44 protein-coding genes (2 of these 44 cut by a window edge) are annotated in these 57,671 nt (G+C 36.1%); 20 read left to right on the top strand and 24 right to left on the bottom strand.

From position 1 onward, the window contains the following. The 4 genes from K350_RS0111090 to K350_RS0111105 form a co-directional block, all read right to left on the bottom strand. Positions 1 to 38 carry the beginning of a cation-translocating P-type ATPase gene (locus tag K350_RS0111090; protein ID WP_028979978.1) on the bottom strand. The gene continues 2,653 nt to the left of window position 1, outside the view, so only the first 38 of its 2,691 coding nucleotides appear in the window; the start codon lies at positions 36 to 38; the stop codon falls past the left edge of the window. A gap of 74 nt (positions 39 to 112) precedes the next feature. Next, entirely contained in the window at positions 113 to 505 is a 393-nt protein-coding gene (locus K350_RS0111095) for a hypothetical protein (protein ID WP_028979979.1), read from the bottom strand. 5 nt (positions 506 to 510) lie between these two features. Then, positions 511 to 1,365 carry a universal stress protein gene (locus K350_RS0111100; RefSeq protein WP_028979980.1) on the bottom strand — a complete coding sequence of 285 codons (855 nt, stop codon included), beginning with the start codon at positions 1,363 to 1,365 and terminating at the stop codon, positions 511 to 513. A 72-nt stretch (positions 1,366 to 1,437) separates the two neighbouring features. Further along, entirely contained in the window at positions 1,438 to 2,304 is an 867-nt protein-coding gene (locus K350_RS0111105; protein ID WP_028979981.1) for an alpha/beta hydrolase family protein, read from the bottom strand. Positions 2,305 to 2,461: 157 nt separating this feature from the next. Between K350_RS0111105 and K350_RS0111110 the strand changes: the two genes are divergently transcribed. From K350_RS0111110 to K350_RS0111120, 3 genes are all read left to right on the top strand, one after another. Next, complete coding sequence (locus K350_RS0111110) at positions 2,462 to 3,439, top strand: polyprenyl synthetase family protein (protein WP_028979982.1); 978 nt, start codon at positions 2,462 to 2,464, stop codon at positions 3,437 to 3,439. 37 nt (positions 3,440 to 3,476) lie between these two features. Then, positions 3,477 to 3,971, top strand: coding sequence for a hypothetical protein (locus K350_RS0111115; protein WP_028979983.1), 495 nt, complete (start codon positions 3,477 to 3,479; stop codon positions 3,969 to 3,971). Positions 3,972 to 4,150: 179 nt separating this feature from the next. Then, positions 4,151 to 5,563, top strand: coding sequence for a sialate O-acetylesterase (locus tag K350_RS0111120; RefSeq protein WP_028979984.1), 1,413 nt, complete (start codon positions 4,151 to 4,153; stop codon positions 5,561 to 5,563). A gap of 85 nt (positions 5,564 to 5,648) precedes the next feature. Here K350_RS0111120 and K350_RS0111125 read toward each other — a convergent pair whose 3' ends face one another. Continuing rightward, entirely contained in the window at positions 5,649 to 6,113 is a 465-nt protein-coding gene (locus K350_RS0111125; protein WP_156027004.1) for a hypothetical protein, read from the bottom strand. A gap of 152 nt (positions 6,114 to 6,265) precedes the next feature. Between K350_RS0111125 and K350_RS0111130 the strand changes: the two genes are divergently transcribed. Beyond that, positions 6,266 to 7,000: a DUF4136 domain-containing protein gene (locus K350_RS0111130; RefSeq protein ID WP_028979986.1), complete on the top strand. Its 735-nt coding sequence runs from the start codon at positions 6,266 to 6,268 to the stop codon at positions 6,998 to 7,000. A 79-nt stretch (positions 7,001 to 7,079) separates the two neighbouring features. Then, positions 7,080 to 8,072, top strand: a complete 993-nt coding sequence (locus K350_RS28335; protein WP_037575264.1) for an MBL fold metallo-hydrolase — start codon at positions 7,080 to 7,082, stop codon at positions 8,070 to 8,072. A 63-nt stretch (positions 8,073 to 8,135) separates the two neighbouring features. Here K350_RS28335 and K350_RS0111140 read toward each other — a convergent pair whose 3' ends face one another. The 3 genes from K350_RS0111140 to K350_RS0111150 form a co-directional block, all read right to left on the bottom strand. Continuing rightward, positions 8,136 to 9,182 carry a M42 family metallopeptidase gene (locus K350_RS0111140; RefSeq protein ID WP_028979987.1) on the bottom strand — a complete coding sequence of 349 codons (1,047 nt, stop codon included), beginning with the start codon at positions 9,180 to 9,182 and terminating at the stop codon, positions 8,136 to 8,138. A 72-nt stretch (positions 9,183 to 9,254) separates the two neighbouring features. Beyond that, positions 9,255 to 10,676 (bottom strand): pyruvate kinase, encoded by a 1,422-nt coding sequence (gene pyk, locus K350_RS0111145; protein WP_028979988.1) that lies wholly within the window; start codon positions 10,674 to 10,676, stop codon positions 9,255 to 9,257. A 2-nt stretch (positions 10,677 to 10,678) separates the two neighbouring features. After that, positions 10,679 to 11,110, bottom strand: a complete 432-nt coding sequence (locus K350_RS0111150; protein WP_245598620.1) for an IPExxxVDY family protein — start codon at positions 11,108 to 11,110, stop codon at positions 10,679 to 10,681. A gap of 161 nt (positions 11,111 to 11,271) precedes the next feature. On the opposite strand from K350_RS0111150, the gene K350_RS0111155 reads away from it, so the two are divergent. From K350_RS0111155 to K350_RS0111180, 5 genes are all read left to right on the top strand, one after another. Then, positions 11,272 to 11,511 carry an acyl carrier protein gene (locus tag K350_RS0111155; RefSeq protein ID WP_028979990.1) on the top strand — a complete coding sequence of 80 codons (240 nt, stop codon included), beginning with the start codon at positions 11,272 to 11,274 and terminating at the stop codon, positions 11,509 to 11,511. Between the two features lie 30 nt (positions 11,512 to 11,541). Further along, positions 11,542 to 12,789 carry a beta-ketoacyl-ACP synthase II gene (gene fabF, locus K350_RS0111160; RefSeq protein ID WP_028979991.1) on the top strand — a complete coding sequence of 416 codons (1,248 nt, stop codon included), beginning with the start codon at positions 11,542 to 11,544 and terminating at the stop codon, positions 12,787 to 12,789. A gap of 139 nt (positions 12,790 to 12,928) precedes the next feature. Beyond that, entirely contained in the window at positions 12,929 to 13,669 is a 741-nt protein-coding gene (gene rnc / locus K350_RS0111165; protein WP_037575267.1) for a ribonuclease III, read from the top strand. A gap of 227 nt (positions 13,670 to 13,896) precedes the next feature. Further along, positions 13,897 to 15,759 (top strand): nitrilase-related carbon-nitrogen hydrolase, encoded by a 1,863-nt coding sequence (locus tag K350_RS0111175; RefSeq protein WP_028979993.1) that lies wholly within the window; start codon positions 13,897 to 13,899, stop codon positions 15,757 to 15,759. Positions 15,760 to 16,285: 526 nt separating this feature from the next. Then, complete coding sequence (locus tag K350_RS0111180) at positions 16,286 to 17,377, top strand: prolipoprotein diacylglyceryl transferase (protein ID WP_028979994.1); 1,092 nt, start codon at positions 16,286 to 16,288, stop codon at positions 17,375 to 17,377. Here the strand turns inward: K350_RS0111180 and yidD are convergent. Next, positions 17,374 to 17,607 (bottom strand): membrane protein insertion efficiency factor YidD, encoded by a 234-nt coding sequence (gene yidD, locus K350_RS0111185; RefSeq protein WP_028979995.1) that lies wholly within the window; start codon positions 17,605 to 17,607, stop codon positions 17,374 to 17,376. The two genes, K350_RS0111180 and yidD, sit on opposite strands and share 4 nt — an antisense overlap. A gap of 146 nt (positions 17,608 to 17,753) precedes the next feature. Here yidD and K350_RS0111190 point away from each other — a divergent pair, with 146 nt between their 5' ends. Both K350_RS0111190 and K350_RS28340 read left to right on the top strand, forming a co-directional pair. Continuing rightward, positions 17,754 to 19,166, top strand: a complete 1,413-nt coding sequence (locus tag K350_RS0111190; protein WP_051313053.1) for a BamA/TamA family outer membrane protein — start codon at positions 17,754 to 17,756, stop codon at positions 19,164 to 19,166. A gap of 207 nt (positions 19,167 to 19,373) precedes the next feature. Beyond that, on the top strand, positions 19,374 to 21,620 hold the full coding sequence (locus K350_RS28340) for a S46 family peptidase (RefSeq protein ID WP_081670967.1): 2,247 nt from the start codon (positions 19,374 to 19,376) through the stop codon (positions 21,618 to 21,620). 8 nt (positions 21,621 to 21,628) lie between these two features. Here the strand turns inward: K350_RS28340 and K350_RS0111200 are convergent, their stop codons facing one another. Then, positions 21,629 to 22,039: a response regulator gene (locus K350_RS0111200; RefSeq protein WP_028979997.1), complete on the bottom strand. Its 411-nt coding sequence runs from the start codon at positions 22,037 to 22,039 to the stop codon at positions 21,629 to 21,631. Between the two features lie 458 nt (positions 22,040 to 22,497). On the opposite strand from K350_RS0111200, the gene K350_RS0111205 reads away from it, so the two are divergent. Both K350_RS0111205 and K350_RS0111210 read left to right on the top strand, forming a co-directional pair. Continuing rightward, complete coding sequence (locus K350_RS0111205; protein WP_028979998.1) at positions 22,498 to 25,131, top strand: valine--tRNA ligase; 2,634 nt, start codon at positions 22,498 to 22,500, stop codon at positions 25,129 to 25,131. A 148-nt stretch (positions 25,132 to 25,279) separates the two neighbouring features. Further along, positions 25,280 to 26,242 (top strand): OmpA family protein, encoded by a 963-nt coding sequence (locus K350_RS0111210; protein ID WP_028979999.1) that lies wholly within the window; start codon positions 25,280 to 25,282, stop codon positions 26,240 to 26,242. A 106-nt stretch (positions 26,243 to 26,348) separates the two neighbouring features. On the opposite strand, the gene K350_RS0111215 is transcribed toward K350_RS0111210, so the two are convergent. From K350_RS0111215 to porX, 3 genes are all read right to left on the bottom strand, one after another. Then, positions 26,349 to 27,569, bottom strand: coding sequence for an alanine dehydrogenase (locus K350_RS0111215; protein WP_028980000.1), 1,221 nt, complete (start codon positions 27,567 to 27,569; stop codon positions 26,349 to 26,351). Next, complete coding sequence (gene tsaE / locus K350_RS0111220; protein ID WP_028980001.1) at positions 27,566 to 28,009, bottom strand: tRNA (adenosine(37)-N6)-threonylcarbamoyltransferase complex ATPase subunit type 1 TsaE; 444 nt, start codon at positions 28,007 to 28,009, stop codon at positions 27,566 to 27,568. The genes K350_RS0111215 and tsaE overlap by 4 nt, the downstream gene beginning before the upstream one ends. Positions 28,010 to 28,092: 83 nt before the next feature. Next, entirely contained in the window at positions 28,093 to 29,646 is a 1,554-nt protein-coding gene (gene porX, locus K350_RS0111225) for a T9SS response regulator signal transducer PorX (RefSeq protein WP_028980002.1), read from the bottom strand. A 70-nt stretch (positions 29,647 to 29,716) separates the two neighbouring features. Between porX and K350_RS0111230 the strand changes: the two genes are divergently transcribed. From K350_RS0111230 to K350_RS0111255, 6 genes are read left to right on the top strand one after another with little or no spacing between them, the layout of a single operon-like run. Continuing rightward, a complete protein-coding gene (locus K350_RS0111230) occupies positions 29,717 to 30,946 on the top strand; it encodes an HD domain-containing protein (RefSeq protein WP_028980003.1) in 1,230 nt (409 codons plus the stop codon). A 37-nt stretch (positions 30,947 to 30,983) separates the two neighbouring features. Beyond that, positions 30,984 to 32,024: a UDP-3-O-(3-hydroxymyristoyl)glucosamine N-acyltransferase gene (gene lpxD, locus K350_RS0111235; RefSeq protein WP_028980004.1), complete on the top strand. Its 1,041-nt coding sequence runs from the start codon at positions 30,984 to 30,986 to the stop codon at positions 32,022 to 32,024. A 6-nt stretch (positions 32,025 to 32,030) separates the two neighbouring features. Beyond that, a complete protein-coding gene (locus K350_RS0111240) occupies positions 32,031 to 33,437 on the top strand; it encodes a bifunctional UDP-3-O-[3-hydroxymyristoyl] N-acetylglucosamine deacetylase/3-hydroxyacyl-ACP dehydratase (protein ID WP_028980005.1) in 1,407 nt (468 codons plus the stop codon). Beyond that, complete coding sequence (gene lpxA, locus K350_RS0111245; RefSeq protein ID WP_028980006.1) at positions 33,434 to 34,213, top strand: acyl-ACP--UDP-N-acetylglucosamine O-acyltransferase; 780 nt, start codon at positions 33,434 to 33,436, stop codon at positions 34,211 to 34,213. Before K350_RS0111240 ends, lpxA begins: the two co-directional genes overlap by 4 nt. 7 nt (positions 34,214 to 34,220) lie before the next feature. Next, the gene (locus K350_RS0111250) at positions 34,221 to 34,844 is read left to right on the top strand and encodes an ABC transporter ATP-binding protein (protein ID WP_028980007.1); all 624 of its coding nucleotides are present in this window, start codon (positions 34,221 to 34,223) and stop codon (positions 34,842 to 34,844) included. Between the two features lie 4 nt (positions 34,845 to 34,848). Then, positions 34,849 to 35,670, top strand: coding sequence for a hypothetical protein (locus K350_RS0111255; RefSeq protein ID WP_156027005.1), 822 nt, complete (start codon positions 34,849 to 34,851; stop codon positions 35,668 to 35,670). 88 nt (positions 35,671 to 35,758) lie between these two features. Here the strand turns inward: K350_RS0111255 and K350_RS0111260 are convergent, their stop codons facing one another. From K350_RS0111260 to K350_RS0111310, 11 genes are all read right to left on the bottom strand, one after another. Next, positions 35,759 to 37,561: a T9SS type A sorting domain-containing protein gene (locus tag K350_RS0111260; protein ID WP_028980009.1), complete on the bottom strand. Its 1,803-nt coding sequence runs from the start codon at positions 37,559 to 37,561 to the stop codon at positions 35,759 to 35,761. 364 nt (positions 37,562 to 37,925) lie between these two features. Continuing rightward, positions 37,926 to 38,405, bottom strand: coding sequence for a hypothetical protein (locus tag K350_RS0111265; RefSeq protein WP_028980010.1), 480 nt, complete (start codon positions 38,403 to 38,405; stop codon positions 37,926 to 37,928). Between the two features lie 60 nt (positions 38,406 to 38,465). Further along, on the bottom strand, positions 38,466 to 40,331 hold the full coding sequence (locus tag K350_RS0111270) for an arylsulfatase (RefSeq protein WP_051313099.1): 1,866 nt from the start codon (positions 40,329 to 40,331) through the stop codon (positions 38,466 to 38,468). Positions 40,332 to 40,338: 7 nt separating this feature from the next. Continuing rightward, a complete protein-coding gene (locus K350_RS0111275) occupies positions 40,339 to 41,253 on the bottom strand; it encodes a sterol desaturase family protein (protein ID WP_028980012.1) in 915 nt (304 codons plus the stop codon). Positions 41,254 to 41,397: 144 nt separating this feature from the next. Beyond that, complete coding sequence (locus tag K350_RS28345; protein WP_162144158.1) at positions 41,398 to 42,966, bottom strand: sulfatase; 1,569 nt, start codon at positions 42,964 to 42,966, stop codon at positions 41,398 to 41,400. Between the two features lie 127 nt (positions 42,967 to 43,093). Next, positions 43,094 to 44,587: a SusD/RagB family nutrient-binding outer membrane lipoprotein gene (locus K350_RS0111285; RefSeq protein WP_028980013.1), complete on the bottom strand. Its 1,494-nt coding sequence runs from the start codon at positions 44,585 to 44,587 to the stop codon at positions 43,094 to 43,096. Positions 44,588 to 44,667: 80 nt separating this feature from the next. Further along, the gene (locus tag K350_RS0111290) at positions 44,668 to 47,907 is read right to left on the bottom strand and encodes a SusC/RagA family TonB-linked outer membrane protein (RefSeq protein WP_028980014.1); all 3,240 of its coding nucleotides are present in this window, start codon (positions 47,905 to 47,907) and stop codon (positions 44,668 to 44,670) included. A 1,007-nt stretch (positions 47,908 to 48,914) separates the two neighbouring features. Then, the gene (locus tag K350_RS0111295) at positions 48,915 to 52,262 is read right to left on the bottom strand and encodes a cellulase family glycosylhydrolase (RefSeq protein WP_245598623.1); all 3,348 of its coding nucleotides are present in this window, start codon (positions 52,260 to 52,262) and stop codon (positions 48,915 to 48,917) included. A 584-nt stretch (positions 52,263 to 52,846) separates the two neighbouring features. Next, positions 52,847 to 53,296, bottom strand: coding sequence for a PepSY-like domain-containing protein (locus tag K350_RS28350; RefSeq protein ID WP_162144159.1), 450 nt, complete (start codon positions 53,294 to 53,296; stop codon positions 52,847 to 52,849). A gap of 80 nt (positions 53,297 to 53,376) precedes the next feature. After that, positions 53,377 to 54,360, bottom strand: a complete 984-nt coding sequence (locus tag K350_RS0111305; protein ID WP_028980016.1) for a hypothetical protein — start codon at positions 54,358 to 54,360, stop codon at positions 53,377 to 53,379. 517 nt (positions 54,361 to 54,877) lie between these two features. Beyond that, positions 54,878 to 57,671: the 3' portion of an efflux RND transporter permease subunit gene (locus tag K350_RS0111310; RefSeq protein ID WP_028980017.1), read on the bottom strand. It continues 404 nt past the right edge of the window; 2,794 of the gene's 3,198 nt are visible here — the last part of the coding sequence; its start codon lies off the right edge, out of view; it ends in the stop codon at positions 54,878 to 54,880.

Here is a 57,671-nt window from a genome sequence, read left to right on the forward strand (position 1 = left end):
AATAAAAGTTCGAATGAAAATCCTGATTTATCAAGCACAAGAAAATATATACAAACTTAAGTTAAAATCAAAAACCTAAGTTTTGTAAACCTTAAAAAGGCATAATATGTTTTTACATGTATTTTTCAAGGAAAGCTCTGAAATCTGCTTTAAGATCATCAAATATTTCATTAAAGCTATCCATTCTCTCTTCCAGATTATAATGTTCATTTGCTGTTCTTTCATCAACTGCATTGCTGAAGTCCTTTTCAAATTCAGCCATAACTCTTCCCATGCGATTGATATCATGTTTTAATTTTATAATTTCATCATGTTGTATAAAAAACTTATTTTGAAATTGTTCTATCTGAATTTTAACATCAATATCACTATAGTCTGAGGCAATCTCTTCAAGATGTTCCTGAAAAATTTTCAGTTCATCATTGCAAAACTCCAGCTTATTCAACCATAACTTTTCGTCAAAATGAAGCCAGGAAACCAATCTTCTTTTTTCGTCCGCTATCATATTATTTAACCTTTATAATTTTTTTCATTCAATAAAAACATAGGAACCTCTACTCTATATAAGCTTTTATCAATCATACTTTTGTAAAAAAGCCTTCTAAAGAAAGAAGTGCTGTGTTTCATTAATGCAATCATATCCACATCTTCATCCGAAAGAAAGTTTTCAATTGCATCATATCGTTGCTCCGATACAAGCATTTCAAACTTTACCTTTCCGAATTCGTCAGTTGCTTTTATTTTTTTTCTTAACCTGTCAAAAAGGACAACATCAAGTCTTAAGCTAATGGGATCAGCAACATGAAGCACTGTTACTTTAGCATTAAAGATCTTTGCAAAATTCACGACCTCATCAATTGCCAGATGGTCAAAATCACGCAGACCACATGCATATACAATATGGCTGAATCCCTGGAAGGACGCATCTGCAGGTACAGCAAGTACCGGGCATCTCACATGATCGAGTGTTGAAATTGTAGTACTTCCAATCCATTTTGAAGTAATAGAATTGTCATAAGCTCCCATTACTACCAATTCAACATTTTCTCTATGAGCAACTTCTGCTATTTCATTCACAGCTATTCCTGATGAAAACTTATAATCGCATCCTACTCTGCTTCCGTCAAGATATTTTTCTGAACTCACGATGTCACATGCTTGACGTAATTTTCCCTTTGCAGAATCCTCCTGATCTTCCAGTATTTCCTCCACCATAAATGTAGGAATAGTAGGCTCCATAACTGGCAAGGGCGCTGAATTGAATATAATAACCTCTGATACTGCTTTCCTAGCTATACCTTTGGCAAAATATAATGCATTATTTGAACTGTCTGAAAAGTCCGAAGCTAGTAGCAACTTATCCATATCTTCTACCTTTATTTGATAACATTAAAAGACAGAAGATTAATTCGAATGATTGTAAATGAGAATTTGACTTCAGTTTTTCAACTCGATGTTCTGAAAATATTCCGCAATTAAGTCGCAGACGATTTTGAAATTCATTGGCAGTAGTTTCTCAATATATGGATGCTTACCTCCAAAAGTATGATCCGCATTTTCAATAACTTTTAATTCAGCAATGGGATTGCTATTTTTTAAAGCAAAAGCATGATCGATAGGCACAGTTAAATCAGATGTTCCGTGAATAATTAGGAGATGTTTTAATTTTGAAGCAGCAGATATAACATCAAGTCTTGATTTATTTGCAAGATAAGATTCCAGAAACTGAGGGTAAAGAGGCATTTTTTGACCCGTTCTTGCATTGTCTACAAATACCGTTTCTCCTTTTTTCCATACATCAATATCCCTATCATGGAGAAATTTCTTTAGATCAGCAACTCCTGCCAGTGATATCACAGCCTGTACTCTCTTATCTTCTGATCCTTTCAAAATTGCTATTGACCCACCTCTGCTATGCCCTATCAGTATCAGTTTCCGCTTATCCCACTCTCTTGAAGGAATAATTTCATCTTCAAAGATCTGATCTATCATAGCCTGAACATCTTCAAGTTCAATGATAAAATTATTCCTTCCAAACCTATCAAGGTCATTAAATTCCAATGGACTATCAAGGGTTGTTCCATTATGTGAAAAATTCATTTTGATAAATACATAATTCAATTGAGTAAAATACTCCATCATCAGATCAAAATTTCCCCAATCCTTAAACCCTTTAAACCCATGTAAAAATATAATCAGAGGTTTTTCAATTCCATCTGCAGTATAGGATAGATCATATAATAGCTTTCTGTTATGACTTTCCAAAGCCAATTGTCTGTTTTTAAGTAAAATATGTTTTGCCATAATTGCTTCGTCTAAACCTCGTGATAAACTACTGAAAACCAATACCGATAAAATCAATAAAAACCTCTGTATTATAAACATATTTTTAAATGAATAAAATAAGATTTTTAAAGGTCAGCCCTTTGGAAACAGTATAAATAGATTGTAATATTGTACCATGGCTGTCAGTATTAAAGAAATACAAGCTCCGATTGAAGACGAAATAAAGGATTTTGAAAAGAAATTCAGAGATTCTATGAAAAGCAATGTAGTGTTGCTCGACAGAATCATGACTTATATCGTTAAAAGAAAGGGGAAACAACTTAGGCCGATGTTTGTATTTCTAATGGCCAAAACATGTGGAGGAATAAGTGAATCTACCTATAGGGGTGCAGCACTAATTGAACTGCTCCATACTGCCACACTTGTTCATGACGACGTGGTGGACGATGCTAACTATAGACGCGGATTCTTTTCCATAAATGCCCTTTGGAAAAACAAAATAGCAGTTCTCGTCGGTGACTACCTGCTTTCCAAAGGACTGCTCCTCTCTCTTCAGAATGATGATTTCAGCATACTTAAAATAGTTTCCAATGCAGTAAAGGAAATGAGTGAAGGTGAGTTGCTTCAAATAGAAAAAGCAAGAAATCTTGACATTACAGAAGAAGTATACTTTGAAATTATCCGTCAGAAAACTGCATCTCTTATAGCTTCCTGTTGTGCTGTTGGCGCCGCCTCTTCTGGTATAGATACAGGTGCTATAGAAAATGCCAGACTTTTTGGAGAAAAAGTTGGAATGGCATTTCAGATAAAAGACGATCTCTTTGACTATAATACCGAAGCTGTTATAGGTAAACCTATAGGCATTGATATAAAAGAAAGAAAAATGACCCTTCCTCTCATCTTTGCTCTCAACAAAGCCAGCTGGTGGGAAAAAAGGAAAATCATTAACATCGTTAAAAATCAAAACGATAATCCTAAAAAAGTTGCTGAAGTAATTCAATTTGTGAAAAATTCCGGAGGTATTGCCTATGCCACGGAAATTATGAATTCTTATATGAATCAGGCAAACTCCATCCTAGAGACATTTCCTTCCTCTCCTTACAAACAATCCCTTCTACAGTTGGTTAAATATACAATAGAGAGAGACAAATAATTTCTCTTATTGAATTTAAACTAATTGGGAAGAAATCATGAGAAGTAGTGCATTAACTTTAAAATCTGTCAGAAAGAATGCTTACAGGTATACAGAAAGCATAGGAGATTCAGCAAAAAAATTTGCTAAATCAGTGAAAAAATCTTTCGCCAAAATTGATTGGGAAGGAATGGGGAAGGAAACCAAAAAGCAAGTAAATTTCCTTTCTAAAAGAGGGCAAAGATTAATACTTCAGGCTAAAAAGTCAGTGAGATTAACCGCCAGAAAATTAAGAAGAAAAGCGTGGTATAGAGAATTTAAGAGAGGAGTATTCTTTCCTAAAAGAGCCAGAATCCTAAGAAACCTGGCAATTTTAAACGGAAGATATCTTCAACTTTTAATAAATCAAAAAATCAGAAGAGTAAATAATTCGTTTACTTCTGACTATCCTGCTTTAAGAAACTTTGCGGATGACACTTTAGCCATCACAAAGTTTTTCTTTGGAACACAAATTCCAAGATATACAGGACTAGCCCTGGAGAGAGTGAGATAAAACCTAAGCAGCATTTGTGTCTGAAAGAGGCTATTAAATATAGCCTCTTTTTTATTTTCTTTTTTATTTTCTTTTTTATTTTCTTTTTTATTTACTGTAATTATTCAGTTACCGACGCTAATTTCCTTACAGACTTTTTTATATATTTAAAATCCTACAAATCAACCAGTTTTTTATCAATGCGAAACACCTTACTAGTCTTATTCTTATTGACCATTGCTCCTTTAGCAATAGCTCAGATTCGTCTTCCGGCTGTATTCACTTCAAACATGGTAATTCAGCGAAACAACGAGATACCTTTCTGGGGATGGGCAGGACCAACACAGGATATCCAAATTCAGTTAAGTTGGGATACAACAATAGTTCAAACCAAAGTTTCCAATACATCTTTGTGGAAAGCGACAATAAAAACTCCTTCAGCTGGCGGACCTCATACAATTACGATCAAGGCTGGCAGTGAGAAGAAGATAATTGAGAATGTAATGTCAGGAGATGTATGGTTATGCTCCGGTCAATCCAATATGGAATGGAACATGAATCTTTCTGCCGATGGAAAGCCATATTTAGATAAGCAAAATGATCCTCAGATAAGATTATTCCAGGTACCAAGATCAGCTGCTTCTACGCCTCAGATTAAAGGCGAAGGCAATTGGAATCTTTGTAATGGAGAACCACTGAGATGGTTTAGTGCAGTTGCATACTATTTTGGAAAGACTCTTAATACTGAACTAAAAGTACCCATAGGCCTTATTCATTCAAGTTGGGGAGGAACACCAGCTGAAGTATGGGTTCCCAATGGCATTATAGAAGCAGATTCCCTTCTTAAAGCGGCGGCAGACAAACAATGTGAAATCGACCGACCATGGTGCCCTTCCGCTTCGGGAATGGCTTATAACTCAATGATAGCTCCACTAATTCCATTTAAGCTATCAGGTATTATTTGGTATCAGGGTGAATCAAATGTAGAACACCCATACTCATACAAACTACTGATGGAAAAATTAATATTAAACTGGAGAAAAAATTTTCAATCAGAGCTGCCCTTTTACTATGTCCAGATAGCTCCTTACAATGGATATGGTGATAATCTGAATGGTGTATTGCTTCGAGAACAACAATCTAAGCTCTTGGAGGTGCCTAAAACTGGTATGGTCATAATTTCGGACGTAGTTGAAAATGTCAACGATATTCACCCGCCATACAAAAAACCTGTAGGTGAAAGATTAGCTTACCTGGCACTTGAAGATACATATCATATCAAGACAAAATCAGCAAAAAGTCCCTCTTACAAAAGCATGAAAATTGCAAATGGGAAAATACAACTTACATTTGATAATGCATCTAAAGGGCTTACAACCAAAGCAGGCAAAGAACTCAATGGTTTTATTATTGCAGGCAGTGACAAACAATTTTATCCTGCAAAAGCTGTAATTAAAGATAATACAGTCACCATATATTCTCCCAAAGTACCGAAACCAGTAGCTGCGAGATTTGAGTGGACAAATGATGCACTACCAAACCTTTTTAACAAAGATGGATTACCTGTTTCTTCCTTCAGAACAGATGAATGGGGAATTGAAACAAATCAATAAACCAATACTGAGTCACTCCTCAGTTTAAAAATATTGATAAGATGGCTGCCTGTTTTATCAGGCAGCCATCTTATTGAATAAACATTTAGTACCCGGCACCAATATTACTTCCGGCTCCCATAGAACCAGGGCTTGCTCCTGGCGCACTGGAAGGTTGTGGAGTTGATGTACTAGGCAACATACCATTATTTGGAAGTCCTCCGTTATTGGGCAAACCTCCGTTGTTAGGCAACATTCCACCATTAGGCAATTGACCGTTACTTGGAAGTCCACCATTATATTCAATACCAGGATTTACCTGAGTATTTGGATTAATATTAGGATTTGTAGCTGGGTTATTATTATATATACTTGTTTCATTCCTCAACTGAGTTCCATCCATTGAACCTGGAACTGTCGGGTTAATGGAATAGTATGATTCATCGGGAGAACTTTTTACTCCGGGATAAAGGTCTGTATTCCTCCCTATGATAGTCGTATTTGTATCAATTTGCGCAAAGGAACCGAAACTCAATCCCATTGCAAACATTATCATCAGCACTATTTTCATATTCCTGTTTTTCATCAAAACAATTCAGGTCCGGGCATAGTGCCAAATATCCCTAAGATCCCTTACCTCTTACCACTTCGACAAATTTGTATATGTTTATGCCAAACATTTTTTTATGGTCACATATTATTTAAATAAGGAGGAAAGTAGTGATGAAAAGATTAGTGTGGTTAGTTATCGGTGTGGTACTTACTCTGTTTTACGGATGTCAGCCAGGAAGTAATGCACATACAAGTTATAATCCAGACACGGATTTTTCCAAGTTTAGGACATTTGCTTGGTTGCCTAAACAACTCCCTGAACAGCAAGGAGAACAGTTGAATGACGTAATGAGCTTATATAATAACGAGCTAATTGAATTGAAGATAAAAAGGATGGTAAACAGTGATTTGCTAGATAAAGGTTTATATCTAGACTCTCTGAATCCAGACCTGTTATTTACATATTCTATAGTAATGGAAAACAGGGAAAGGTACACCAATACACCATTGGTGGTAAATCAGCCTAACCTTGCAGTTCCTAGGTTTTACAATTATTTCGAACAACCTTATACAATGTATAATTATCTGACGAATGATTATAACATATACCCATATACAACCTATTTTGGGGGAATAAACATGTACAATACAACACCAGATGGTATTTACTATGGTGCAGGCATATACAGGCCTCAGATACTGGGAAATATAAGTGAAAAAGTTCAATATAAGGAAGGAACTTTGGTTATCGATGTAATAGATAGGAAAACAAACCAGTTAGTCTGGAGAGGTTACAGTAGTGAATCATTAAATAGTCCAACTATGTTTGAAAACCTGTTACCAAGCCAGATAAATGGCATTATGGAGCAATTTCCGTCTCCTTACCTTTCTAATGGTTTGTATTAAATACATAGTTTGCATAATTTAAAAACCTGATGTTTAATATAGTTAGATATCAGGTTTTAACTTTTCACTAAATAACATTGTGAACAAAACAATATATGTTAATAACCCCTCTTTGCATACAGTCAAAGTTGGTTATCCTGGAAATCTTTTAATTGATGGAGAATTCACAAATTCCGACACCAAAGATGAAAACTCATTTTTTAAAGTGCTTAAGTGGAAGTTAACCAGCAATCCTCAAAGAGAAGAAAAGAAAAATGAAAACTATAAAGTCGACGTTGTCAAAAATAATAACTTTATAAATAGTGATCAGGATATGATTGTCTGGTTGGGACATTCAACTTTTTATATTCAGATTGACAAGGTAAAAATCATTACAGATCCAGTATTCTTTAATTTGCCATTCATTAAAAGAAAAGCTGAATTTCCATTGGCACCGGAAGATTTAATCGATATTGATTACTTGCTGCTTTCTCATGGACATAGAGATCATTTTGATGAACCATCATTAAAAATTTTATTAACTAATAATCCATCTATACAAATCTTAGGGCCTCTAAACATTTCAACTCTTTTCAAAAGACTTGATTTTAAAGGAGAGATACAGGAAGCTGGGTGGTACCAGCAATTTAAATCAGAGAGTATAGACTTTGTCTTCCTTCCTGCCAAACACTGGCATCGCAGAGGATTTAGTGATTTTAACAAAGTTTTATGGGGAAGTTTTTACGTCAAAGGGAAAAACAAATCAATATATTTTGCAGGAGATACTGCTTATGGATCTCATTTTAACGAAATCCGGAAAGCTGTGCCTCCCATAGATTATTGTCTTATGCCTATAGGTGCTTATAAACCACCCTTCCTTATGAACCTCTTTCACGTAAATCCTGAAGAAGCTTTTAATGCTTATCAGGAGCTTCACGCCAAATATTTCATTCCCATGCATTATGGAACTTTTGATTTATCTGATGAACCAATGGGAGAACCAGAAAGAGAAATTAAAAGATTGTTCAGGGAGCAAGAGGGCTTAGAAAATTTATTAATAGAGCCAATTGGCAAACCAATTTTTATATCATAAAACACAAAGCCCCTGGCTGCTTTACTTCCAGAGGCTTTAGTTAAAACTTATTACTTATTACTTCTAAAAATTCCAGTCAAACTTATCAATCCCTTCAATTGCTCTTGACAATAAGTTGATAGAATGTTTCACATCGTCCTTATTCACCATTTCAATCACCTGATGTATATGTCTGGTAGGAATTGAAATAGCCCCGGCAATAGCACCCATTTTTCCGCCTTTTTGAAGTGGTGCTGTATCAGTGCCACCAGCAGTAAGAATTTCAGGTTGCCATTGTATAGAATGATTTGAGGCTATCTGTTTTAAGTAGTTTACCATCCTGTAATCAGCAATGGCAGAAGAATCCATTATCTTTATTGCTGTCCCTTTTCCAAGCTCTGTAATTTTCTCCTGAGGTCTTGCTCCCGGAACATCATAAGCGATAGTAGTATCAATGGCAATTCCAAAATCAGGATCTATCTGATGAGCAGCAGTAGTAGCACCTCTTAAACCCACTTCTTCTTGCACCGTAAATACTGCATAAAAATCATATGGAGGACTTTGAATCTGCTTCAATGCTTCAATAAGTATAAATACACTTATCCTGTTATCAAGAGATTTACAGTTGATGTTATTCCCCATCTCGATGAGACTTCTTTCTCTTGTAATCGGATTTCCAATTGAAACAAATTTTTCAACCTCCTCTTTGGTCATGCCTGTATCGATGAAAAAATCTTCTATTTTGGCGGGTTTTACTTTTTCCTCCGGAGACATTACATGCACAGGTTTACTCCCCATCACACCAATAACATCTTTACTCCCATGGACTATTACTCTTTGCGCAGTAAGCGTTTTCGGATCAAATCCACCGAGAGGGTGGAAAAAGATAAATCCTTGCTCATTGATATAGGTAACAATGAAACCAATTTCATCCATGTGTGCAGCGGCCATCACTTTTTTAGCGCCGGTCAGTCCTTTCTTTAAAGCGATAACATTTCCCAGATTATCTACTCTGAATTCATCAACAAGAGATTTTATCTGTTCGATAACAAAGGCCCGAATTTTTTGCTCGTAGCCAGGAGCTCCAGGAAGCTCGCAGATTTTAGTTAATAATTCTAAGTTCAATTCCATATATGCTTAAAAATAAAAAGGGACTGTAAAAATTAAAACAGTCCCTTTATAATAAATATTTATAGGTAAATGTTATTCAACTACACCTAATTTTAGAGTATTTGCTCTTTGTGTATATGTAAATGGCATGCTTGCCGTAGTCACATAAGTATCACCTTTTTTCAATAAACCTTCTTTAACAAGAAGATCTCTAACCCCTTGAATTGTCTCATCGGTGGTAGTGAACTTATCATAATAAATAGCTTTTACTCCCCAAACAAGGCTTAGTTTTGTAAGCATTGCTTTGTCAGAAGTTACGATGATGATATTTGCTTTTGGTCTATGGCTTGCAATTCTGAATGCAGAATAACCAGACTGAGACAATCCAATGATAGCTTTTGCATTTACATGATCGGCAAGTGTACAAGCAGTAGCAATCACACTGTCACTATATGACGAATCTTCTTTATTGGTATGTTTGTTATAAATATTCTCAGCTTGTCTTTCAACTGAAACACAAATTCTTGACATGCTTTGAACAGTAAGTACAGGGTATTCACCGCTTGCAGTTTCAGCACTAAGCATAACTGTATCAGCTCCATCTATAATAGCATTAGCCACGTCGTTGGTTTCTGCTCTTGTAGGTCTAGGACTAGTGATCATGCTTTCCATCATCTGAGTAGCGATAATTACAGGTTTACCTGCTATACCGCATTTCTTCACGATCATTTTTTGCATCATCGGAACATCTTCCATTAACACTTCCACTCCCAGATCACCTCTGGCCACCATGATAGCATCAGTTTCAGCGATGATTTCATCTATGTTTTCAATCGCTTCAGGTTTCTCGATTTTAGCAACTACCTTAATATCTTTACCAGATTTTTTGATAATTTCTTTAAGGTCTCTCATATCCTCAGCTCTTCTTACGAAAGAAAGAGCGATCCAATCAAGTCCTTGCTCAATTCCGAAAATAAGATCTTTTCTGTCCTTTTCAGTTAATGAAGGCTCAGAAACATTGGTATTAGGAAGGTTGATACCTTTTTTAGATTTCAATATACCACCATAAACGATCTCTGCAGTAACCTCACCGTTTTTAGCAGCAAGTACTTTCAATTCAATTTTACCATCATCAATAAGGATAGCATCGCCAGGCTTCACGTCAGAAGTAAGAGACTGATAAGAAGTACTTATCTTCTCTTTTGTACCCATGCAATACTCTTTAGTAATAATAATCTGTGCCCCTTCTCTTAATTCAACACCGTTATTTTCAACTTCGTTGGTTCTGATTTTTGGTCCTTGTAAGTCTTGAAGAATTGCAATATTAGCATTGTGCTCTTTATTTAATTCTCTGATGTATTGGATCACCTGAAGGTGCCCTTCGTGGCTTCCATGTGAAAAGTTTAATCTGAAAATATTTGCACCGGCCTTCACCAGCTCCCATAATTTCTCTTTCGTGTTACAAGCGGGTCCGACTGTTGCAATAATTTTTGTCTTTTTGTTAATCTGCTCCATTTTCAAAAAATTAAGTTTTCTTTAGACTTTAATTTATTTACTTCAATTTTTTTTACGTATTGTACTATTTGCAATTCTTTAAGTTTCTCAAACAGTTCGGCTGTTTCAAACAGCATAACTTCTCCGGACATGTGAATAAAATAGTCATATTCTTTAAGCTCGGGGACCAGGAAGGGCTTGGGAAGATTCTCCGATTCGCAGGATCTATTTTTTAATAATCTGAAAGCACTGTATTCTTTCTCGTAAATATAATTAGTGATTACCAGTTTCCAATCTTTAACAAAGTCAAGTTTTAAATCCTCCTGTTTACAGAGATTAATACTTAACACCTTATTAATAGACCATGCTAATTTATGAGCCTTTACTGCAGAAATTATAGCAAAAAACTCAAAATCATACTCATAATCGACTACTAGCTTTGTAGTTTTCATCATTATTTGCCCTACAGGCCTATTTTAAGGGACGTAAATATATAATTAAAAAGTTGCATGTGGAAAATTTATTATGTTTTTGATCAAGAATAAAAAATTTTGTTTGACAATATAGTTTTTAATGTATTTCTTTGCACCGTGTTTTACTAAACTCATTTAAAACAATGTCAGAAATAGCACAAAAAGTTAAGAGTATCATTATTGACAAATTAGGTGTTGAAGAATCTGAAGTTACTTCAGAAGCTAGCTTCACAAACGACTTAGGAGCTGACTCCTTAGATACAGTAGAATTAATCATGGAATTCGAAAAAGAATTTAACATATCAATTCCTGATGAGCAAGCTGAAAACATTTCAACTGTTGGTCAAGCTGTTGCTTATTTGGAGCAAAACGTTAAACAATAATTTCTTTAGATTCCCTCTCAAAATTCTTTTATGAATTTAAAAAGAGTTGTTGTAACAGGATTAGGCGCACTTACCCCAATAGGAAACAATGTTGAAGATTACTGGAAATCATTGTCCACTGGAGTAAGTGGTGCTGCTCCTATCACCCGCTACAACGCTGAAAAATCAAAAACCAGATTTGCCTGCGAAGTTAAAAACTTCAACGTAGAAAACTTTATTGATAAAAAAGAGGTCAAAAGAATGGACCCCTTTACTCAATATGCTATAGTGGCATCTGATGAAGCTATCAAAGATTCAAATCTTGATCTTAATACAATAAACAAAGATAGAGCTGGAGTTATCTGGGGTTCAGGAATAGGCGGTCTTCGCACTTTCCAGGACGAAGTTTCAGGATATGCACTTGGTGATGGAACTCCAAGATTCAACCCTTTCTTTATACCTAAAATGATCGCCGATATCAGTGCCGGTCATATTTCCATGAAGTTTGGTTTCAGAGGTCCCAATTTCGTTACTGTCTCTGCTTGTGCTTCTTCTACCAATGCTATTGTTGACGCCTTTAACTATATTAGATTAGGAATGGCAGACATAATGGTAACCGGAGGATCAGAAGCCGCTGTTACAGAAGCGGGAATCGGTGGTTTCAATGCCATGAAAGCTCTTTCTGAAAGAAATGACGATCCTTCTACAGCTTCTAGACCTTTTGACAAAGACAGAGATGGCTTTGTTCTTGGAGAAGGTGCTGGAGCTCTTATAATAGAGGAATACGAACATGCTAAAGCAAGGGGAGCTAAAATTTATGCTGAAATAATCGGTGGCGGTATGTCTGCAGATGCATATCACTTAACTGCTCCACACCCTGAAGGTTTAGGACAAATAAGTGTTATGAATAATGCACTTGCTGATGCAAAACTGAAACCTGAAGATATTGATTATATCAATGTTCATGGTACTTCAACACCATTAGGTGATATCAGCGAACTTACTGCAATTCAGAAAGTATTCGGAGAACATGCATATAACCTAAGCATTAGTTCTACCAAATCCATGACAGGTCACTTGCTTGGCGCTGCTGGAGCTATTGAAGCTATTGCTTGTATTCTTGCAATCAAACACCAAACTGTTCCTCCTACCATCAATCATTTTACTGACGACGAAAGAGTTGATCCTAGATTAAATTTGACTTTCAACAAAGCGCAGTCTAAAACGATAAAGGTGGCGTTGAGCAATACTTTCGGGTTTGGAGGGCACAACTGCTCTATTATTCTCCGTAAAATTTAAAAAATTAATAACTTTAACCATTATAAGGTGTTAACTCTTTGGAAGATTTAACACCTTTTTTTTATTTTTAGCATTCAAAGCTGAACTTAAGAGTTCAATTCTGATTCTGTAGTATTATTATATTAAAACTTACTAAAATTTGATTTCCTACTTAAGGAGAATTTCGAACCTGTTTAATAAACAGCTGGTAAAGGAAAAGGCTTTTGCTAAATCAATTGCAAACATCACTGGACAAACTCCTATCAATCTTAACCTTTATAAACTTGCTGTATGCCACACCTCTGCTGCAAAAGAGGATAAGCTTGGTGTCCGTAGCTCTAATGAAAGACTGGAATACCTTGGTGACGCAATACTTGGCGCTGTAATAGCAGAATTTCTTTTCAAAAAATTTCCTTATAAAGATGAAGGATTCTTAACTGAAATCAGATCAAGAATCGTAAATCGTGAATCACTCAATAAACTTGGAAAAAAAATAGGACTCAATAAAATTGTCGAGTTTAACCCAGGCAGAGGTGGCAATACCCACAAGTCTCTTTATGGAGATGCTCTTGAAGCCTTGGTTGGAGCAGTTTACCTCGACAAAGGCTTCAAATCTTGTAGAAAATTTATTCTTTCCAGACTCTTACAACCTCATTTCGATCTAAATGAGATCATAGAAAACAACCTTAATTTTAAAAGCGTCTTAATTGAATGGGCCCAAAAGGAATCGAAAGATATTAAGTTTGTAATTATCAAAGAAGTCGGAAGTATCCATCATAAGGAATTTACAGCCCAGGTGCTTATTGAAGATGAACCTGTAAGTACTGGAACTGGATTTAGTAAGAAAAAAGCAGAACAAGCCGCTGCTGAAAAAGCCTGTCAAATCAGGGAAATCAAATAACTTTCAACTTAATTCACTTTCGTCGTTATACATAGCTTTTAAAAATCAACAGAATATGCTTTTTAAAAGCTGAGATCATTGAAATTATTAGGCTTCAATAATTCAATTTTCTCTGCTTCATTTTTATCTGAAAAGTCACATTTTCTTGAATTTATTAAATCATAAATTTTACATTTGGCCTTATCAAACCTTTTCAGGTTTGAGTAAATGTATAAAACTAACTGCATATGAGAATTGCTGGTGCTGCACTCAACCAAACACCACTCGATTGGGACAATAATATTTCTAACATTATAGCCGCAATCAATGAAGCAAAGGATAAAAAGGTCGACGTACTTTGTCTTCCGGAGCTTTGCATTACCGGCTACGGTTGCGAAGATTGGTTCTTAAGTGAATGGGTGGCGGAAACAGCCCTGAAAAATTTGATTGACCTTATCCCTCATACCACAAACATCGTCGTAAGCTTCGGACTCCCTATAAGATTCAACGATCTAGTATATAATTGCGCCTGTCTTGTCAAAAACAAAGAAATTCTTGGTATTTCAGCCAAACAATTCTTAGCTAATGATGGAGTGCACTATGAGCCAAGATGGTTTACGCCATGGCAGCACTCTCAAATAGAAAACTTCAAGATAGAAGGAAAAAACTATCCTTTCGGGGACATCTTATATAACATTGATGGAATTAAAATTGGCTATGAAATTTGTGAAGATGCCTGGAGACCTGATAATGTGAGACCAGCATCCAGACTTTGCAAACTGAATGTCGATCTTATCCTGAACCCTAGCGCAAGTCACTTTGCTTTTGCCAAATCTGATTTCAGATATAATCTCATTATCGGAAGTTCAGAAAAATTTAATTGCACTTACCTCTATGCAAACCTACTTGGTAATGAAGCAGGTAGAATGATTTTTGACGGAGAGGTTTTGATTGCCAGAAACGGTGACCTTATTCAACGCAATGACAGACTATCTTTTAAAAACTTAAATCTAGTCTATGCGGATATTGATTTTTCCACAGGAAAAGTCTCTGAAGATCCACTGCAGCCGGATGATAGAGAAAAAAACTTCGAATTTTGGGAAGCTGTTACACTAGGTCTTTTTGATTATATGCGAAAAAGCCATAGCAAAGGATTTGTGCTATCACTCAGCGGCGGTGCTGACAGCTCTGCCTGTGCCGTAATGGTTTCCGAAATGATAAAAAAAGGGATAAAAGAACTTGGGGTAAAAGAATTCCTAGATAAAGGAGGCCTCTCTCCTATTCCTGGAATTGAATCAGAACCATATGAAAGCCAGATCAGATTAGTTACAGAAAAAGTGCTAACCTGCGCCTATCAGTCTACAAAAAATTCAGGAAGAGAAACATATGAATCTGCAGAAAAGCTGGCTGATTCCATTGGAGCCAGGTTCTATCATTGGGATGTGCAAGATCAGGTTTCAGGCTATATTAAAACAATTGAGCATGTACTGGCTCATCCTCTTAGTTGGGAAAAGCATGATATCACTTTGCAGAACATTCAGGCACGAAGCCGATCGCCAATAATATGGATGCTTGCAAACATTAATAACGCTTTGTTAATCACAACTTCCAACCGAAGTGAAGGAGATGTCGGATATGCCACAATGGATGGCGATACTTCTGGCAGTATTGCACCAATTGCTGGTGTTGACAAGCATTTTATTCAACAATGGCTGACCTGGGCTGAAAAAAATCTGGACCAACCAGGCTTACGTTTTGTAAATTCACTGATACCCACAGCTGAATTAAGACCGGTTGAAAAAACTCAGACCGATGAGAAAGATCTTATGCCATACTGGTTATTGGCAGATATAGAAAAACTAGCTATCAAAGACAAGAAATCTCCACTTGAAGTATTTAATATTCTGGCAAAAGAAAATAAAACTGAGCCAGCACTACTTAGATCTTATGTAGACAAATTCTTTAAAATGTGGGCAAGGAATCAATGGAAACGAGAAAGATTAGCTCCTGGTTTTCATCTTGATGAGTTTAATGTCGATCCGAAAACGTGGTGTAGATTTCCGATTTTAAACAGTGGATTTAAAAATGAGTTAAAAAAACTTAAGGATTAAATTGAAAACTTAATTATCTATAATATTTCCAGTTGAACTCAGGTAAATGATATGAATCAAGACTTGAAGACAGCATTTTGAAAAATGATTCGTCTGTAAAAAATTTCAAAAACAAAAAATAGAATAAAAATAACAGGCACACATTCAATAAGGGGATCCTTATACTTGGTTTTTCCTTCGGCCTAAAAGATCTCGTTGTTTTCATAATTGAAAAATTTGATCACTTATGTATTTATACGATAATGTTTCACCTTGGGTTAATCATCCGAAATAAAAATATTACAATAAGCTATCTATTAAATATAAAAATCAAGTTCAATCTATTCAAAATCTACGTTGATCGAAATGTACAGTGTTGATAAGCCCATTTTAAGGCTTTAGATCGTAAATTTTGTGGATAACTTTGTCAACTATTTTAAAAACCTATATGATTCAGATTAGAATAATGCAATTATTTCCATTTATAAATCTTTTCTTTCTTTTTAATTCTGATTTGATTTTATTGCAGGCCAAAAATTAATACAGCATGACTTTTAACTTTGTTCTCTGGGAAGCTTCTCCCGAGTTATTTTCTATAGGAAGCTTAACAGTAAGGTGGTATGGACTACTTTTCGCACTCGGTTTTTTAATTGGCCAGCAAATTTTAATCTGGATTTACAAGACTGAGGGAAAATCAGAAAAATATGTTGAAACACTTACAATATACATGGTAGTGGCTACTATTCTAGGAGCAAGACTTGGGCACTGTCTTTTTTATGAGCCCGAATATTATTTAACCCGTCCACTGGACATTTTAAAAATATGGGAAGGTGGGCTTGCCAGTCATGGAGCCGCAGCAGGTATTCTAATCGCTATTTACCTCTATTCAAAAAAACAAACAGATCAAAGTTACTTGTATGTTTTGGATCGTATGGTGATCACCATCGCTCTTGCTGGGTGCCTTATTCGTCTGGGCAATCTTATGAATTCTGAAATTATAGGAAAACCTACAAGCTTTAGAGGAGGATTTATCTTTGCAAGAAGTATGGAGGATCTGCTCGACAAAACCTATAAAAATTCTATTTACGACATTGAAATGAGCCTTAATGGGAAAGATAGCATTGATGAGGCAGGAAGAACAATTGCAGGAGTCGACCTAAGCTTTGAAGTGCCGGGTGAAGAAAACAATGAAAAGGAAATCAAGGCATTTGTAGAAGGCGGAATAAGAAAGACAATTGAAAGGGAATACAATGAACATATTGTATATGCTGAAAATCCACCTGTTAAAATAGAAAAAATTGAAGGAGAAAAAGCTCAGAAGGTAACAGTGGGCGTGTGGGGCGTACCAAGACATCCTTCTCAATTATATGAAGCTATTTCTTCTTTTCTATTGTTTTTATTTTTGTTTTTTGGAGTATACAATAGAAAAAGGGAGAAAACCCCAGAAGGAAGAATATTTGGTTATTTTGTAGTGATTTTATTCTCTTTAAGGTTTATATATGAATACTTTAAAGAACCACAAGTAGATTTTGAGCAAAATATGAGCTATAATATGGGGCAACTTTTAAGTATACCCTTAATTATTGCCGGCCTTTTTGTTCTGATAAATAGCTATCGTAAAAAGAATGAATTAAGCTAGGGCACGGGATCATAACCGTGCCCACCCCAAGGGTGGCAACGCCCAATTCGTTTTATACCCAACCAGCTTCCTTTAATGGGACCATATTTTTTTACAGCTTCAATAAAATAAGCCGAACAAGTCGGATGATACCTACAGGCAGCTGGTAAATAAGGGCTTATTGCCAGCTGATAAATCTTTACCAGTAACAATATCAACCATTTTAAAGGAGCTAATAAAATTTTTAACATAATTTTCTTTTAAACCTCTTAATTCATACTACAGTTCCTGTTCCTTCGTAAATATGAATATAAAACCAAGAGGAAATTATTATTACTGGGCAAATATTTGCATTTTTAGTAATAAAACAACTTCAATATTTCAGGAATCAGTTTAAATGTCGTTTAAGTTTTTCATTTTCTATATTTCCCTTCTGATTCCAACTCTCATTTCTGCTCAGACAAATTCTCAATCTGAAGCTTGTGATACATCCTTTATCATTATTAACAATATAAACCTGGAAGGAAATAAAAGAACCAAAGACAGAATTATACTAAGGGAATTAAGCATAGAACCCGGAGATACAATCTTAAAAAAAGAACTTGAACCACTCCTCAGTAAAACAAGAAACAGGATTTTTAATACAGGTTTATTTTTGAAAGCAGATGTTATCTTAATTGGAGACTCAATTATACGTGAATTAAAAATAACAGTAAAAGAAAGACTTTTCACTTATCCTCTTCCGATATTAAGTCTTGCAGACCGAAATTTCAATGAATGGTGGTACACGAGAAACCATGACCTTTCCAGAATTGATTATGGGATAAACTTTATTAAGAAAAATGTAAGGGGTATGAATGAAACATTAAGATTAAAAGTGAATGCCGGATTTTCTACCAAAGCAGAACTTACCTATATAATTCCTTACCTAGATCGCAAACAAAGGATTGGTCTCACCCTTTTCGCTGGCATCATAGAAAACAAAAAAATCCCATACCAAACCCTCAATAATGAGTTGGCTTATTATGAAGGAAAGAATTTTGTCAGGCGCAGAATTACAGGCAATATCACCTTCTCTTACAGAAGGAGGTTTTACGAATTCCATAGCTTAAGCCTGGGGTTCTTTACAAATAGAATATCAGATAAAATTGCCGAATTGAATCCTGACTATTTCCTGAATCAAAGGGTTCAGCAAAATTATTTTGATCTGAAGTACATCTTTACCTATGACAGACGAGATATAACCTATTACCCACTGAATGGCTTTTATATAAAAGCAGAAGCTGATAAGCAGGGACTATTAAATTCGGATGATGTAAATATATTTTCATTAAAAACAGAGGGCTCGGTTTACAAACCCCTCGGAAAAGGATTTTTTGTCGCAGCAGGAACTGCACTTAAATATTCAACTCCATCCAAACAACCCTATTTTAATATTCGTGGCCTTGGCTATATGAAAGATTACATTAGTGGATATGAGCTTTTTGTAATTGACGGATCTTCTTATAGCCTCTTCAAAAGCAATATAAAATACAGACTTTTTAAAACAGAAAAGAAGCTAAGTTTTCTACCAACTGAAAAAATCAGAAGTATCCCTCTAACCCTTTATTTGAAAACCTATTTTGACACGGGTTATGTGGTAGATCAGACAAATAATCCTGGTAATGCCATACTTGCCAATCAGTGGCTCTGGGGAGGTGGTGCAGGCTTTGATCTGGTAACCTATTATGATCTGGTATTCAGATTTGAATATTCAGTAAACAAACAACTTCAGTCCGGTCTGTTTTTGAGTCTTAAAGCAGCTATTTAAGCGAAACGTATAAAGCTTAAAGCGAAATGTGGTATGTTTCGACTTTATACTTTTAGCTTTACGCTTTTTGCTTTTAGCTTTCAGCTTTTTCCAATATATTGCTCTGAATAATCATTAAATGCGGTATTTATTCCTTTTGTTAAACAATTTAATCCCTAAAGCATTTTAAGCTTTTATATTTTTTACCAAAAATCTATTGAGAATATCATGTTGAAAAAACTTATTGTATTTACTGTCTGTTTGCTTTTTTTAAATCCCTTCTGTCGTGCCGACGAGGGAATGTGGCTTCCTTTACTCATAAAGAGGCTTAACTATGAAGACATGCAAAAGAAGGGGCTCAAGCTTACTGCTGATGAGATCTATAGTGTAAATCATTCAAGCCTGAAAGATGCTGTTGTAAATTTCGGAGGATATTGTACCGGAGAAATAATATCTGATAAAGGACTAATCCTGACCAACCACCATTGCGGTTATGAATCTGTTCAATCGCATAGTACTGTCGAACATGATTATCTTTCAGATGGTTTCTGGGCAAAGAAAATATCTGAGGAACTACCTACCCCAGGCCTTACAGTTACTTTCCTGGTAAGAATGGAAGATGTAACAGATAAAATCCTAGGAGCATGTGCAGGGTTAAATCCTGAAGAAAAAGAAGCTAAAATCGAACAGATATCTGCTGAACTTGAAAAAACAGCAATAGCAGGTACGCATTATACTTCAGAAATCAAAAGTTTTTTCGAAGGGAATGAATATTACCTGTTTGTTTACGAAGTATTTAAAGATATCAGACTTGTAGGAGCTCCTCCTTCAAGTATCGGTAAATTCGGTGGGGATACCGATAATTGGATGTGGCCAAGACATACTGGAGATTTTTCCATGTTCAGAGTCTACACAGCCCCAGATGGAAAACCTGCTGAATATTCTGCAAACAACGTCCCTTTAAAGCCAAAGTTTCACCTTACCATTTCACTTGACGGATATGAAAAAGGTTCTTTCTCAATGGTGATGGGATATCCCGGAAGCACTGAAAGATATCTTACTTCAGGAGGAGTTAAACTGGCATACGAAATCACCAATCCTGACAAAATCAAAATCAGAGAAAAAAGATTGGCTCTCATGAAAGAAGATATGGATGCCAACCCGGAGATAAGAATCAAATATGCCGCAAACTATGCTCAGGTAAGTAACTATTACAAATATTTCATAGGTCAGAATCAAGGATTGAGAAGGTTGGATGTTGCAGATCAAAAGAAAGCCAGAGAGCAGAAATTCCAGGAATGGGCAGATTCTGATCTTGAGAGAAAAAAGACTTATGGTGACCTGCTTCCTCAATTTGAAAAAACCTACGAGGAGTACAAAGTTGTTGCTCCTGCCTACACTTATCTAGAAGAAGCTGCATTCGGCACAGAAATCCTTCTTTTTGCATACAAGCTGAATGGATTTTACCAGGCTCTACAAAATGCTAAAACACCTCAGGAAACCCAGGCTGCGGCTGAAGCTGCCAAAGTACAGGCTGACGAATTCTTTAAAAATTATAATCCACCAACGGACCAAAAGATCTTTGCAGCACTGTTACAAATGTATCACGATGACGTGAATCCCAAACTAGTGCCATCAGTCCTCAAAGAAGTAGACAAGAAATACAAAGGTGACTTCTCTAAATTTGCTGCATATGTATTTTCAAATTCAATCCTTGCATCAAAAGAAAAAATGGACAATTTCCTTAAGAAGCCCTCTGCAAAGGTTTTGGAAAAAGATCCTGCATTTAGAACAAGTCAATCAATCATCAGCGATTTCAGAACGCTAGCCGGTCCCTTCCTCGGAATGATTTTCGCGAAATTAGATGCAGCGAATAACTTATATCTGAGAGGGATCAGAGAAATGAATAAAGATGCGAAGCTATATCCTGATGCTAACTTTTCTATGAGACTGAGTTATGGGTCAGTTGAAGATTATTATCCGAAAGATGCGGCCCATTTTTCATACTATACTACTATTGAAGGAATCATGGAAAAAGAAGATCCTAAAAACGAAGAATTCATTGTTCCTAAAAAACTTATAGACCTATACAATCAAAAAGATTATGGCAGATATGGTTTTAAAGGAACACTTCCTGTAAATTTTATTTCCACCAATGATATTACCGGAGGAAATTCGGGCAGCCCTGTTATGAATGGCTATGGACATTTGATCGGTTGTGCATTCGATGGCAATTGGGAGGCTATGAGTGGAGACATTATTTATGAACCAAAATTACAAAGAACTATATCAGTAGATATAAGATATATTTTATTCATTATTGATAAATATGCAGGCGCAGAAAATCTTATCAAAGAGATGACTATTGTACAAAATTACAAGCCGGCGTCAGCAAGTCAGGAAGAGCCATTAGACAAAAACAAACCTGCCGAAACAATTAAAACAGGCAATAAAAAATTGGAAAAGGTGAATTAATAAAGGCCTTAAACTACTGAAGCATTTCTTCTAATAAACCCCAGCAGATTCTCTTCTGTTAGGGGTTTATTTATATAACCCGCAGCAATTGGAGAGCTTTCTACCTTCTTTATATCATTAGTATTGGTACTGGTGGTTAATACCACGATCATAGGTCTTTCAACTGTATTTAATTCCAGTTTTTCAAATTCTTCAAGAAATTCAAATCCATCCATTACTGGCATATTGATATCCAGCAGAATCAGGGTAGGCAGCTCCTTTTTATTACATTTTTTTAGATAAGTAATCGCTTCCTGACCATTATTTGTCACAATAATTTCTTCAGACAAACCTATTCTCCTTATTAATCTGAGATTTATGTAGTTGTTGATTTTATCATCATCAACAAGGAGAACTTTATTAAACTTTTTATCTGGCATAACAAACCTTTCTAAATTTTCCCTTTAATAACTTGAGTAAAAAGCACCGAAGAAATCTTTACACAAATTGTGCCTGAATTCATTTACAACTCTCCTTCAATCCTATTCCTTTTTACAACGATTTATTTGCCTTAAATATCTTTTCTAGACAAACAAAATTTGAAAGGGAAAAACTCTTAATTTAACCTCTATCTGTTTTTTAAGAAGATATAAAAATTACGTCCATCTACCATACTGTAAATTAACGCCTTACCTTTTTAATTATAGAAAACATTCTTCTGAAGCAATGGGAATAGGGAGAACTGCTTCGGCCGAATTTTAATTTAAGCTTTTTTTTGCGAAAAACTGAAACTGCAAGAGCCAAACTTCTTATTTTTTGTTTTACGTAAAATGCAGCTTTTATTAAGCAATAAATATTTTTAATTTTGCGGGTTCGTAAAGCATACCAAATATAAAAGATGGAAATTAAAAAGACATATAGTCCCAAAGAAGTTGAAAACAAGTGGTATTCCTACTGGATGAATAATGGTTTTTTTGCTGCAAAACCTAATCCTGAAAAGGAACCATATACGATTGTTATTCCTCCGCCAAATGTCACCGGAGTTTTGCATATGGGACATATGCTTAACAATACCATCCAGGATGTGCTGGTCAGAAAAGCAAGAATGGAAGGGAAAGAGGCTTGTTGGGTACCAGGGACTGACCATGCGTCCATTGCTACAGAAGCTAAAGTAGTTGCAATGCTTAGAGAAAAGGGGATTAAGAAAAGTGATCTATCGAGAGATGATTTTTTGAAATATGCATGGGAATGGAAAGAGAAATATGGCGGTATTATACTTGAACAGTTAAAAAAACTAGGTGCTTCATGTGACTGGGACAGAACCAGATTCACAATGGAGCCAGAGATGTCTGATGCCGTTATTGAAGTTTTTATAAGATTATACAGAGATGGCCTTATCTATAGAGGAAACAGAATGGTTAACTGGGACCCTCAAGGGAAAACAGCCCTTTCTGATGAAGAAGTTATTCACAAAGAAGTAAACTCAAAGCTTTATTTTCTTAAATATCAAATAGATGGATCTGAAGATTACATAACAGTAGCCACTACAAGACCAGAGACCATTCTGGGAGATACTGCCATTTGCGTTAATCCAAACGACCAGAGATATCAGCATCTTAAAGGCAAGAAAGCTATTGTCCCTCTTATAGGAAGAAAAATTCCTGTAATAATGGATGAGTATGTTGACATGGAATTTGGGACAGGTTGCTTGAAAGTTACCCCTGCTCATGATGTAAATGACTACGCACTAGGTCAGAAACATGGTCTTGAAGTTATTGATATTATGAATGATGACGGTACATTCAGTGCTAATGCCCAGTTGTACGTAGGAGAAGACCGCTTTAAAGTAAGAAAACTTATTTCAAAAGAACTTGAGGAAAAAGAATTTTTACTTAAAACTGAAGATATAAAAAACAGTGTAGGATATTCTGAAAGAACGGATGCGGTAATTGAGCCAAGATTGTCTCTTCAGTGGTTTGTTGACATGAAGAAGTTTCTGGAGAAAAAGCCAGAAGTCCTTTCATCAGTGATGAATGACGAAATCCAGCTTATTCCGTCCAAGTTCAAAAATACATACAGACACTGGATGGAAAATATCAAAGATTGGTGTATTTCAAGACAACTTTGGTGGGGACAAAGAATCCCAGCTTATTATCTCATTAATAATCCGTCAGCAGAGCCTGTTGTCGCACTTTCTGAACAGGAAGCATTGGAACAGTTTCAGAAAAATTATCCAGGTACAAAAGCGTCAGATATAAGACAGGATGAAGATGTACTTGATACCTGGTTCTCTTCATGGTTGTGGCCGATTTCTGTATTTGATGGCTTTAAAGATCCTCAAAACAAAGACATTAATTACTTTTACCCTACTAATGATCTTGTAACTGCACCTGAAATTTTATTTTTCTGGGTAGCAAGAATGATCATGGCGGGATATATGTTCCGTGGTGAAATACCTTTCAAAAAGGTTTATCTGACAGGTATTGTAAGAGATAAACAAGGCAGAAAGATGTCTAAATCTCTTGGTAATTCTCCTGATCCGTTAGACCTGATTGAAGAATATGGAGCTGATGGAGTAAGGGTTGGAATGTTATTAAGTTCTCCAGCAGGTAATGATTTGTTATTTGATGAAAAACTTTGCCTTCAGGGAAGAAATTTTAGCAACAAAATATGGAATGCATTCCGCCTTATTAAAGGGTGGGATATTAAAGAAGGCTCTAATCCTGAAAATGCAGCTGCTATAGAATGGATGGAAACTAAACTGACAGCATCATTATCAGAATTGGAAGATAACTTCTCTAAATACAGACTATCAGATGCATTGATGACAGTATATAAGTTGGTTTGGGATGACTTTTGTTCCTGGTATCTGGAGATGATTAAGCCTGGCTTTGAGCAACCAATAGATCGCGATACTTACAACAAAACTATTAGCATCTTTGAGAGACTACTTAAAGTTCTTCATCCATTTATGCCATTTATCTCAGAAGAATTATGGCATGAAATAAAAGAACGTCCTGCAAATGATTGTTTGATTGTTGCGGCTTGGCCACAAACTAATGTTCTCAATAAAAAGATTATTGAAAGCGGAGATCTTGCAATTGAAGTAATTTCCAACATAAGAAATATTAGAAACACCAAACAGATTGCCAAAAATGATCCTCTAAAACTTCTGGTAAAAACAACTTCTGAAGAATTGGTAAACCATTTTGGTTATCTTATCAAAAAGTTAGCGTGCATAGAATCTATAGAAAGTACAGAAACTGCTATTGATGGTGCTGCTACATTTATTATCCGTAGCTCAGAATTTTATGTTCCGCTTGGTAATGCTATAGATCCTGAAAAAGAAAAGGAAAATCTATTAAAGCAATTGGAGCATAAACGAGGATTTCTTGCTAGTGTAGAGAAAAAGCTAAGCAATGAAAAATTCGTTGCCGGAGCACCTACTCCTGTAATTGAGCTTGAAAGAAAGAAAAAAGCAGATGCAGAAGCTGAAATTCAAGCTCTGGAAAAGAGTCTGGCCAATCTTTAAAAAGTACATTATACGAATCAATATTTGTAAAGTTTCTGTTTAAAACTTTTTCCTTAAAAAGGCTGAAAATTGACAAAAATTTTCAGCCTTTTTTTCATTTTTTCAGTACACTACTTTCATGTTTAGATCAACTATTAAGTATTACGGGATGAAAAAATTAATACTCCTTAGTTCCCTATTGTGCATACTTTCTTTTATAGGTGAAAGCTCTTTTGCTCAAAATCCAGCTCAGACAAAAAAGAAAGCCAAAGCAGCCAAAAAAGGCAAGAACAAAAAGAAAGAACCATATCAAATAGTATGGAAAGAAAGAGATTCTGATGGTGATGGTGTTCCAGATGGAAGAGATAAATGTATTCACACCCCCAAAGGAGAACCTGTAACAACTTTTGGTTGCCCGTACGATGTTGATTTTGATGGTGTTTACGACTACGAAGACCAATGTAAAAACGAATCCGGACCTAAAGAAAACAAAGGATGTCCTTGGGGAGACAGAGATAAGGACGGAATCATGGACAATAAAGATGAGTGTCCTGATGTTCCTGGATTAGCTCAATATAGAGGCTGCCCGGATACAGATGGAGACGGAATTCAGGACAAAGATGATCAGTGCCCTAAAGAAAGAGGTACAATTGCATTGAAAGGTTGCCCTCCAGCTTTTGTAGATACAGACGGAGACGGTGTTGGGGATTATGATGACCTTTGCATGAGAACTCCTGGTATTAAATCTAACAAAGGTTGTCCTGAAATTAAACCAGAAGAAAAGAAAGCATTGGAAGAAGCATTTAAAAATCTATTGTTTGAAACAAACAGTGATGTTATTATCAGCTCTTCATACAACTCACTAAACAAGCTTGCTTCAGTAATGGTGAATAATCCTAAATCAAAACTGCATTTAGAAGGACATACAGATAATGTTGGCGATGACAACTCTAACATGGATCTTTCAAAAAGAAGATCAGAATCTGTTAAACGTTACCTTGGAACCAAAGGTGTAAGTGCAAACAGAATCACAACTGATGGTTTCGGAGAAACCAAACCGGTAGACACGAACGATACCGATGCTGGCAGACAGGCCAACAGACGTGTAGAGATGAACATTATGTACGAATAGTATTATACCCAAATAATATCTAAATTAAAAAAATCCGGTCAAATTGGCCGGATTTTTTAATTATAGATCATTAGTACTTTTAACTTTCGGCTTTGTGTTCAACTTTTCAAAATCTAGCAGCTAAGATCAATTTCATATCCTTATACTTCATATTAAATTTCTTAGCTATATAAGGATTGGTAAGGCTTCCTTTATAAGAATATACCCCTTTCATGAACCACTCTTTAGAATATATCAATTCCTCTGTCCCACCCTTTTTAGCAATCTGCAAAATAATGGGAGTAAATATATTGCTTAATGCGGTTGTCGCTGTTCTGGCGACTCTTGATGCAATATTGGGGACACAATAGTGTATTACATCATATTTTCTGAAGACAGGATTCTTATGACTTGTAACCCTGCTTGTTTCGAAGCAACCACCCTGATCAATACTTACATCGATAATCACTGAATTAGGCATCATTTCAGCAACCATATCTTCGGTTACTACACAAGGACTTCCCTCGTCAGATCTTAAAGAACCTATTACTACATCTGCTTCTCTCAATTCTTTTCTTAAAGTAATGGTGTCAATTGTAGAAGTATAAATCTGAAGTCCCAGATCATGCTTTAATCTCCTGAGTTTATAAACCTGGTTGTCAAAAATCTTTACTTCACATCCCAATCCGGCAGCAGCTCGGACTGCATATTCCGCTACAGTTCCAGCTCCAAGAATAACTACTTTTGTAGGCGGCACCCCTGTAATTCCCCCTAATATAACTCCCTTACCATTCTTGCTATTGAGATATTCAGCTGCAATAAGCATAACAGTACTGCCAGCTATTTCGCTCATTGCTCTTACCACTGGCATCCCTCCTACCTTATCTTCAATAAATTCAAAGCCAAGAGCAATTAACTTTTGCTTATTGATAGCCTGAACAAGTTCTGGTGTAAGCGTTGAAATCTGAAGTGCAGAAAACAAAGTACTTCCTGGCTTCATCATGCTTATTTCCTGAATGGTTGGCGGTTCAATCTTTAGAACAATATTAGACTGAAATACTTCCTGTGAAGAATAGGCTATTTTAGCGCCAGCGTCACTGTATTCTTTATCTGAATATTTTGCAGATATACCAGCACCGGTTTCGACAACCACATCATGGCCATTATTAACCAACAATGCTACCGCCTCCGGAGTGAGACAGACCCTATTTTCCAGATCCTGTATCTCTTTAGGAATACCAATATTAAGACGGGTTGTACCTTCAGGAATTTTCAATAGTGCTTCCTGAGGATATAAGGCATGTTCTTTTGCCAGAGCTTCAATACCCGATTTTAAGCTGCTTTTCATGTTTTAGAAAGATGAAAAATTCTTTGTTGATTATTATCTACTTTTAGAGAAATTCTTAAATGATGAGGAGGAATAAGAGATTCTATTTTTGAAGGCCACTCAATAAGACATATATTTCCTGAAGAAAAATACTCTTCACTCCCTATATCAAGAGCCTCAGTCTCGCTTTTTAGTCTGTAAAAATCAAAGTGGTAAATGCTGTTGCTGTTAGTTCCTAGATATTCATTTACCAGAGCAAACGTAGGACTACTGACATTTTCAGAAACACCCAGTCCTTTGCATATTTCCTTGATCAAAGTTGTCTTTCCTGCTCCAATCTCACCTTCAAACAGCCATACCTTTTCCGATCCGGCAAATTTTATTATTTCCCCTGCTACTTGTTTGAGTTCGGAAAGGTCCTTGCTCAGTAATATTTTAAAAGGTTGTGTACTTTCTCCCATGAATTGATTGAAAGAAGAATGGTCTGGTTGTAAATTTACAAAAATTTATCAACCAGTCAATCCATTTACTCTCCCAATAAACCTTACTTTGGAGACAAGGTTATAAATGGAATAATCATTTCTTCCAGAGAAACACCTCCATGCTGGAAAGTATCTTTGTAAAAATTGACGTAGTAATTATAGTTATTCGGGTAAGCAAAGAAGTAATCTTCAATCGTAAATACATAAGCTGTAGAAACATTTCTTTTGGGAAGAAACATACGCTCTGGCTTTCTGCAGACATATACATCCTTTTCATCAAAGCCCAGGTTTTTCCCCTGCTTATATCTCAAGTTAGTATTTGTACTTTTATCTCCGATTATTTTAAATGGCTTTTTTACTCTTATAGTGCCATGATCAGTAGTAATGATCACTCTGCCTTTTTTCTCAGCAATCCTTTTTAATGCTTCAAGCAGCGGTGAATGCTGAAACCATGAATTAGTCAAAGATCTGTATGCTGATTCATCAGGTGCAAGCTCTCTCACCATTGCCATATCCGTTCGGGCATGTGAAAGCATATCGACAAAATTGTAGACAATCACATTTAACTTATTGTTCATAAGATTTGTGATATTATCCAGTAAAGATTTGCCGTGAGAAATATTGATAATTTTATTGTAAGAACTCTTAATATCCAGTTTGTTCCTTACTAACTGAGCTTTTAGAAGTTCTTCTTCGAAATTATTCTTACCTTCCTCCTCTTCATCACTTACCCAATATTGAGGAAATTTTTTCTCAATTTCGGAAGGGAGTAAACCTGAAAAAATTGCATTTCTGGCATAAGCAGTAGTAGTAGGCAATATGGAATAATAGTTAACCTCCTCATCTACATTAAAATAGGCATTAATGGTTGATTCTAGAACTTTCCATTGATCATATCTAAGATTATCAATAAGAATAAAAAACAAAGGTTGATCTTTTTCCAAAAGTGGAAAAACTTTCTTTTTCATGATCTGATGTGAAAGAACAGGTTTTGAAGAATTCGCATCATTTAACCATGACTCATAATTATCGATGATAAAATCAGCAAAGTTCTTATTGGCTTCACTTTTCTGCATATCGATAATATCCTTCATACTTTTGTTTTCGGTATTATCAATTTCCAATTCCCAATAAACCAATTTTTTGTATATCTCAGCCCACTCCTCATGTCCGATGCGGTCATTGTAGGCCATGCTAAGATTTCTGAAATCCTGCTGATAACTGATATTGGTTTTCTCTGTCACTAGTCTTTTATTGTCCAATATCTTTTTGATACTCAATAATATCTGATTCGGATTTAATGGTTTAATGAGATAGTCAGCGATTTTGCTTCCGATGGCTTCTTCCATGATATGTTCCTCTTCACTCTTGGTGATCATGATTACCGGAAGATTTGGTTTTATAGCTTTGATCTGGCTCAGTGTTTCCAATCCAGTCATTCCCGGCATATTTTCATCAAGAAATACGATGTCATATTTCTCTTCATTGCACTTCTCTAATGCATCTGCGCCGCTAGGTACAGGAGTTACATCATAGCCTTTATTATTTAGAAAAATTATGTGGGGTTTAAGTAGATCTATTTCATCATCCGCCCATAAAATATTATATCTTTGCATAGAATTAAAATTCGTAAACACTAAAAGTACATTAAATCCTTATTAATAAGTTTCGTTAACTTAAAAAGTTTTGAATAAGAAGAAAATATTCAACGATCCGGTTTACGGATTTATTACAATTCCCGGAAGTTTCATTTTTGATATTATAGAGCATCCCTATTTTCAGCGACTGCGAAGAATTAAACAATTAGGTCTTACCGACCTTGTTTATCCCGGAGCTCTCCATACAAGGTTTCATCACGCTCTCGGAGCCATGCATTTAATGGGAATGGCCTTAAACAGGCTAAGGAGCCGCGGGCATCAGATCTCCGAAGAAGAAAAAGAAGCTGCTTTGGCTGCCATATTACTGCATGATATTGGTCACGGTCCTTTCTCGCATGCCCTGGAGAAAACACTCCTTTCCCATATAGCTCACGAAAAGCTTTCACACCTTATTATGGAAAAGCTGAATAAAGAGTTTAACGGGAAACTAGATCTTACCATAAAAATGTTTCTTAATTTGTATGAAAGAAAATTCTTCCATCAGCTTATTTCGAGCCAGCTCGATATGGACAGAATGGACTACCTTAAGAGAGACAGCTTCTTTACTGGAGTAATGGAAGGAACCATTGGTGCTGACAGGATTATTAAAATGCTGGATATCGTTGATGACGAATTAGTTGTAGAGGAAAAAGGTATTTACAGCATTGAAAATTTCTTATCATCAAGAAGGCTGATGTACTGGCAGGTTTATTTGCATAAAACTACCGTATGTGCAGAAAAAATGTTGATTCAAATAATAAGGAGGGCTCAGCATCTATCCCTGGAGGGTGAAAAGTTATTTGCATCAGAGGCATTAAACGTGTTCCTGCAGCAAAAAATAACGCTTGAAGATTTCACTCAAAATCATCACTATCTGCGAGCTTTTACCAGTCTGGATGATTATGACCTGTGGGGAGCGATTAAAATATGGAAAAATCATAAAGACCCGGTATTATCGTTACTATGCAATCAGTTACTGGAAAGAAAGTTATTCCGAATAGAAATTTCCAGAATTCAATTTGATGAAGAAAAGATTGCTCAACTAAGGAGAGATGTGGCTAAAAATCTCGGATTGCCAGAAGAACACTCTGAATATTTTGTCGTAAACGGAGTTTTAAGAAACAGGGCATATCTTCCGGTTAGCAATAAAATAAATGTTTTGACCAAAAAGGGACAAGTACTGGACGTAGCCCAGGCATCTGACCTTCCCAACATAAAGGCTATAAGTAAAATAGTAAAAAAACATTATTTATGCTGGCCTAAAAATGTATCTTTGTAAGATGGTTCATAGTTAATAATTTGTTTAAATTAGTTTAATGGAATTTACAACAGGACAGATTGCCCATTTAATTGGGGGTGAAGTCAAAGGAAGTGATAGCCTGAAAATCAATAAACTGGCAAAAATTCAAGAGGGTCAGGAAGGTTGTATCTCCTTTTTATCCAACTTAAAATACGAACCTTATTTATATACCACCGAAGCTTCTGCTGTAATAGTTGACAAGAAATTCGTTCCAAAAAGCGAGGTAAAGACCACATTAATTCTTGTTGACGATCCATATACCAGTTTTACTACACTTTTAGAAGAATACCATAAATTCATTAGTTTTATGAAAACTGGTGTGGAGAATCCTTCTTTTATCGGACAAAATTCTACTACAGGAGAAAATATTTATCGCGGGGCATTTTCCTATATAGGCAATAACTGTCAAATCGGGAAAAATGTAAAAATTTATCCACAAGCCTATATTGGAGATAATGTTACAATAGGAGATAACACCATTGTTTTCTCAGGAGTAAAAATTTATTCAGATTCAAAAATCGGAAGCTATTGTACATTCCATTCTGGTTCAGTTATAGGTAGTGACGGTTTCGGATTTGCACCGCAACAGGATGGCACCTACAAAACTATTCCTCAAGTAGGTAATGTAATAATTGGAAATCATGTAGACATTGGCGCTAATACCGTAATTGATTGTGCAACTATGGGATCGACCGTTATTCATGACGGAGTAAAACTTGACAATCTGATTCAGATTGCTCACAATGTCGAAATTGGCAAAAATACAGTGGTCGCTGCACAATCCGGAATTTCCGGATCTACCAAAATAGGCGAAAATTGCGTTATTGCTGGTCAGGTAGGAATTGTTGGACATATTACACTGGCAAATAAAACTAGTATCGGAGCTCAATCAGGAGTTGGCAAATCTGTAACAACTGAAGGGACTGCCATTCATGGATCTCCAGCTTTTGAGTATAAGAAATTCCTGAAATCCAGCAGTGTTTTCAGAAAACTTCCGGAATTACAAAAAAGAATTGAAGAACTTGAGGAAAAAATTATAAATTTGCCGACTTTATAAGGTTAAATGAACGTAAAACAGCATACCATCAAGAGTCCCGTATCTATTTCAGGAGTAGGATTACATACAGGAGTAAAAGTAAACATGACTTTTGTACCTGCGCCACCCAATCACGGGATTGTTTTTCAAAGGGTTGATCTTGAAAACCAACCAATTGTTGAAGCAGACGTCGACTATGTAGTTGACCTGTCAAGAGGAACCACAATTGAAAAAAATGGAGCAAGAGTAAGTACAGTAGAGCACACGCTTGCTGCACTTATGGGATTGCAGATCGACAATGTACTCATCCAGATAGATGGTCCTGAAACGCCCATAATGGATGGAAGCTCTCTTCCATTTGTTGAGGCACTGGAGACTGTTGGATTTCAGGAGCAAAATGCCCTAAGAAACTTCTTTGAAGTTCCGCATAGCATCTTCTATAAAGACAACGAAAAGAATATTGAAATAGCAGCGCTTCCTCTTGATGATTATAGAGTTACCGTAATGGTAGACTATAATTCTCCGGTCTTAGGAAGTCAGCATGCTTCTCTTACAAACATCAACCAGTTTTCTAAAGAAATAGCATCATGTAGAACCTTCTGTTTCCTTCATGAACTGGAAATGCTTCAGAAACAAAACCTTATTAAAGGTGGAGATCTTAACAATGCCATCGTAATTGTTGACAGAGTTGTACAAGATCATGAGCTGGAGCATCTTGCTAAATTATTCAACAAAGAAAAAGTAGAGGTTAAGAAAGAAGGAATTCTAAATAACCTTGAACTACGTTATAAAAATGAGCCAGCAAGACATAAACTGCTTGATGTAATCGGAGACCTTGCACTAGTAGGTAGACCGTTAAAAGCTCAGATTCTTGCGGCCCGTCCTGGACATGCTGCAAACGTAGCATTTGCGAAAAAAATCAAAAAAATCATGAAAGAGGCATCTAAGAATCAGATCCCTCATTATGATCCAAATATGCCTCCGGTACTTGATGTAAATCAGATATACAAGGCATTACCTCACAGATATCCGTTTAAGCTTGTTGATAAAATATTTTATCTTGATGAGACAACGGTAGCAGGTATCAAAAATGTAACCATCAATGAGCCATTTTTCCAAGGTCACTTCCCTGGAAATCCTGTAATGCCAGGAGTCATGCAAATTGAAGCAATGGTTCAAACAGGCGGAATTTTAGTATTAAATACAGTACCGGATCCTGACAATTATTGGACTTACTTCCTAAGTATAGAAAGCTGCAGATTTAAAAGATTTGTAGTTCCCGGAGATCAGATAATATTCAAATGTGAGTTATTGGCTCCAATAAAAAGAGGAATTGCTAAAATGCAGGGACAGGCATTTGTTGGTAATAATCTGGTTTGTGAAGCAGTAATGTCTGCAAGTATTGTAAGGAAAGACACAGGAAAATCCCTATGAATCAACCTTTAGCTTATATACATCCTCAGGCAAAAATTGCCAGAAATGTTGTAATTGAGCCATTTTCGACAATTCATAAAAATGTTGAAATAGATGAAGGAACCTGGATTGGTCCAAATGTGACCATCATGGAAGGTGCCCGAATCGGAAAAAACGTTAAAATTTATCCCGGAGCAGTTATCTCTGCTCCCCCTCAGGATCTTAAGTTCTCAGGTGAAGAAACAACTGCTATCATTGGTGACAATTGTGTCATCAGAGAATGCGTAACTATCAATAGAGGTACTGTTGAAAAATACAAAACCGAAGTTGGTAAAAACTGCCTTCTAATGGCATATGTGCACGTTGCCCATGACTGTATAATTGGAAACAACTGTATCCTGGCTAATTCAGTGCAGCTCGCAGGTCACGTAACTGTAGACGATTATGCTATAGTTGGTGGTTCAAGCGCAGTACACCAGTTTGTCAGAATAGGCGCTCACGCTATGATCTCAGGAGGTTCGCTTGTAAGAAAGGATATTCCTCCATATACTAAAGCTGCAAGAGAACCACTAAGCTACTGTGGAATCAACTCTATCGGTCTTAGAAGAAGAGGCTTCAGCAACGACAAGATCAACGAAATACAGGAAATCTACAGAACTGTATATTTGAGAGGATATAACAATTCAAAAGCATTAGATCATATTGAAGTGAACTTTACTTCTTCAAAGGAGAAAGATGAGATTGTAAATTTCATCCGCAGCTCTGATAGAGGTATCATGAAAGGGTTCAGTCAGTAAGTAAAACATGAATATTATCGCTGAAAATTTAGGCAAGAGATTTGACCGGAATTGGCTTTTCAGAAATCTTAACCTGAATTTTCAGCGAAATCATTCCTATGCCATTACCGGTAGAAATGGTTCGGGAAAGTCTACTTTAATCCAAATACTTGCCGGCCTTTCCTCTCCCAATGAAGGAAAAGTAAAATATTTTTCAAATAATACAGAGATCTCTCCTGAGCATCTTTATCTAAAGCTCACTTTTACTGCTCCCTATCAGGACCTGATAGAAGAATTAACCTTAGAAGAAATTATTGATTTTCATCTCACATTTAAGAAATTCAAAAACAACCTTTCAAAAAGAGATTTTATTAAGGTACTTGGACTTGAAAAGTCCTCTGACAAAAAACTGATCTATTTTTCATCAGGAATGAAGCAAAGAGTAAAACTAGGCTTTGCAATGTATACCGAATCAGAAATACTTTTCCTTGACGAGCCTACCGTGAATCTTGACGCTGCAGGAGTAAACTGGTACAAAACTGAAATTCTCCAAAACATAAAGGATAGAATTGTGATTATCTGTTCTAATCAACCTTATGAATATGACTTTTGTCATGACATCATAAAGGTTGAGGATTTTCATAAATCCTGAAAATTTGGAACAAGACAGATACTCAAAATTTGTAAAGAGAAATGAAGAAACCTTTTGGATGATTGCATTACTGCAATTAGCCATATTCTTCCTTGTATTATTCCTTCCTTCTTTAAACAGGGAGAATCTTAACGAATTACTGACCTGGATTTGCCCTTCCTTTCTGTTCAGCTTCCTAATCGTATCCAGATTATATTACTATTCCAGAGTAAAAAATTTACTTAATGAAAATACTAGATTTAAAGTAAGATCCTTTTTAAGATTAAGTTTTAGGAAATGGATTATTATCCTTTTAGGAAATTTCCTTTGTCTGTTTTCTTACCTTTTAAATCACGATCCGACATTTTTGTTTCTCTTTGGAGTCGGGCTGTCCTCCTATTTATTTGCCAAACCTTCCGTACAGAGAATGACGAGAGATTTCAGAATACCTGCAACTGAAGTTCAGCCTCGTGAAAGCAGACTCGCATTTTTCATTCCATCACAAATCATTGCTTTTGCCATCTCTGCTTATTTCTTTAAGGAAATTGCATTTGCATATCAGGCAGGACAAGATCAGGATTTGGCATTATTAATAGAAAACTGTGTAACAGAAAGCGGGCTAGAAAGTTATTACCCTTCAGAAACAAAAAACTATTGTGAATGCACAAGCTCTAAGATTATGGAGAGATATTCCAACGAAGAAGTACAAGAGCATAATAAACTTCCTGCTTCACAACGAAATTATATTTACAAAGAAATTACAGACAGATGCTTTGTAGAAAACTTCAGACATGTTTTGGCTGACACATTAACTAAACGTTCTTACCGTAAATCACAGGCTGAATAGACTTTCTATTATTTTTTTTTTGACACAAAAAAAGTTGGACAACCTAAGCTGCCCAACTTTATCAGTTCTTGATAACAAATACATATTGCTATTTCACAATCGCTTTCAATGTTTGCACCTTACCGTTCTGAATAAGTCTGATCATATGCATACCTTTACCTTCAAGATCCACAGGAGTCTCAGGGGTATAAGCATTATCTTCGTGAATCAATTGTCCAAGTGCATTATAAATTTTAAGATCATATTGTCCCTTTCCTGAAATTACAATTCTTCCTTCAGAAGGGTTTGGATAAACTGATGATAAATGCTCTACAACATTTGTATTACCTGTGATAATTTCAGCTTTTATCTCCTCTTTTTCACCTGCCTCGTTCGAGGTCAGATACAGTCCTGATGCTAATACGGAATTTCCAGCGACACGTGCAGCAGGAAGCGTAATAGTGCAACTTACAGTAACTCCTTTAGACGCTTTCTCAGAGTAATAAACTGTTATCTGATTGGTATTAATTCCTGAAACAATTTCTCCTCCCCAGGCAAACCAAGAATATGTTGCATCAGGATAATTACTTGGCGCTGTGAATGTATAATAACCTTTACCCAAATTTAATGCATTCTGCCATGTAATTTCAAAGTCACGATTTAATACACGAATTTTGAATAAAGTGCTATCCTCATTGCATTCAGTATTTGTAGCTAGCACATAATAATCTCCTGGAGACAGATCATTGTCTGTAACTTTATTTTCATACTTTTCATCTGTAAAGAAATTAAACTCTGTACCATTATGATTAGTATTATGATCAAGATAAATTTCTTTCAGTACATTTTTATGGAAGATATTATTAAATCCATAATAATCTCCATCAATCATATAAACTAAAGTACCTCCATAACTATCTTTAGACATAATAACATCAGTTGTCATTAACTTTGTTGGTACCTTAGCTGCGAAAAAGTAGAAATAATTATTACAAATCCCCAAATCAATATTAGGCTGATAACGAATTTCAATCCGAGGAAATTTAGTTGATTTGTTCTCATACATTGTAGATAAATCAATAGCTGCAGGATTTATTGGAATTATATCATTGGGTTTTGCATTATCACTTTTATCCAGAAATGTCATATCTGCCAGTTCCTCTGCAGTAGCAAGATGTCCATCCAAATAAACATAAGGCCTTATATCTATAATATCATCTAAACAGACAGATGGCATGTTTCTAAGTTCCAGATTATGACAGGGACTCTCATCTACCTTCACAAACATTTCCTGTGAATGAACATCGGCAGCAGAACAAATAGCATAACTCAATCTCAATCTATAGATTCCCTTTCCAAGAGTAGTCCAGTCAGTAAGGTTTCTAACAGCAGTTTCAGGGTTTACACCATCATATAAAAACAATCGATCGTGAAAGTCTTCAGTATCTTTTCCAGTGCCCCAGAACTCAGTATTGGTAAGAAAATCCTTTAAGTAATTAACTTTAGCTCCTTGCTCTACTGTGTACTTTAGAGTATCCTTTGTAAAGTACCTTGTTGGAGGTACAATAATATTGAGAAATATGGAGAGTCCATTGTGACCATTAAAAGGTGTATTTTTTTTATCTATATAAATAGTTTCGTAATCACTGTATTTGAATGCTCCCGTGATTTCCGTTTCAGTTATAACAGAACCATTTAACTGAAGAATTCTATACTTACTCACATCATCATTCGGATCATTAAGATCTCTTATTCCACATTGAGAATAAATATCTTCAAGGGTAATCAAAGTGTCTGAGCATGAAGACATTCGATTTCCATTATCAGCTGTCACAAAAGTACCTGACGGCTGTGCTAATGCCATACCACCAAACAATACTTTGACGATGGATAATAGTAGTTGTTTTCTCATAGTTTAATGTTGGTTTGATAATTAAAAATTTACCCTCTAAAAGGTGAAGTGATCTTCTTTGTACGTTTATCAGGATTGAGGGTTCAAGTTATAAAGGTACAATATAATTCCCACTCAGATAGGCGACTTGTAGAGTCAATCCTGGTAATGAGGCCCCTATCTCTCTCGTTAAGAACCTTTTCCTATTATCTTGTGACAAAAAAAATTGAAGAAAAGTAAAAAAGCATTCCACTATAAAATATAAAAAAATAATCAACTAGATTCTAAACTTAACAGTTTAGAATCTTAAATCTTTATCCATTATTAAATCAATACAAGGTCAATCTCTATAGATTATCATAAAAAATCAGTCTAAAAAATTTCCTTATTCTGCATAACTCGAACGGAATTTCACTCCCCATTTACCATTTTCTTTTGTAACGATATACAGGGATTCATATACCCCTATCAAGCTTCCATCAGCGCGATAACGTGAAAAGCGGGTATCTACATGAACTTTATCTGATGAACCCTGCACAATATTTCTATGATCCCATTTGCTATGATGCCAGCCTGATTTTTCAAGTCTTATAAAAACAGAAGAATCTAATGTAGCACTTTCCAGAACAGACATTTTACCACTTGCTAAACGGTAATGAGGAAAATGGTATGTCAACTGCCATGCCTTTGCATCTTTTGAGTTAAAGGTATTCATATAGTCATCCATTACTTTTAAAACATCTTTTTTAACCTGTTCATTTACATCGTGTGTGCCTCTTGAACTATTATCATCTGAAACAAATGAAGCCCCTACAAATAATGTAGTTATAAATAAGAATACACAGAACATTGTATAATACTTCATAATTATTTGTTTTTATTTTATATAAAAAGGTGGAAGCTTTCATCTTCCACCTTTGGATAGTTACTCTTTTACCTCTGAAATATTTGGTTTTATTATTGATTTAAAAGAACCTCTGTTCAGGCAGTCAGTCCAATCAATAAGCGGATAAACATTATATTTTCTGGCTTCTGCGTCAAACAGGGCTTTCAGTTCCTGCAACTTCTCAGGATATTTAGATGCCAGATTTATGCGTTCATTAAAATCTTCATTCAGATTGTATAATTCCCAAACATCTTTATCAAAATTTCTTTCTACTTTATTTTCTCCAGGATACGAAATCAAGTCATAGAATGCAGGTGTATGAGCAGCTTCAGCCTTCCATCCATCTTTATATATAGCTCTTGAACCGAATATATTATAATATTGAACCGTATGCTTTGATGCAGCGCTTGCATCGTTTAATGAATATGCCAGACTTGTTCCTTCTATCGGTTTTTGTTGTATGCCTTTGATTACAGACTGAGGTTTAATTCCGGTCAATTCAACTGTAGTAGGAAACAGATCAATTAAGTGTCCATATTGAGTTCTCACCGTTCCTTTATCTTTAATTCCCTTTGGATAAAAGACAATCAAAGGATTCCTGGTTCCACCTTCCGAATTGGCATCTTGTTTCCAATGTTTAAAAGGAGTATTAGCAGCCTGTGCCCAACCAATAGGGTAATTAGTATAAGTCTCAGCTGAACCTATTTTCTCATAGTTCTTTAAGAGATCTCTTAGTATTTCGTCTTCAGGTACTGCATTCTTTGGTGCAAATTCACTTTGAATAACTCCGTTTTTAGCTCCCTCCTGACTAGCCCCATTGTCTCCTATGACAATGAAGATAGCTGTATTTTCAAGCTGTCCGGAATTTTTCAAATGACTTACAATTCTCCCAATTTCATGATCTGTATATTCGAGGAACCCTGCATATACTTCCATGAAGCGAGCATAGATTTTTTGTTCTTCCGGTTTAAGATCTTTCCATGCTTTCACTCTTGGATTGCGCGCTGGCAGTTGGGCTGTTGCTGGTACTACTCCAAGCTTCTTTTGATTTGCAAGTATCTGTTCACGGAACTTATCCCAACCCTGATCAAATTTGCCTCTATATTTATCGCTCCATTCCCTCGCCACCTGATGAGGAGAGTGAGTTGCACCTGGCGAAAAATATAAGAAAAATGGCTTATCAGGAGCTATTATCTTTTGACTGGATATATAGCTGATTGCTTTATCAGCAATTAACTCATTAAGATGTCTACCATCAGGTTTAACATGTTTATTATCCTCAACAAGGTCAGGCTTGTATTGATCAGTAGCTCCACTAAGGAAGCCATAAAAGTGATCAAATCCCTTACCTGAAGGCCATCTATCAAAAGGTCCAAGATCTGAAGATTCATCATCTGGGGTTAAATGCCATTTACCTAAAGCATAAGTATTATAACCATTTTCTCGGAAAGTTTCTGCTACAGTGCCTGCCTCTGAAGGAATATGGCCATCATATCCAGGAAAATCAGCAGAGAGAAAATCATGGGGGAATCCTCCCATATGAACAGAATGATGGTTCCTACCTGTTAGCAAGGCTGCTCTAGTTGGTGAGCAGATCCCTGTTGTATGAAAATTGGTATATCTTAAACCATTATTAGCAAGGCTATCAAAAGTTGGAGTATTGATCAATCCACCAAAAGCAGATGAAGCGCCAAATCCAACATCGTCAAGCAATATCCAGATCACATTAGGAGCCTCGACCGGGGCCTTCTTCAGATATGTGACTTTATCAGGCTTTGACTCTGAAAGTGTTTTACCAATCGTTCCTTCGAATGTCTTGTTCTGTGAAAATGCAGGTAAAGCAATACCTGCCCCCAATACAAGCATTGATGCAAGCTTTGTTGTTTCTCTTAAAATCTCTTTCATTATTTCCTTATTTAATGTAGGCATTTTGTAATTCCTGTATAACTTCTAATTCATTCTCCTCCTCTTTTACTTCAGGCCCATCTTTAGCAAGCTCACTACCTATAACAGGCGATTTGAATATTGGCCAAAGCCATTGTGCATACCATGGATCATCTTCATAGTTGGATATACCATATTGCTTGGGAAATTTCCTGCTAATATGAGCAGTACCAAATATTAAATCCCAAACAAAGAGAATACCGCCAAAATTTCCTTTATAATATCCAACCCCATCTCCATGAGAAGCCGCGTGGTGCGCATGATGTGTAGCTGGCGTTACTAATAACCTTTCCAGAATCCATGCAACAGGATGTAAAACCTTATATCGATATAACACCTTATCCCACTTCACACTTGTATGACAAGCATAAGACCAGACTGTCTGAAATCCATTAAACAAAAGGGCAGGTCCTCCAAGGCCCAGGTAGACTAAAGCCGCTGTAATATAAAACTGAGATAGAAAGGCAACATAAAAAATATTTTGTCTGGAATTCACCACAACACTCATGTATCTTGCCGAATGATGTGTCCTGTGAAACCGCCACAATACAGGTATCTGATGATGCAGACGATGATACCAGTATTGTGATAGATCAATGGTAACCAGAATAATAAAAAATCCAAGGGTAAATGGGATCCAGGCAAAGGCATCCTTAAGGCCTGGAAGGATAAAGGGTAATACCTTCAATGAAAAGAAGCCTATAAGTGCCGAAAAAATAAATCTTGGAACGACAAGACATACGATATCAAGTATCTTGTCGTTCTTAGACCATTTGCCTTCGAGCAAACCAAAGAATAATTCAACAGAACCGAGAATAAGGATAAATACCATTATCCCCCAGCCATTAAGATTTTGTATTGCTGATTCAAAAAACTTGATCATATGTATATTAGTTAATGGACCAGATTAGTAAAAGAATTGCAGCTGTGACGAATGCCACAGGTAAAATAAAAACCAGTATAGAGGCTAGTATTTTCTTACCAATGAGTATGATATCCTGTAAAATCATATATGTATTTTTTGTAATCAGATTGGGAAATAATTAAACTCGCCATTATTGTTATATTTCATATACATTACACTTGGCCAGCGGGGAGGCTGAACACTATTCTCCCATTTTATCAGTTCCTGTTTCAACTCTTCTACTTTCTCTTTATTCGTAGAAGCAAGGTTATGACTTTCCGAAACATCATTCTTCAAATCAAAAAGCAACGTTTGATTTTCTTTTTCATTGATGTATAATTTATAATCACCTTTTCTTACAGCCTTTGCAAATCCTACTCTCCAGAAAAGACTTTCATGAGGTCTCTCTTTCTTTTCACCATTCAGATATGGAATAAGATTTACCCCATCATAGCTTACATCATTTGGAAGAGATGCTTCGGTAGCGGCAGCAATTGTTGTAAAAAAATCAAGAGATGAGACAGGCTGATCAAAATCTATCCCTCCCTTTATTAAAGCAGGATATTTGATAAAGAATGGAACTCTGATACCACCTTCGAAATTAGTAGCTTTTCCAGCTCTTAATGGCTTATTATCCAGAATATGCGTATAAGTAGCTCCACCATTATCACTTAGAAATATTACTATAGTATTATTATCAAGATTTAACTCTTTTAACTTGCTGGTAACAACTCCAACGGCATCATCAAGTGACTTTACCTGAGCCTGATAAGCACGCTGAGTGCTGTCTTTTATTGAGGTCAGTAAATCGAAATCAGTTTTTTTGGCCTGCACAGGATCATGAGGAGCGTTGAATGCCAGATAGAGAAAAAAAGGATTATCTTTATTCTTTTCAATAAAGTCAGCAGCTTCATTTCCAAATCTTGTAGTCAGGTATTCTTTAACTTCTGTTTCTTTTCCATTTTGTTGTACAGCTCCCCAACCACTTCTCTTTTCTTTGAATACACTTTTATCCCAGAATAGATGAGATAAGTGACGCGATATCAACTGAGGATCGCTTGCCGCCCCATAAGTGGTGCCACCTCCAAGTATTCCATATGAATAATCAAACCCCTGCTTTGAGGGAATTAAATCTCCGCCTTCACCTAAGTGCCATTTTCCAATCCATCCTGTTTTATAGCCTCGTTCTCTCAACAACTCGGCTATTGTTATTTCCTGTAAGGGAAGCCCTTGCTTAATCTCTGAAAATTTCTTTACATCGAGATCTTTATCAAAGACCACATCAAACTTATTCAACCAGGCACTTACCTGTGAAATTTTAGCTTTATCAGCGTTTTCAATTCCCCAGGTTGCAGCAGATCCTACTATAAATTCAGACCCGAATCGTTGCTGGTATCTCCCGGTAAGAAGGCCAGCTCTGGAAGGGCTGCAATAGGCGGCACTTACATAACCCTGATTAAACTTCACCCCCTCTTTCCCCAAAGCATCTATATTCGGTGTATTGATTAATGTATTTCCATAGGAAGACAAATCATGATAGCCAAGGTCATCAGCGAGAATGATCACAACATTTGGCTTCTTACCTGAGCTATGGGAACTCTCAAATTTAGCATCAGTAATAAAGGACCATAATGCTGCTCCGGATGCAATTGCCAGGAATACTATACTTGCTTTTATTATTTTACTTTTCATATAACTCTTCAGTTTTGAAATTCCAGACATTATGCTTCATTCCTGCCTGTCTGCATAAGGAGACAGGCACTTGGAATGAGCATAGCAAAACATACTTGAAAATTTTTACCTCGCTCAACAATAATTACTACTTATCCCACCATAATTGTGGTACCTGATGATTAGAAGTTTTTGTTGGAATGTTAGAATTTAATACTTCTTCATTTTGAGGATATGGTAGTCTTCTAGGAATGCCTCCTCCTGGATTAGAAGCATGATCTCCATCAGAAAGCAGACTCAGCTGAGGATAACCTGTTCTTCTATAATCTACCCATGACTCAGGCTGAGAATATAAAGAAATATACTTTTGAGTAATAATTGTTTTGAGGTCTTTATCATAGTCCCCTGTAAGTACAGCCTTAGCATTGATATAAGCAGTTCTTTTTACCTCAGTTGCATTTGTATCAGCAGGATCTGAAACAATTTTATTAAATGAAGCACGTACGGCATCTTGCAAAGCAAGCTGCGCTCCTCCATCTGAAAGTATAAGCCTGGCCTCTGCCTCTATCAGTTTATTTTCTATGAATGATGTAAAAATAACCTGAGAAGTTCTTGAGGCTACGAAAGATCCTGGAGTTGAAAAAGCGATAACTCCTTGTGTAGGTAAACCTACATATTTCCCACCTGCAGGGTTTATTAAATAGGATCTTCTAGGATCAATCAGTGATACTGTTTTGTTCCCAGGATCAGTTGCTTCATTTCCATTCAGAAGGTTTACAATTGCTTTTCCGGCTACTATCCAATTTGGCCTGTATGAACCATATTGAAAAATAGGATTTGAAGTTGTTGGAGCAGTAGTATAAGTCACAGCCAAATCTCCTGCATTAGAACTAATACCTTTTGATGCATATGCTAAAGCTTTAGTTGCAGCATCCGTTTTATCAATCTTGGATAAATGAAGTGCATATCTAGCTTTTAAGGTCCATGCTGCTGCTATCCATTTACTCACATCTCCTTTAAAAATAACATCATCGGAAGATGGCACTATTCCTCCCAGATTAGCAGTTTTTGGTTTACTAAGTTCCTGAATAGCGGAATCAAGCTGAATCTGTATATTTGTATAAATATCCTGTTGCCTGTCATACTTTGGCAATGGAGAAGTATTGATCGTCAAGGCATCTGAATAAGGAATATCTCCGAACACATCTGTAGCCGTGCCTATTCCTACAACAAACAATATCCTGGAGATACCAGAATAATAAGGTAACCCTGAAGCTTTAGACTTATTAATAATAATCTTCAGGTTATATAAAGTGCCAGGATATAAAGCAGACCAATAATCATTGAAATAAGAGTTGGCTACTGTATAGTTTTGAACTGTCGATGCAAAGTCTATATTCCCTGCAAAGTGTTGATCATAAATACTCACATATGGCCCAAGCTGAGAGGCTTGTGCAAAGGATAATGATAACTGTGCTCCTGGTAATAGGGTATTCACAGACGCATCAGATGGCACATTAGGATTAATATTAGTTTCTTTAAGGTTGCATGAAAAAACCAGTACAGATGCTGCTATTCCCAATACAACCGACTTGACAGGCTTTATAATCCTTAAAATATTTTTAGTTTTTATAGTTTCCATTAACTTATTATTTTTTGATTGTCTCAATTGCCGGAAGTCCCGGTATTACTCTTCACTAATCAGTAATCACAATTAAATGATTAGAATACAATATTGACTGCAGCCCCATAACTATGCGTATTTGGAGGCGTCCAGAAATCCACTCCCGGGTTTGAACCAACCTGACCAGCTCTAACCATCATATCAGGATCTGAACCGGAATAATTTGTTTTTAAAAGGAAGTTTCTAGCTGAAAGCGATAAAGTAGCACCACTTATACCAAATCTTTTCAATGCTGTTGCAGGTAATCTGTAGCTAAGGCTTACATCTCTCAGTTTAATAAAATATAAATCCTTTTCAACGAACAGACTATTTGTCTGAAGTGTAGTTGAATAAAGCGCTTGAGTCTTCACTATCTCTATATCATTTGCAGATCCGTCGCTTGCCTTAACGCCTTCAAATACCATTTTCTCTCCCCTTGATTCAGTTGAAGCATCAGTTCCGTTAAGCACCATTTGAGATCTTGCAAAATTTAAAATATCAAAACCTACACGGGTATCAAGAAGGAATGAAAGAGAGAATGCTTTATAAGATATACTGTTTCTTAAGCTCGCATTAAACTTTGGGTTCGGATTTCCTATAGCTGTTTGAGAACCACTGACGAAAGGCTTTCCATAATTGGTACTTTCAGGATTATCATCAATGATTATCTTTCCATCTGCGTTTCTGACAAAGTCAGTTCCGTATATAATTCCGAAAGGCTGTCCTGCAACTGAAGCGTTGTTCAGACCATTTGAAATTTGTTCTACACCTGGAGCAAGCTTAACAACCTTACTCACATTTTTATAGTAGATAAAATTTACATCCCATGCAAAATCCTTGGTCTCCACTGGAGTTGCATCAAGGGACAATTCAATCCCTTTGTTCGTTACTACTCCAATGTTTCTTACTACTGCTGTGGCTCCACTTGAAAAAGGAACTGTTGCCGGAATGATCTGATCTTTGCTTTTGTTAGAGTAATAGGTTGCATCTATACCGGCTCTGCCTTTAAAGAATCTTAGTTCACCACCAATCTCGAAAGACTGAATTTTCTCAGGTCTTAAATTCTGATTGCCTTGAATAAGAGCACTGGACAAAGTTGTTGTTCCATTAAATGGTCCCTGATAAGTAGATTGCAGGAAGTTATTAGCCAGTGTTGTATTATTGTAATAAGTCTGAAGAGAGTATGGATCAGTGTCATTACCCACGACTGCATAAGTAGTTCTTAGCTTTCCAAAGGTGAAATAATCATTCTTGAGTTTAAGAGCATCTGTAAAGATAAAAGATGAACCAATTGAAGGATAGAAAAAGGAATTTTTACCTGCAGGCAACGATGAAGACCACTCATTTCTTCCTGTAAAATTAAGATATAGCCAACGCTTATATCCTATAACAGCATTACCATAAAGAGCTACCAGCTTCTTTCTCAGCGTTACTTCATTTGATGATATAATAGAAGCATTAGACAACATATATTGGTCAGGAACAATCAAACCATCACCTCTTGATGTCAATTGATACCTCTCTGAATTGTAATAATTCTGACCAAGGTTTACTGTAAGCTTCAAATCCTCATTCAGATTTCTTTCAGCAGAAAGTAATAAGTCATGATTGTAGTTTTTCTGAGCAAAATTGATAACGTTTACCAGCCCTTGACCCACTCCTGCGCTACCATTGGCAAATCCTGAGTTTCTATAATCTCTATAATAATCAATACCAGGTCTGAAGGTAGCTTTTAACCATGGTAAAAAGTTATAATCAAGCTGCGTATAAGCAATGAATCTGTTTACCTCGTCTTTTTGAGGATTTCTTTTAAGTGTCCAGTAAGGATTATCCCAGCCATTGCCCTGTGCAAAAGATCTGGAAGCACCCCATGGCTTTGCTGCAGTTGGAGCAAGCTGATATGCATCCTGATGTTCCCATGGTTTATCATATCCATTGGTTATATCAAAGGTTACAGGAGTATTGGCAAGGCCTCTCAGATAAGACGTAGGATATCCTCCACCCAGAGCTCTGTTACTAGAACCATCGTTAGCATAAGTAAGCCCAAGGGCTACCTTAAATTTTTCGGTAAAATCATAATCTCCATTGAACTTGGCTGAAGTTCTTTGAAAGTCAGTGGTCGGTATAATACCTGTTTGATACAGCCTTCCTAAAGATGCATAGTATGAACCATGCTCTGACCTGCCAGCAATGTTAACATTGTAATCCTGAGTAATTCCTTTAACAAAAAAATTCTTTTCATTATCATATCTGTTTACTGCCACGCCGTTTGAGTATGGAGAGCTTTTTCCTACAATAATTCCATTCTTATCATAGTCATAGGTTTGACCGGGCGTAGAAGCTAAAGCATAAGTAAGAGTATCCAGCAATGCTCCCCAGCTGTTTTGATTCGCCAGACTATATTGCCCTGCAGATCCCTGAGAATATTTTGTTTGACGAGGCTGAATGCGTCTATTGATTTCATCTATGGTAATGGAAGAACTTACACTTACCTGAAGTTTTTTATCTGTAAGGTTTCTGCCTTTTTTCGTATTAATAATTATTGCTCCATTTGCAGCTCTTATACCATAAAGCGCAGCTGCTGCAGGACCTTTAAGTACTGTGATATTTTCAATATCATTAGGATTAACGTCAATTGCTCTGTTTGAAGGTTGAGAAAGAGAATAACTATTCGTAATATTCCCGGCAAGGTCTCCAACGCTATTATCAATAGGAACTCCATCAAGTATATATAAAGGGTTGTTGTTCCCAAGAAGAGAGGCACTTCCCCTGATACGAATCTGTGAGGCACCACCAGGAGACCCACCACTATTGGTCACTTGAACGCCAGCAATCTTTCCGCTCAAAGCTGTGGTTACGTTAGGTTCTCCTGACTTTAAAATTTTGTCTCCTTTTATCTCTGTAATGGTATTGGTTATTGACTTACGTTCACTCTCAATACCGACAGCGGTTACTACGACTTCAGATAACTGCTGTCTGGATTTTAAATTAAAATTTAATTCTGCCTCTTCTTCATAAACTTCAACTTCTTTCTGAGCATATCCTGCATACTGAATCACAACAGTAAAAGGCAGTGGGGTATTCGTCTTTAATTCATATTCTCCGTTTTCATTTGTTGCTGTTCCTTCTTTTGTTCCCTTTATCTGAATGATCACCCCAATTAATGCTTCTTTAGTTGTTTCATCACTAATCCGTCCCTTCAGGACAGACTGAGCGAAGACAACAGAATGCATGGTTAACAGTGTAATCGTAGCTAATAATACTCTTATACTTTTTTGATCTGTAAATAATCTTCTCATATCGTTTTATAAAATTCCATCAATAATTATAGCATGAGTCAGACGCATGGATAAAGCTGCGCCATTTCGCAATATTCTTGCGTTTTAAAGAGACACAATAAAGTCTACTAGTTTGATAGGCAAATCTAAATCAACTTTACAGTTATTTACAATTCAGTCAGTTGCAATAAATGACACGTTACCTATAGAAAATCTAATTGAGGGGAAAGAAAAATAGTAATTCAACAAAAGTGATATTTGAAAATCTTCAATTATACCAAGGACAACAAAGGTTAATTGAATTTACGAATCAACATTTATAGATATTGTAAAAAACATGAATTCGATTGGTTAAACTACCACCAAAATAAACTCATTATTAAAAACTTACCTATCAAAAAATGTAATTATTAAAAATAACTATACTATTATTCATTTAAGCAGTAATTAATGTTATTACATCATTTCACTATAAACAGGCATCATCTTCGTTTCATTTTTTGCATAAAAAGATATTTCTAAAGCAAGATTCATTCATTTATGAATGGAAAAAGTATTCGCACAATTAAAGGAAACATTAAAAGAAAATAACTTTATGAAAATATATCTCTGATTTATTGCAGGTTTAAAAAACTTATATAACTTTGCCATTCACCATAGCTGGTTGAACATAAAAACACCCCCAACGTTTTTTGACCTTCTCAGACGGAGAAGGTTTTTTTTTGAATATACATATCACCATCCTGAGTTTATATAATAAGCTTAATTTCTTTCCTCATCTATTTATATTATATAATATTTCATATTGCTACCATCCTTCTTATAATTGCTTTAATTAAGCCATTAGCTTTACCCAACTTAAATACATCTATACGCAATCTATTTTAACTACTCTTCCTAAAACATTCTAATCAGAATAGTACTTACAGTAATTTCATTTAAAGTATTGAGCAATTCTTAGTTCGTATAAATGCAAAAAAAAGACCCGCCTTTCGGCAGGTCTTTTTTTATATGAAGTTTACTACTTATTACTGTTTTACAACAGACTTGATAAGGTTTCCAGACTCTGACTGGATATGTACAAAATACATTCCTTTGTTCAGATTAGACATTCCTACGTTCAAGGTATTTTCATTAGCAGCTTCGAATACAACTCTTCCAAGCATATCAACAAGCTTCACTGATTTGTTACCGTCAACTTTAGTCATATCAATCACCAGGTTGTCAGTTGCAGGATTTGGATAGATCTCAACCATGCCGTTCAATGCTTTGCTAATAGAAGTGATAGCAACTACTTTAACATTAACATCAGAAGTTACAGCAGTACAAGGAGTATTTCCGGCAACTGTATATCTGAATGTATAATCTCCTTTTATTGTAAGACCACTTGCAGTTACAGAAGCAGAGTTTGCGGAAGGGCTATAAGAAACATTTACTCCTGAAGGACCATTAAGAAGACTCCATGTTCCGGTAGCGGAACCTGTAGCTGAAAGATCAACTGTAGGTCCTTCAACAGCGGTCTGAGCTGATCCTGCATTTGCCGTTGATGGAGCAACGATAGTAACATTTATAGGAGTACGAGCACTTTCGCAACCCGGGTTAGTAGTAGAAACCTGGCTTACATAGTATGGTTTCACACCTACTGTTGCAGTTGAAGGAACTGGAGCAACATCAGATGCTGTTCCACCTGTTGCATCTGTATACCATTGTAATTTATTTCCTGAAGCAGCTGCGCTAGCAGTAAGTGCAACAGCCTGAGCTCCCTGGCAATAAGAAACATTCTGAGCAGTTACTGCACCAGGAGTTGTACAAGTATTTTCAACTGTAACAACTACTTCAGATGTAGCTGCTGTACAAGAACCAGAACCAGCTACAGTATATCTGAAGGTATATTCTCCGACAGTAGTCAACATTGATGTTGTTACAGTAGCACTAGCAGCAGAAGGGCTGAAAGTTACAGTAGCACCAGTTGGGCCAGTTACAAGGCTCCAGGTACCAACAGCAGTTCCAGTTCCTGTCAATGATGTAGTTGTTCCTAATGCAACAGTTTTATCTGCACCAGCATTTGAAGCAGTAGCTTCATTTACTGTAACAGTAATAGCTTTACGAGGACCTTCACAAACATCAGTGCTTGGAGAAGCCTGGCTTACATAAAATTTATAAACACCTGCAGAAGCAGTAGAAGGAATTGGAGCATCTTCAGATGCTATTCCGCCTGTCTCAGAGGTATACCATTTCAATACTAATCCAGCATTTCCAGTAGCAGTTAATGCAGCAGGAGTAGCATTCTGGCAATAAGTCTTATCAGAACCTGTTGGAGCAATTGGAGTAGTACAGATGTCTTTTCCAAGAGTCGGATCACCTAATTTTAGACCTTTAAAAATAATTGTCTGATCAGTGAAAGCTTTAGGAGCATATGTAGGAGCACCAACATCTGCACTATTAACAGGAATTATAACAACCTCTGCAACTTTGGTAAAGTCAAAATCAGTATTATTTGTGTTTATATCTGCAGGGAATGTTGGTGAATTTGGATTTTTGATGGATAACGCCTGACTAAAATCAAAAGTAAATAATTTTGAATCTCCAGGGGCCAAAGCTACAAAATCCGGAGTTACGTGGTTTTTGCTGAAACCGATTTCGTATTTGTACCAGTTTGAAGTTAACGTTTCATTCAAAAACTTTTTATTGATCGCTAATACAGTTCCATCAGCATCTTTCATTTGGAATTTCAAGTCAAATGAATTTGTATTCGTTGCAGGAGATTGAACTGTCACGCTTAATACAGCATTTTTAGACAAGTCCAATGTATATTTCTTTTTAACTCCGCCTTCGCAATACTCTCCAAAGTTAAAACCAATAACGTTGTATGAATTTGCTGCCTGAGAAAGTAAGTAACTCAAAGTACCATCTCCTGCCCTTGTTGCTTCAGCTTTGAATGGAGTAGAAGCAACTCTTTCTTCAAACCAGTATACTCCAGCAGCTGCTGCAGGAGAAGCTACAGAAACAGAAGCGCAGCTGGAAGCATTGATACCACCTGTCATTTCTGAAAACTGCGTTTTCGCCTCAAACTGGTCTGTGATACCAGTGGTAGCTACGTTAGAGTTACCTACTATACTTATTACATATGCCGGAGAAGCTCCAATTTCATTTCCTGCAGCATCAAAAGATTTTGCTGTGATGGTATGTCCACCAGCAGAAAGGGTTGTAGTTGTATAGCTATATGGGGAAGTAGTAGAAGTACCCAGAGCAGTTGTTCCATCATAAAATACAACTTTAGCTATTGTACCGTTAATTACCGTAGTAGCAGCAGTAATTGTAACCGATTCCCCCTGATTATATTGAGTCTTTCCTCCTGAGAAAGAAAGCGATACAGAACCTGTTACTGGATTTGAATTACATTTACCTACTAAATAAGCTTTTACAAGTGCTCCAGACTGAGTCAGCTGATTACTTGCCCAACTAGACGCACTTTGTGTTCCAGGAGTTAAAGCTGCTGATGTTTCTGATTTATTTCCGATAGACCAGTTACAGGAGCTAAGCTTATTTGTTTCCAGGTAATTCCACCATACTTGAGATTCAGCAGCATCAAAATTACCATTTCCTGATGCGTGACAGGTTCCATACTCGGTAACAAACAAAGCCACTCCTTTACTTAAAGCCTGAGTAGCTTTTTGTCTCAACCAATCTCTATGTGTATATGAATAATAGTGAAGAGTATAAGCAATGTTGGTACCAGTTACCTGATCATTTGCTGCGATATCAACATCCTGAGAATAGTTTCCTGTTCCGCAGATAATGATGTTGTCATCAATAGCTCTGATCGCACTGATCACTGCGTTATGATAAGGTTTGATTGTTCCTGACCATGATTGAGCAATTGGCTCATTGTATGGTTCATACAATACGTTCGGGTAATTTTTATACTTGTTGGCAACTTCGGTAAAAAAAGCAATTGCCTGGCTCTGATAATTTTCTGCTTTGTGAGTATGAAAATCTACAACAACATAAAGACCATATTTGATACAAGCGTCAATTACAGCATATATCTTTGCCTTTTCTCCGTTCGGATTACCGATATAGTTATCGTTTCCAGTTTCAACAGACATTGCAGCTCTAACTACATCGACACACCAATTATCTCTTAAGTTTTTAACTGTTGTTTCGTTATAGAATCCAGAACCTTCCGGATAACCGCTCCAGAATAGCGACATACCACGAAGTACTACCGGGTTACCATTACTATCGGAAACCTTTCCATTAAAAATTTTAAGTTGTTTATACTTATCTACCGGAGACCCCGCTGGAGCCTGGGCATTTGCAACAAGGATGCTGCAAAAAAACATAGCAAAGGCTATGAGCTTTGTTTTGTACATGTTTATATTCATAAGATCTAATTTTCGAATTTACGAATGTAAGGATTTGATGAATTAATTCAAAAAATAATCATTAAAGTGCAATCCTTAACTATAAATGAAAGAAATTGTTTAGAGATCTTAATTTTTAAACTTCAGACAACCAAAAATTTGTATACAACTACAAAACAAGCAATTAGCCCATAAAATCAAATTACCCAAACTTACATTCCGACAGTTTAAACAAAAAGTAAATTCTTTAAAAAATTCAATTAAAAATCCAGATTTAAATATTTTCAACTTTATAGTTTTATTTCAATTAAACATCAAAGATTAAAGTGATAGAATCGCTTTAATCTTGTCAAAACTATGCCTTAACAATTTTTTTCAGAAATTACACTTCCGTTATTCAAACCAACACGACACCAACAGATTCCACTTTTTAAATCATCATCTTTTATTAAGCAATTCCCTTTTTTTACATCTACATTTTTCAGATTTGCCCCGAGGAATTGTACAACTCTTATTGAGATTTTACCGAAAAGTGAACAAAATAACGACCCAAAAACACAAGAGTTTATTCATTACCGAAAGAATCAGGAATATCATTTCGTCTGAACAAGCTTCCCTTCTTTTGTATAATAGAGTTTCACTTTTCTTTTCTTTTTTTCAACTTCAATGATATAAAGCTTTCCACCCTCTTTTTGATGAAACTCTTCCGTATCTTCCAACTTCCACTTTGCATATTCAGAAAGAGAGAAAGCTTTTTTCACATCAGAAGCCATGTCTTCCATGTCTATATCTATTTCTGTTCCTATATAAGTACCATCAGGACGAAATATTGCTTCCATTTCTTTTCCTTTATTCATAAATTCTGCTTCATAAACATTTTCCTTTTTCTCTAACTCCCATTCATAGACAAACATATTAGGATACAATTCATAAAAGCTATTTCTGACAGCATCTGGTACATCATTCTCTGGTAACTCCTGTCCAATGACGTGTAGATTCATGATAGACATAAGACCTGCTGTGATTATTATCTGATACTTCATTTTTTTTATTCTTATTTGGATATTCATCAAAACCAACAATAAATTATGCTTAATACTCTTTTATAACTCATAACTATAACTTACTTCTTCTCCAGATATGTTGCCAGTTTAGTCAAGTCTTGCTTCATAAGAGTAATATTGGCTTGCAGCTGATCAAGCATTCTGGCTCTGGCTTTCAGGCTTTCAGAAGTATACAGACCTCCTTTACCAAAAAACAATGATATCATATTCTGTTTATGTTTGTTTTCATTTTTTTCCCATTCATAAATAGCCTTCCAGCCTTTCAGGATTTGAACCCTAAGTGAAGGCTCTTCGGGTTTCTTAGGATTGTAATAATTGAAATAATACCAGACATGCGCCGGAAAAAGCAGAGAGGTTTCTTTTCCATTCCATATCTCTTCCAGGTGATTCCGAGGATGATAAAATTCCACTTTTGGTTTAGATGTAAAAATCATGAAGCCCAATACCGCTTCAGCAATACTGCCTCCAACTTCTATTACATATTCCATATTTTTGTTTTCATCAGTGGCAAATAAAATTCCTGAAGTAATTGTTGCAATTGCACCTACACTGATAGCAGCCACAGTTAGCTTTGTTTCTCTGTCATCCTCTCGTTTTTTAAGGTAGTAGGAAATCTGATCAGCCCTTTCTTCTTCACAGTCAATTTCAGAAGCAACTGCAGATATCTCAAGAGAAGCACGCTGAATAGCATTAGAAAGCTTTCTGTCTAAATCCAGTATGTTTATTTTGTTTTCGATACTTGGAGTTGAATTGTATTTTTTTTCTGCTTCTACATACTCTGAAAGCAAATCTATAATTCCAATTGAATTTGCTATTTTCAAACCTCCTTCCGAAAACCTTACCAAAAGTGCAGTATCCAAATTTAGATTATAAAAAGGCTCAGGAAAGTCTTTTACAGTGTAGTTATATAGATTCTGCTGATTACAGTTAGAATTCAGCTCTTGTATAGAAGATATTTTCGAACTCTTACATGAAAAGAGGATAAGTACAGGAATTACAATTCCAAAATACTTAAATATTCCTTTAACTCCCTTTGAATACATATTGAAGGAAAACGGTCTTTCATTAAATTGAAAAATGTAATAATGTTTTAAAAATAGAATTCAATTCTGGAAAAAATTAGAAAGAAACCTTCTTATGAGGTTTAGAGAGATAAAAGTATAAAAACAGACCTGTTATTCAATTATCGAAAAATGAGGTATAGAACCACCAAATACAACAGTTTCCTGATAATCAAACAAACAGGTCGTTTTATTTAATAAACCGGATAACAACAAATCGGAACTGATGATTGAACCACCAAATGCACCAGTATCTAAAATGAAATTCCCAGGCTATATCATAGAGCATATCAAATGATGGGCAACTGAGCTTTATTCAAAATTCAATACCCTACCAACTCGATAGACAAATATAAAATATAATAGAGGCGCATTGCAAGCCTTTTTATATCTTTTCGAGGAGATTACCTAAATCGATTATTTATTAAAAATTAAAAGCCTTTACCAAAATAGGTACCCCCTATCTGGTAAAGGCATTTCAATATTATTTAATTAGCAGTTAAAGTTTTTCCTGTGATTTAACCAATTTCTTTAATCTCCATTTAAAAAAGCTGAAATAAATACTTGGCAATACAATCGGAATTAGAAACAAGCAAGTCAGCAAACCTCCTATAATTACTGTTGCCAATGGCCTCTGAATATCTGATCCGATACCATTGCTTGAAGCTGCAGGAAGTAATCCTATCAGAGCCACAGTAATCATCATCAGAATTGGTTTTATCTGAACAAGTGAAATTGAAATTATTCTTATCCTAAGTTCTTTCAGGTCAGTATATCGGGAAGGCGAATCCTTTAGCTCCCTGTTATAAGCAGAGACAAGTAATACTCCTGCCATAATTGCTACACCAAATAATGATACAAAACCTACGCCTGCTGATACATTAAAATAATAACCTCTCACCCAGAGAGCTGCAAGACCACCAAGTATTCCAATTGGCAGGCAAAGAATTGTTATCAGCATACTGATTGCATCCTTATATAGAATAAACAGCAACAGACTTATCAGCAGCAGGGTAAATGGAATTGTGTATGATAATTGATTTGTAACCCTGTCGAGGTTTTCAAATTGGCCACCCAATGCAGTTTTGAACTTCCTGGGCAGCTTCATTGCTTTTAATTTTTTTGCTACCTCTTTGGCAAAGCCTCCCTGATCTCTTCCTCTTATATTCGCTCTTACAGTTATAATCCTTTTGCCTTCAACCCTGTAGATATTTGTTTGGCCATCAACCATGCGGATATCTGCCAGTTCGCTCATAGGTATCTGACTCCCGGTAATAGAAGGTACCAACATTTTCTTTACATCCTCTATAGAGCTTCTGCTTTCTGGCAGGAATCTGATTACAAGATCAAATCTTTTGGTCCCTTCATAAACAGTACTTATTGTTTTACCCCCGATTGCGGCTTCGATCATGAGCTGAATATCGCTCACATTGATGCCATATCTTGCTGCATTCTCTCTGTTAATATTCACGACGATCTGTCCTTGTGGCCCTTCCTGCTCTATACCTACATCGCTGGCACCTGGTATTTTTTCTATAATTCCTTTTACTCTGTCTCCTACGCTTCTGATCTCCGTAAGATTTTCTCCAGCAATGGTCACCGCAAGGTCGGCTGCACTGCCGTTAACCACTTCAGTCACCTGATCGATAATAGGCTGACCGAATGCAAAATAAGCTCCCGGAAATGCTGCCTTAAGTTCATTCTTTAGCTGTAAAACAAGTTCAGCTTTTGAAGTATCATTAACCCATTCGTTATAGGGATTAAGATTCATAAGAATTTCAGTCCTATTGGCACCGAAGGGATCTGTACCTTCATCGTTTCTCCCTGTTTGAGTAAGAATGCTTTTAACCTGCTTGTGTTTTGCAATAATTCTTCTTATCTCAGGAGCCAGCCTAGCGCTTTTATGAATTGAGATTCCGCTGGGCAGATTACATCTGAAGAAAATAGATCCTTCATCAAGAGGAGGCAAGAATTCAGTACCTGTGCGAACTGCAAGAACACCGATGGCAGCAATAATCAGGAAGATTAAAAAAAATCCAAAATTGGGAATACGCATTGTTCTTATGAGCGTTAATTCATAAGGATTAATTTTCTTAAGGGGGCTAATCGCCTTTCTTCCAATTTCTGCTGCAGATGAAAAAATATTTTTTCTGGTGTTATAAAAGCCATTTCCGACTTCTTCAAATTTCTTTTTATAAATAAATGAGATAAGCACAGGCACCACTGTAATCGAACAGATAAATGAGCCTAGTATGGCAAATGAAATAGTGAAGGCCATTGGAGAAAAAAGCTTCCCTTCTATTCTTTGCATTGCAAATAAAGGTGTGTATGCTATTATAATGATAGCCACTGAAAAGAATAACTCCTTTCCGATCTCCTGGGCAGAATGGGTTGTAAAATTATAAATCCCACCTTTTCTTTCTCCTACAGGGGCCGATTTAATAGACCTCACCAAGTGCTCCACCATAATACATGCTCCGTCAACAATAATTCCAAAGTCAATTGCACCAAGAGAAAGAAGGTTAGCCGGAATGCCAGTTATTTTCATCATAATAAATGAAAATAATAGTGCCACAGGAATAGTAATAGCTACAACCAAAGCAGAGCTAAAGCTGCCCAGGAATAATACCAGGATAATTACAACTATAGTGATTCCTTCAATTAGAGTATGAGATACCGTCTCAAGTGTAAAATCTATCAGATTGGATCTGTCATAGATCACATGAATCTCAACTCCTTCTGGCAAATCATTACTGATTACCTCATTGAGTTTTTCCTTAAGCCTTTTCAAGGTTTCTTTGGTATCTTCTCCCCTCTTTAATAATACTATGCCTTCCGTACCAGAATTTTCACGTATCCCTTCTGCAGGAATTGAGTAACCTAGTATACCGGACGGATAAGGGGGGCCAATCTCGATACTTGCAACATCTTCCAGAAATACCGGAACACCTCCGGAAGATGAAATTACTATTTTCTTGAGATCATGAACATTCGTAACAGCACCAATACCTCTGACAGCAAAGCCTTGTTCACCTCGTTCAATTATATTACCTCCTGTATTCAGGTTATTGTCTTCAACAGATGAGATAAGATCTTTTAGCGTAAGGTTATATTTCTTTAATCGTTCCGGGCTGGTCAAAACCTGATATTGCTTCAGGGGACCTCCAAAAGAACTGATATCCGCAATACCGACTGTTTGTAATAGCTTAGGAATAATTACCCAATCATTAAGAGTCTTGAGATCCATAGGTGTATAGTTCTCGTTTCCCCTAACCACATATCTCAGAATTTCT

Origin of the sequence: Sporocytophaga myxococcoides DSM 11118, assembly GCF_000426725.1 — a bacterium.
GTDB classification, from domain to species: Bacteria; Bacteroidota; Bacteroidia; order Cytophagales; family Cytophagaceae; genus Sporocytophaga; species Sporocytophaga myxococcoides.

What these genes read in the sequence shown, in the direction of transcription:
- K350_RS0111180 (WP_028979994.1), top strand. Translation starts at nt 16,286, where the DNA reads ATGACTTTTAACTTTGTTCTCTGGGAAGCTTCTCCCGAGTTATTTTCT.
- K350_RS0111205 (WP_028979998.1), top strand. Translation starts at nt 22,498, where the DNA reads ATGGAAATTAAAAAGACATATAGTCCCAAAGAAGTTGAAAACAAGTGG.
- K350_RS28345 (WP_162144158.1), bottom strand. Translation starts at nt 42,966, where the DNA reads ATGAAAAGTAAAATAATAAAAGCAAGTATAGTATTCCTGGCAATTGCA.
- K350_RS0111140 (WP_028979987.1), bottom strand. Translation starts at nt 9,182, where the DNA reads ATGGAATTGAACTTAGAATTATTAACTAAAATCTGCGAGCTTCCTGGA.
- K350_RS0111285 (WP_028980013.1), bottom strand. Translation starts at nt 44,587, where the DNA reads ATGGAAACTATAAAAACTAAAAATATTTTAAGGATTATAAAGCCTGTC.
- K350_RS0111250 (WP_028980007.1), top strand. Translation starts at nt 34,221, where the DNA reads ATGAATATTATCGCTGAAAATTTAGGCAAGAGATTTGACCGGAATTGG.
- porX (WP_028980002.1), bottom strand. Translation starts at nt 29,646, where the DNA reads ATGCAAAGATATAATATTTTATGGGCGGATGATGAAATAGATCTACTT.
- K350_RS0111305 (WP_028980016.1), bottom strand. Translation starts at nt 54,360, where the DNA reads ATGTATTCAAAGGGAGTTAAAGGAATATTTAAGTATTTTGGAATTGTA.
- K350_RS0111120 (WP_028979984.1), top strand. Translation starts at nt 4,151, where the DNA reads ATGCGAAACACCTTACTAGTCTTATTCTTATTGACCATTGCTCCTTTA.
- K350_RS28340 (WP_081670967.1), top strand. Translation starts at nt 19,374, where the DNA reads ATGTTGAAAAAACTTATTGTATTTACTGTCTGTTTGCTTTTTTTAAAT.
- K350_RS0111200 (WP_028979997.1), bottom strand. Translation starts at nt 22,039, where the DNA reads ATGCCAGATAAAAAGTTTAATAAAGTTCTCCTTGTTGATGATGATAAA.
- K350_RS0111125 (WP_156027004.1), bottom strand. Translation starts at nt 6,113, where the DNA reads ATGAAAATAGTGCTGATGATAATGTTTGCAATGGGATTGAGTTTCGGT.
- tsaE (WP_028980001.1), bottom strand. Translation starts at nt 28,009, where the DNA reads ATGGGAGAAAGTACACAACCTTTTAAAATATTACTGAGCAAGGACCTT.
- lpxD (WP_028980004.1), top strand. Translation starts at nt 30,984, where the DNA reads ATGGAATTTACAACAGGACAGATTGCCCATTTAATTGGGGGTGAAGTC.
- K350_RS0111290 (WP_028980014.1), bottom strand. Translation starts at nt 47,907, where the DNA reads ATGAGAAGATTATTTACAGATCAAAAAAGTATAAGAGTATTATTAGCT.
- K350_RS0111105 (WP_028979981.1), bottom strand. Translation starts at nt 2,304, where the DNA reads ATGGCAAAACATATTTTACTTAAAAACAGACAATTGGCTTTGGAAAGT.
- K350_RS0111095 (WP_028979979.1), bottom strand. Translation starts at nt 505, where the DNA reads ATGATAGCGGACGAAAAAAGAAGATTGGTTTCCTGGCTTCATTTTGAC.
- K350_RS0111115 (WP_028979983.1), top strand. Translation starts at nt 3,477, where the DNA reads ATGAGAAGTAGTGCATTAACTTTAAAATCTGTCAGAAAGAATGCTTAC.
- K350_RS0111100 (WP_028979980.1), bottom strand. Translation starts at nt 1,365, where the DNA reads ATGGATAAGTTGCTACTAGCTTCGGACTTTTCAGACAGTTCAAATAAT.
- K350_RS28350 (WP_162144159.1), bottom strand. Translation starts at nt 53,296, where the DNA reads ATGAAGTATCAGATAATAATCACAGCAGGTCTTATGTCTATCATGAAT.
- K350_RS0111270 (WP_051313099.1), bottom strand. Translation starts at nt 40,331, where the DNA reads ATGAAAGAGATTTTAAGAGAAACAACAAAGCTTGCATCAATGCTTGTA.
- K350_RS0111275 (WP_028980012.1), bottom strand. Translation starts at nt 41,253, where the DNA reads ATGATCAAGTTTTTTGAATCAGCAATACAAAATCTTAATGGCTGGGGG.
- K350_RS0111130 (WP_028979986.1), top strand. Translation starts at nt 6,266, where the DNA reads ATGAAAAGATTAGTGTGGTTAGTTATCGGTGTGGTACTTACTCTGTTT.
- K350_RS0111260 (WP_028980009.1), bottom strand. Translation starts at nt 37,561, where the DNA reads ATGAGAAAACAACTACTATTATCCATCGTCAAAGTATTGTTTGGTGGT.
- K350_RS0111110 (WP_028979982.1), top strand. Translation starts at nt 2,462, where the DNA reads ATGGCTGTCAGTATTAAAGAAATACAAGCTCCGATTGAAGACGAAATA.
- K350_RS0111155 (WP_028979990.1), top strand. Translation starts at nt 11,272, where the DNA reads ATGTCAGAAATAGCACAAAAAGTTAAGAGTATCATTATTGACAAATTA.
- K350_RS0111215 (WP_028980000.1), bottom strand. Translation starts at nt 27,569, where the DNA reads ATGAAAAGCAGCTTAAAATCGGGTATTGAAGCTCTGGCAAAAGAACAT.
- pyk (WP_028979988.1), bottom strand. Translation starts at nt 10,676, where the DNA reads ATGGAGCAGATTAACAAAAAGACAAAAATTATTGCAACAGTCGGACCC.
- K350_RS0111190 (WP_051313053.1), top strand. Translation starts at nt 17,754, where the DNA reads ATGTCGTTTAAGTTTTTCATTTTCTATATTTCCCTTCTGATTCCAACT.
- K350_RS0111295 (WP_245598623.1), bottom strand. Translation starts at nt 52,262, where the DNA reads ATGTACAAAACAAAGCTCATAGCCTTTGCTATGTTTTTTTGCAGCATC.
- lpxA (WP_028980006.1), top strand. Translation starts at nt 33,434, where the DNA reads ATGAATCAACCTTTAGCTTATATACATCCTCAGGCAAAAATTGCCAGA.
- K350_RS0111265 (WP_028980010.1), bottom strand. Translation starts at nt 38,405, where the DNA reads ATGAAGTATTATACAATGTTCTGTGTATTCTTATTTATAACTACATTA.
- K350_RS0111175 (WP_028979993.1), top strand. Translation starts at nt 13,897, where the DNA reads ATGAGAATTGCTGGTGCTGCACTCAACCAAACACCACTCGATTGGGAC.
- K350_RS0111150 (WP_245598620.1), bottom strand. Translation starts at nt 11,110, where the DNA reads ATGATGAAAACTACAAAGCTAGTAGTCGATTATGAGTATGATTTTGAG.
- fabF (WP_028979991.1), top strand. Translation starts at nt 11,542, where the DNA reads ATGAATTTAAAAAGAGTTGTTGTAACAGGATTAGGCGCACTTACCCCA.
- K350_RS0111240 (WP_028980005.1), top strand. Translation starts at nt 32,031, where the DNA reads ATGAACGTAAAACAGCATACCATCAAGAGTCCCGTATCTATTTCAGGA.
- K350_RS0111210 (WP_028979999.1), top strand. Translation starts at nt 25,280, where the DNA reads ATGAAAAAATTAATACTCCTTAGTTCCCTATTGTGCATACTTTCTTTT.
- yidD (WP_028979995.1), bottom strand. Translation starts at nt 17,607, where the DNA reads ATGTTAAAAATTTTATTAGCTCCTTTAAAATGGTTGATATTGTTACTG.